Source organism: Marinobacterium lutimaris, from assembly GCF_900108065.1.
Taxonomy (GTDB): domain Bacteria; phylum Pseudomonadota; class Gammaproteobacteria; order Pseudomonadales; family Balneatricaceae; genus Marinobacterium_D; species Marinobacterium_D lutimaris.
In genome coordinates, this window is record NZ_FNVQ01000001.1 from 2,107,056 (window position 1) to 2,163,440 (window position 56,385).

General features: G+C 58.9%; 53 protein-coding genes and 1 pseudogene (2 of these 54 running past the window's edge). 20 read left to right on the plus strand and 34 right to left on the minus strand.

The features are described from left to right. The 5 genes from C4S72_RS09815 to folE2 form a co-directional block, all read left to right on the plus strand. Nucleotides 1–2,607: the 3' portion of a cobaltochelatase subunit CobN gene (locus C4S72_RS09815; protein ID WP_200826709.1), read on the plus strand. The gene continues 1,806 nt to the left of window position 1, outside the view; 2,607 of the gene's 4,413 nt are visible here — the last part of the coding sequence; its start codon lies off the left edge, out of view; the stop codon is at nt 2,605–2,607. Continuing rightward, nucleotides 2,607–3,086 carry a MotA/TolQ/ExbB proton channel family protein gene (locus C4S72_RS09820; RefSeq protein WP_104002829.1) on the plus strand — a complete coding sequence of 160 codons (480 nt, stop codon included), beginning with the start codon at nt 2,607–2,609 and terminating at the stop codon, nt 3,084–3,086. The genes C4S72_RS09815 and C4S72_RS09820 overlap by 1 nt, the downstream gene beginning before the upstream one ends. Next, nucleotides 3,086–3,379 carry a DUF2149 domain-containing protein gene (locus C4S72_RS09825; protein WP_104002830.1) on the plus strand — a complete coding sequence of 98 codons (294 nt, stop codon included), beginning with the start codon at nt 3,086–3,088 and terminating at the stop codon, nt 3,377–3,379. The genes C4S72_RS09820 and C4S72_RS09825 overlap by 1 nt, the downstream gene beginning before the upstream one ends. Before the next feature lie 101 nt (nt 3,380–3,480). Beyond that, nucleotides 3,481–4,860, plus strand: coding sequence for a hypothetical protein (locus C4S72_RS09830; RefSeq protein ID WP_104002831.1), 1,380 nt, complete (start codon nt 3,481–3,483; stop codon nt 4,858–4,860). A 148-nt stretch (nt 4,861–5,008) separates the two neighbouring features. Next, nucleotides 5,009–5,962 carry a GTP cyclohydrolase FolE2 gene (folE2, locus tag C4S72_RS09835; protein ID WP_104002832.1) on the plus strand — a complete coding sequence of 318 codons (954 nt, stop codon included), beginning with the start codon at nt 5,009–5,011 and terminating at the stop codon, nt 5,960–5,962. A 19-nt stretch (nt 5,963–5,981) separates the two neighbouring features. On the opposite strand, the gene ggt is transcribed toward folE2, so the two are convergent. Then, nucleotides 5,982–7,679: a gamma-glutamyltransferase gene (ggt, locus tag C4S72_RS09840; RefSeq protein ID WP_268807695.1), complete on the minus strand. Its 1,698-nt coding sequence runs from the start codon at nt 7,677–7,679 to the stop codon at nt 5,982–5,984. Nucleotides 7,680–8,015: 336 nt separating this feature from the next. On the opposite strand from ggt, the gene C4S72_RS09845 reads away from it, so the two are divergent. Further along, entirely contained in the window at nt 8,016–9,662 is a 1,647-nt protein-coding gene (locus C4S72_RS09845) for a methyl-accepting chemotaxis protein (RefSeq protein ID WP_104002833.1), read from the plus strand. Nucleotides 9,663–9,856: 194 nt separating this feature from the next. On the opposite strand, the gene C4S72_RS09850 is transcribed toward C4S72_RS09845, so the two are convergent. The 4 genes from C4S72_RS09850 to C4S72_RS09865 form a co-directional block, all read right to left on the minus strand. Next, entirely contained in the window at nt 9,857–10,327 is a 471-nt protein-coding gene (locus C4S72_RS09850) for a GFA family protein (RefSeq protein ID WP_104002834.1), read from the minus strand. 89 nt (nt 10,328–10,416) lie between these two features. After that, the gene (locus tag C4S72_RS09855) at nt 10,417–10,842 is read right to left on the minus strand and encodes a hypothetical protein (RefSeq protein WP_104002835.1); all 426 of its coding nucleotides are present in this window, start codon (nt 10,840–10,842) and stop codon (nt 10,417–10,419) included. 148 nt (nt 10,843–10,990) lie between these two features. Beyond that, complete coding sequence (locus C4S72_RS09860) at nt 10,991–11,386, minus strand: MAPEG family protein (RefSeq protein ID WP_104002836.1); 396 nt, start codon at nt 11,384–11,386, stop codon at nt 10,991–10,993. Nucleotides 11,387–11,524: 138 nt separating this feature from the next. Further along, complete coding sequence (locus tag C4S72_RS09865; RefSeq protein ID WP_104002837.1) at nt 11,525–12,118, minus strand: HD domain-containing protein; 594 nt, start codon at nt 12,116–12,118, stop codon at nt 11,525–11,527. A 194-nt stretch (nt 12,119–12,312) separates the two neighbouring features. Between C4S72_RS09865 and C4S72_RS09870 the strand changes: the two genes are divergently transcribed. Both C4S72_RS09870 and C4S72_RS09875 read left to right on the plus strand, forming a co-directional pair. After that, a complete protein-coding gene (locus C4S72_RS09870) occupies nt 12,313–12,864 on the plus strand; it encodes a sigma-70 family RNA polymerase sigma factor (protein WP_104002838.1) in 552 nt (183 codons plus the stop codon). After that, on the plus strand, nt 12,864–13,613 hold the full coding sequence (locus C4S72_RS09875) for an anti-sigma factor (RefSeq protein WP_104003106.1): 750 nt from the start codon (nt 12,864–12,866) through the stop codon (nt 13,611–13,613). Before C4S72_RS09870 ends, C4S72_RS09875 begins: the two co-directional genes overlap by 1 nt. Before the next feature lie 162 nt (nt 13,614–13,775). Here the strand turns inward: C4S72_RS09875 and gloA are convergent, their stop codons facing one another. The 4 genes from gloA to C4S72_RS09895 form a co-directional block, all read right to left on the minus strand. Further along, nucleotides 13,776–14,162 carry a lactoylglutathione lyase gene (gene gloA, locus C4S72_RS09880; RefSeq protein ID WP_104002839.1) on the minus strand — a complete coding sequence of 129 codons (387 nt, stop codon included), beginning with the start codon at nt 14,160–14,162 and terminating at the stop codon, nt 13,776–13,778. A 151-nt stretch (nt 14,163–14,313) separates the two neighbouring features. Then, a complete protein-coding gene (locus tag C4S72_RS09885) occupies nt 14,314–15,084 on the minus strand; it encodes an ABC transporter ATP-binding protein (RefSeq protein WP_104002840.1) in 771 nt (256 codons plus the stop codon). Then, nucleotides 15,084–16,166, minus strand: coding sequence for a FecCD family ABC transporter permease (locus tag C4S72_RS09890; protein ID WP_104002841.1), 1,083 nt, complete (start codon nt 16,164–16,166; stop codon nt 15,084–15,086). The genes C4S72_RS09885 and C4S72_RS09890 overlap by 1 nt, the downstream gene beginning before the upstream one ends. A gap of 1 nt (nt 16,167) precedes the next feature. Continuing rightward, on the minus strand, nt 16,168–17,304 hold the full coding sequence (locus C4S72_RS09895) for an ABC transporter substrate-binding protein (protein ID WP_104002842.1): 1,137 nt from the start codon (nt 17,302–17,304) through the stop codon (nt 16,168–16,170). Between the two features lie 393 nt (nt 17,305–17,697). On the opposite strand from C4S72_RS09895, the gene C4S72_RS09900 reads away from it, so the two are divergent. After that, on the plus strand, nt 17,698–18,117 hold the full coding sequence (locus C4S72_RS09900; protein ID WP_200826710.1) for a DUF7282 domain-containing protein: 420 nt from the start codon (nt 17,698–17,700) through the stop codon (nt 18,115–18,117). A gap of 25 nt (nt 18,118–18,142) precedes the next feature. Here C4S72_RS09900 and C4S72_RS09905 read toward each other — a convergent pair whose 3' ends face one another. The 6 genes from C4S72_RS09905 to C4S72_RS09930 form a co-directional block, all read right to left on the minus strand. Next, on the minus strand, nt 18,143–19,165 hold the full coding sequence (locus C4S72_RS09905) for a zinc-dependent alcohol dehydrogenase family protein (RefSeq protein ID WP_235009081.1): 1,023 nt from the start codon (nt 19,163–19,165) through the stop codon (nt 18,143–18,145). 111 nt (nt 19,166–19,276) lie between these two features. After that, nucleotides 19,277–20,134: an alpha/beta hydrolase gene (locus C4S72_RS09910; protein WP_104002843.1), complete on the minus strand. Its 858-nt coding sequence runs from the start codon at nt 20,132–20,134 to the stop codon at nt 19,277–19,279. Between the two features lie 97 nt (nt 20,135–20,231). Continuing rightward, a complete protein-coding gene (locus C4S72_RS09915; RefSeq protein ID WP_104002844.1) occupies nt 20,232–20,627 on the minus strand; it encodes a GFA family protein in 396 nt (131 codons plus the stop codon). Nucleotides 20,628–20,669: 42 nt separating this feature from the next. Beyond that, nucleotides 20,670–21,089, minus strand: a complete 420-nt coding sequence (locus C4S72_RS09920; protein WP_104002845.1) for a GFA family protein — start codon at nt 21,087–21,089, stop codon at nt 20,670–20,672. Between the two features lie 62 nt (nt 21,090–21,151). After that, complete coding sequence (locus tag C4S72_RS09925; RefSeq protein ID WP_327332624.1) at nt 21,152–21,901, minus strand: DUF6639 family protein; 750 nt, start codon at nt 21,899–21,901, stop codon at nt 21,152–21,154. Nucleotides 21,902–21,954: 53 nt separating this feature from the next. Beyond that, a complete protein-coding gene (locus C4S72_RS09930; protein WP_104002847.1) occupies nt 21,955–22,860 on the minus strand; it encodes a LysR family transcriptional regulator in 906 nt (301 codons plus the stop codon). A 118-nt stretch (nt 22,861–22,978) separates the two neighbouring features. Here C4S72_RS09930 and C4S72_RS09935 point away from each other — a divergent pair, with 118 nt between their 5' ends. After that, nucleotides 22,979–23,737, plus strand: coding sequence for an SDR family NAD(P)-dependent oxidoreductase (locus C4S72_RS09935; protein WP_104002848.1), 759 nt, complete (start codon nt 22,979–22,981; stop codon nt 23,735–23,737). 10 nt (nt 23,738–23,747) lie between these two features. Here the strand turns inward: C4S72_RS09935 and C4S72_RS09940 are convergent, their stop codons facing one another. From C4S72_RS09940 to C4S72_RS26025, 6 genes and pseudogenes are all read right to left on the minus strand, one after another. After that, nucleotides 23,748–24,080 carry a HigA family addiction module antitoxin gene (locus tag C4S72_RS09940; protein WP_104002849.1) on the minus strand — a complete coding sequence of 111 codons (333 nt, stop codon included), beginning with the start codon at nt 24,078–24,080 and terminating at the stop codon, nt 23,748–23,750. After that, entirely contained in the window at nt 24,064–24,786 is a 723-nt protein-coding gene (gene cybH / locus C4S72_RS09945; RefSeq protein ID WP_104002850.1) for a Ni/Fe-hydrogenase, b-type cytochrome subunit, read from the minus strand. The genes C4S72_RS09940 and cybH overlap by 17 nt, the downstream gene beginning before the upstream one ends. A 51-nt stretch (nt 24,787–24,837) precedes the next feature. Further along, the gene (locus C4S72_RS09950) at nt 24,838–26,646 is read right to left on the minus strand and encodes a nickel-dependent hydrogenase large subunit (protein WP_104002851.1); all 1,809 of its coding nucleotides are present in this window, start codon (nt 26,644–26,646) and stop codon (nt 24,838–24,840) included. Next, nucleotides 26,646–27,731 (minus strand): hydrogenase small subunit, encoded by a 1,086-nt coding sequence (locus tag C4S72_RS09955; protein WP_104002852.1) that lies wholly within the window; start codon nt 27,729–27,731, stop codon nt 26,646–26,648. The genes C4S72_RS09950 and C4S72_RS09955 overlap by 1 nt, the downstream gene beginning before the upstream one ends. Nucleotides 27,732–28,117: 386 nt before the next feature. Further along, nucleotides 28,118–28,573 (minus strand): methyl-accepting chemotaxis protein, encoded by a 456-nt coding sequence (locus tag C4S72_RS26020; RefSeq protein ID WP_235009118.1) that lies wholly within the window; start codon nt 28,571–28,573, stop codon nt 28,118–28,120. Nucleotides 28,574–28,651: 78 nt separating this feature from the next. Then, nucleotides 28,652–29,434: pseudogene (locus C4S72_RS26025) on the minus strand (PAS domain-containing protein); the annotation flags it as partial. 625 nt (nt 29,435–30,059) lie between these two features. On the opposite strand from C4S72_RS26025, the gene C4S72_RS09965 reads away from it, so the two are divergent. The 3 genes from C4S72_RS09965 (at nt 30,060) to C4S72_RS09975 (ending at nt 34,369) form a co-directional block, all read left to right on the plus strand. Next, nucleotides 30,060–31,292 (plus strand): MFS transporter, encoded by a 1,233-nt coding sequence (locus tag C4S72_RS09965; RefSeq protein ID WP_104002854.1) that lies wholly within the window; start codon nt 30,060–30,062, stop codon nt 31,290–31,292. Nucleotides 31,293–31,429: 137 nt separating this feature from the next. Beyond that, nucleotides 31,430–32,728: a DEAD/DEAH box helicase gene (locus tag C4S72_RS09970; protein WP_104002855.1), complete on the plus strand. Its 1,299-nt coding sequence runs from the start codon at nt 31,430–31,432 to the stop codon at nt 32,726–32,728. A 255-nt stretch (nt 32,729–32,983) separates the two neighbouring features. Continuing rightward, a complete protein-coding gene (locus tag C4S72_RS09975; protein ID WP_104002856.1) occupies nt 32,984–34,369 on the plus strand; it encodes a dihydrolipoyl dehydrogenase in 1,386 nt (461 codons plus the stop codon). Nucleotides 34,370–34,598: 229 nt separating this feature from the next. Here C4S72_RS09975 and C4S72_RS26185 read toward each other — a convergent pair whose 3' ends face one another. Together C4S72_RS26185 and C4S72_RS09985 are read right to left on the minus strand one after the other, a co-directional pair. After that, nucleotides 34,599–36,083 carry a methyl-accepting chemotaxis protein gene (locus tag C4S72_RS26185; RefSeq protein ID WP_104002857.1) on the minus strand — a complete coding sequence of 495 codons (1,485 nt, stop codon included), beginning with the start codon at nt 36,081–36,083 and terminating at the stop codon, nt 34,599–34,601. A 9-nt stretch (nt 36,084–36,092) separates the two neighbouring features. After that, nucleotides 36,093–36,662 (minus strand): PAS domain-containing protein, encoded by a 570-nt coding sequence (locus C4S72_RS09985; RefSeq protein WP_235009082.1) that lies wholly within the window; start codon nt 36,660–36,662, stop codon nt 36,093–36,095. 428 nt (nt 36,663–37,090) lie between these two features. Here C4S72_RS09985 and C4S72_RS09990 point away from each other — a divergent pair, with 428 nt between their 5' ends. From C4S72_RS09990 to C4S72_RS10020, 6 genes are all read left to right on the plus strand, one after another. Then, nucleotides 37,091–38,089, plus strand: a complete 999-nt coding sequence (locus C4S72_RS09990) for a cytochrome-c peroxidase (protein WP_104002858.1) — start codon at nt 37,091–37,093, stop codon at nt 38,087–38,089. A gap of 767 nt (nt 38,090–38,856) precedes the next feature. Next, a complete protein-coding gene (locus C4S72_RS10000) occupies nt 38,857–39,714 on the plus strand; it encodes an MBL fold metallo-hydrolase (protein ID WP_104002860.1) in 858 nt (285 codons plus the stop codon). A gap of 8 nt (nt 39,715–39,722) precedes the next feature. Then, nucleotides 39,723–41,522, plus strand: coding sequence for a SulP family inorganic anion transporter (locus C4S72_RS10005; protein ID WP_104002861.1), 1,800 nt, complete (start codon nt 39,723–39,725; stop codon nt 41,520–41,522). Continuing rightward, nucleotides 41,519–41,899, plus strand: coding sequence for a rhodanese-like domain-containing protein (locus C4S72_RS10010; protein ID WP_104002862.1), 381 nt, complete (start codon nt 41,519–41,521; stop codon nt 41,897–41,899). Before C4S72_RS10005 ends, C4S72_RS10010 begins: the two co-directional genes overlap by 4 nt. Before the next feature lie 199 nt (nt 41,900–42,098). Next, nucleotides 42,099–42,482 (plus strand): PA2779 family protein, encoded by a 384-nt coding sequence (locus C4S72_RS10015; protein ID WP_146071894.1) that lies wholly within the window; start codon nt 42,099–42,101, stop codon nt 42,480–42,482. Further along, nucleotides 42,463–43,467, plus strand: a complete 1,005-nt coding sequence (locus C4S72_RS10020) for a PA2778 family cysteine peptidase (RefSeq protein WP_104002864.1) — start codon at nt 42,463–42,465, stop codon at nt 43,465–43,467. The genes C4S72_RS10015 and C4S72_RS10020 overlap by 20 nt, the downstream gene beginning before the upstream one ends. 76 nt (nt 43,468–43,543) lie before the next feature. Here the strand turns inward: C4S72_RS10020 and C4S72_RS10025 are convergent, their stop codons facing one another. From C4S72_RS10025 to speB, 6 genes are all read right to left on the minus strand, one after another. After that, nucleotides 43,544–44,275 (minus strand): class II aldolase/adducin family protein, encoded by a 732-nt coding sequence (locus C4S72_RS10025; RefSeq protein WP_200826711.1) that lies wholly within the window; start codon nt 44,273–44,275, stop codon nt 43,544–43,546. Next, complete coding sequence (locus C4S72_RS10030) at nt 44,272–45,807, minus strand: amino acid ABC transporter permease/ATP-binding protein (RefSeq protein ID WP_104002865.1); 1,536 nt, start codon at nt 45,805–45,807, stop codon at nt 44,272–44,274. Before C4S72_RS10030 ends, C4S72_RS10025 begins: the two co-directional genes overlap by 4 nt. 34 nt (nt 45,808–45,841) lie before the next feature. After that, nucleotides 45,842–46,633 (minus strand): ABC transporter substrate-binding protein, encoded by a 792-nt coding sequence (locus C4S72_RS10035; protein ID WP_235009120.1) that lies wholly within the window; start codon nt 46,631–46,633, stop codon nt 45,842–45,844. A gap of 68 nt (nt 46,634–46,701) precedes the next feature. Beyond that, nucleotides 46,702–47,790 (minus strand): isopenicillin N synthase family dioxygenase, encoded by a 1,089-nt coding sequence (locus C4S72_RS10040; protein ID WP_104002867.1) that lies wholly within the window; start codon nt 47,788–47,790, stop codon nt 46,702–46,704. 10 nt (nt 47,791–47,800) lie between these two features. Beyond that, nucleotides 47,801–48,646, minus strand: coding sequence for a sugar phosphate isomerase/epimerase family protein (locus C4S72_RS10045; protein ID WP_104002868.1), 846 nt, complete (start codon nt 48,644–48,646; stop codon nt 47,801–47,803). 36 nt (nt 48,647–48,682) lie between these two features. Beyond that, nucleotides 48,683–49,633: an agmatinase gene (gene speB, locus C4S72_RS10050; protein ID WP_104002869.1), complete on the minus strand. Its 951-nt coding sequence runs from the start codon at nt 49,631–49,633 to the stop codon at nt 48,683–48,685. Between the two features lie 151 nt (nt 49,634–49,784). Here speB and C4S72_RS10055 point away from each other — a divergent pair, with 151 nt between their 5' ends. After that, the gene (locus tag C4S72_RS10055) at nt 49,785–50,687 is read left to right on the plus strand and encodes a LysR family transcriptional regulator (RefSeq protein ID WP_104002870.1); all 903 of its coding nucleotides are present in this window, start codon (nt 49,785–49,787) and stop codon (nt 50,685–50,687) included. 13 nt (nt 50,688–50,700) lie between these two features. Here C4S72_RS10055 and C4S72_RS10060 read toward each other — a convergent pair whose 3' ends face one another. The 5 genes from C4S72_RS10060 to acnA form a co-directional block, all read right to left on the minus strand. Beyond that, on the minus strand, nt 50,701–52,092 hold the full coding sequence (locus tag C4S72_RS10060; protein WP_104002871.1) for an SLC13 family permease: 1,392 nt from the start codon (nt 52,090–52,092) through the stop codon (nt 50,701–50,703). A gap of 15 nt (nt 52,093–52,107) precedes the next feature. Then, the gene (locus C4S72_RS10065) at nt 52,108–53,028 is read right to left on the minus strand and encodes an alpha/beta fold hydrolase (RefSeq protein ID WP_235009083.1); all 921 of its coding nucleotides are present in this window, start codon (nt 53,026–53,028) and stop codon (nt 52,108–52,110) included. 62 nt (nt 53,029–53,090) lie between these two features. Further along, a complete protein-coding gene (locus tag C4S72_RS10070; protein WP_104002873.1) occupies nt 53,091–53,672 on the minus strand; it encodes a histidine phosphatase family protein in 582 nt (193 codons plus the stop codon). A 141-nt stretch (nt 53,673–53,813) separates the two neighbouring features. Beyond that, nucleotides 53,814–54,245: a VOC family protein gene (locus C4S72_RS10075; protein WP_104002874.1), complete on the minus strand. Its 432-nt coding sequence runs from the start codon at nt 54,243–54,245 to the stop codon at nt 53,814–53,816. Between the two features lie 43 nt (nt 54,246–54,288). After that, a protein-coding gene (acnA, locus tag C4S72_RS10080) for an aconitate hydratase AcnA (protein WP_104002875.1) crosses the window boundary here: on the minus strand, nt 54,289–56,385 show its 3' portion. It continues 579 nt past the right edge of the window; the window shows 2,097 of its 2,676 coding nt (coding positions 580–2,676); its start codon lies beyond the right edge, outside the window — the gene reads right to left on this strand; it ends in the stop codon at nt 54,289–54,291.

Sequence of the window (56,385 nt, forward strand, 5' to 3'; positions counted from 1 at the left end):
GCCGGCGAACTGGTCTCGGCGCTGGTTCATATGGGCATCGAGGGGATGCGCGGCTGGGGCGAGGCACCGGGGCGCAGCATGATCTGGCAGGACCGCATGCTGCTGCCGGGTCTGCAGTTCGGCAACATCTTTGTCGGCCCGCAGCCGCCGCGCGGCTGGGAGCTCAACGAAGAGCTGCTGCACGCCAATATGACCTTCCCACCGCCGCACCAGTACCTGGGCTTTTACCACTATCTGCGCGACGACTTTAAGGCCGATGCGCTGATCCACCTGGGCCGCCACTCCACCTACGAATTTCTGCCCAGGCGCAGTGTCGGCCTCGGCGAGGATGATTACCCATCCCTGGTGCTCGGCGACCTGCCCAGCATCTACCCCTATATCGTCGACGGCGTTGGCGAGGGTATTCAGGCCAAGCGTCGCGGCAAGGCGGTGATCATCGATCACCTGACGCCACCACTGGCGGTGACCGAGTTGTACGACGACCTGCTCAGCGTACGTCAGCTGATCGAAAGTGCCGAAGCCGCCAGCGATCCGGTTACCCGCCGCCGTGCGGTAGAGGACCTGCGCGAGCGGATCGATAGCCTCGGGCTGCGTGAAGAACTGATCGCCAGCATGGATGAAGAACTCAAGGTACGCGGTATCGGCTTCGATCAGGTCGACGACGAGTTCCTGCTGCATGAGGTCGGCCACTATCTGACCAAGCTGCAGGAGGCGTTCATGCCGCTGGGGCTGCACACCTTCGGTCGCCAGTGGGAGCCAGACGCCATCGACACCATGCTCTCCTCCATGGCGGACAGCGACAACATCAAACCCCAGTGGCGCGATAACCTGACCCGGTCGCCACAGCTGGAAATGGATGCGCTGATCAACGCCCTCAACGGTGGTTTTGTAGCGCCGGGCAAGGGTAACGATCCGATCAAGACCCCAGAAGCACTGCCCACCGGGCGTAACTTTCACGCTCTGGACGGCAGTCTGCTGCCGACGCCGCTGGGCTTCAAGCTCGGTGCCGAGCTTGCTGCCGATGCGCGCAGCAAGCCGATGACCGAGGCGGAACGGCTCAAGAAGGAAGCAGTCATCCTCTGGGCCTCCGACGCGGTGCGTGATGAAGGCGCGATGATCGGCTTCGGTTTCGATATGCTCGGCGTCACCCCGGTCTGGAACAGCCGCGGCATCATCAAGGGGCTGACACTGATCCCGCTGGATCAAAGCCGCCCGCGCCGTCACGATGTGCTGTTTACCACCTCGGGGCTTTTCCGCGATCTTTACGGGCGCCAGCTTAAGTGGCTCGATGAGGCAGTCCTGCTGAGTCTCGCGGCCAGCGAAGAGACCATTCGTCGCGACTACCCGGCACTGGACATCGCACTGACCGGCGCCCTGGCCCCTCTGGCTGAATACACAGCCGGCAATGAAACCCTGGAACAAAACCTGATCGCCGCCAACTGGGTTGAAGAAGCACGGCTGCTGCTGAGAAACCCAACGGCCAGCGCCTCCGAACTGGGCCGCCAGGCATCGCTGCGGGTATTCGGATCGGCACCCGGCGCATACGGCGCGGGTGTGAACCGTCTGGTGGAGCGCTCCGGCAGCTGGCAGCAGCGTCAGGAACTGGGCCAGGCCTATATCGCCCGCCTCGGCCACGCCTATGGCATGAGCCTGGACGGACTCAGCGCCCAGGATCACTTCAGCAACCAGCTCAGCCAGGTAGGCCGCAGCTATCTCGGTCGCGCCAGTCACCTGTACGGTCTGATCGATAACAACGATGCCTTCGACTACCTCGGTGGCCTGAACCTTGCGGTGGAAACCGTCACCGGCGCCCCGCCCACCAGCTACGTGATTCAACATGCCGACGCGGATAACGCCCGTCTCGACCCACTGGCCCAGGCGCTGGGTAGCGAGCTGCGCGGTCGCTTCCTCAACCCTCAGTGGATCAAACCGCTGATGGACGAGGGTTACTCAGGCGCCCGTACCATGGGGAGCGAATTTATCGAGTACCTCTGGGGCTGGCAGGTAACCAGCCCGGAGATCATCCAGTCCCGTGTCTGGGATGAGGTGAAGGCTGTCTACCTTGATGACCGGTTTGAACTGGGCCTTGACGAGTTTCTGCGCGAGGGGCACAACCAGCAGGTGCTGACCAATATCCAGGCAGTGATGCTGGTGGCGGCAGAAAAAGGGTTCTGGCAGACCGATGAGGAAACTCTGAACCAGCTCTCCCGCGACTTTGCCCGCTCGATTATCGAGCAGGGTATTCCCGGCAGTGGCCACACCCACCCCGACCACCCGGTGTACCAGTTCGTCATGCCAAGGCTGGATACCAACAGCGCTCAAGCACTACAGCAGTTGCTGTCCAACAACCGCATGCCCGACGTGGATTCTGAGTCACCCCTGGATAACCAGCCAAGCCATATTCAGGAGATCAGCCTTCAGGATCAGCAGGCTTCCGAGCCGGACAGCGCTGACGCCGAGGCTGCGGCTGCGGCTGCGGATAGCAACGACACCACCCAGGCTCAGGCCCAGCCCAGCAACACCCTTGAGCTATCGGTGCTGATCGCCCTGGCGCTGTTGATCATGTTTGCCGGCCTGCTTCGTGGCCGCATGGGAGGAAAACGCTGATGCTTTCATCTTTCTCACTCAACCTGATGCACCAGATCACCAGCCTGCTGCTGGAGCCGGTGGTCTGGGGCCTGGTTTTCCTGCTGCTGCTGAGCATCTGGGAGATCGGCCTCGCCTTTGGCGAGCGCTGGGGCGGTTTGCAACGCCTGCTGCACGGTGGCGATATGAGCACGGCCCTGGCGCAGGGCCGCCGCCGGATCGAACGGGCGGACTTCATCACCCGCCTGTCGCCGATGCTGGGCCTGATGGGAACGCTGATCCCGCTCGGCCCCGGCCTTGCGGCTCTCGGTGATGGCGAACTGTCGGTGCTGACCACGGCGATGACAGTGGCCTTCGATACCACGGTGATGGGCCTGCTCGGCGGCATTATCGGCTTTGTGCTCGGCCGCCTGCGTCGGCGCTGGTACGACCGGCTGATGGAACAGCTGGAGGCTATCGAACAGCAAGCCGGTTCAGCCGATCTCAGGGAGGCCGCCTGATGAGTTCACGCTGGCGCAGTAACCGCTTCGACCAGGAGATGGACGAACCCCTGGGCCCACTGGCCAACCTGATCGACCTGATGCTGGTGTTCGCCTGCGGCCTGATCGCCGCGCTGGTGGCGCAAAGCCCTTCGCTGGCGGAGCACTTCAACAACAAGCGCCAGGTCAGCGAAGGCCGTGAACTGCCGCAGATGCCCAAGGGGATGAATGGCGAAGCAGGCGCAGGCTATGAATCGGTGGGCCAGGTTTACCGTGACCCGGAAACCGGCAAGCTGATTCTGATCGGCGATTAACGCAGCTAGTTAGAAACCTCGCCAGAAAACTCAAAACTGTCTGCTGCCCGCTATTATTCAGGGAATTAAAACCGTCGTTAGCGTCACCGCGGAGCCCTGAGATGAGACTGGCGTTATCCTGCATCACGTTGAAACAGGCAAACTGCCTGCTACTTGCCATTGTCCTGTTGACCGGCTGTACAAGCCTTAATCTGACACCTTCACGCCCCAACCCCGGGGCGCAGCTCAGTGCCGGCAATGAGAGCTCCGCCACCTCTGATATGGATATGCTGACGCTGCAGTCGCTGGTGATGTCCATGGCCGATGAGTATGTCTCTTCGGTATCCGAAGTCGCTTTTCTGCATCTGCGCCCCAAGGCACAGACCAGCCAGGAACGGGTACTGATCCAGTCATTCATGCGCAACAGTTTCGGCGCCGCCACCGAGATCGCGGCTGGCCGTAACCCCGATGTGGCGCTGCTCGACCTGCTGGTGCTCGTCAGGTTGCAGCGCCAGACGTTCAAGAACTACTGGATCCCCAATATCTGGGGCGAAGAGCGCGGCCACGACGCTCTGGCCCAGCTCACCGCGACGGAACTCGCTCTCTGGCAGCGCTCATCCAGACTGCTCACCCCGGAGCAGCAAGCCACGTTGAGAGAGCTCATCGATGCCTGGGTCGCACAAAACCCCGACCGCCTGGTGGTCGAGTTGATCCGTTTCGATGAATTTGCCGATGCCCGCTGGATGCCGCAGCAGCGCAACCGCGAGGCTGCGCGGGGCCTGCTGCAAGAGCTGGATGCCGCTGTAAGCACCATTGATGAAGCGCTTCTGTTTGCCGAGCGCGCGATGTGGTACTCGGGCCGACTAACCTATATCGCCGGCGAACAGGCCGAGCTGTCCGCCTACCGTATCCTGGCGACGCCAGAGGTTCAGGAAGTACTGCTTCAACTGGCCAACTTCGAGCAGATTCTCACTGAGTTCCAGGCCACGCTGGGCGCTTACCCTCAACACCTTGCCGATGCCGAACAGCGCATCTTCACCAACCTGAGCGCCGAGCGGCAACGGGCCATCGACTATCTGTTCGAACGCTTTTCGCAGGAGCGCGCGCAGATTTTCAGCGCCGTATCCAGCAGTGGCGAACAGATGGCGGAGATACTGCCCGCTTCGCTTGACCTTATCAATGCGACAGCCAACCTGGCTTCGATGACTAACGAGGCGCTGATTAATCTGGACGGATTGATGGCACGGATCGATACGCAATTTCCCTCTACACCGGATGCCGATACAGACTTTTCTGCCGATGCGCTGGAACTGGTGACCGCGTCGAGCCGACTGGCCAGCCAGTTACAACTCTTGCTACCCAGGCTACAGCAGGACCTGGATACAGCGGAGCGTTTCTCCACCAATCTCGCCGACTACCTTTTCTGGCGGCTGGTCGCCCTGATCGCTTTCATTTTCTGCGGTATCGCCGCGCTGCGGCTGATCCCTGGACGCAAAGCCTGAATCGCCAACGTATGCGCGAATAGCCACTTAAAGTGCACGCAGAACCCTCCGCTCAGGCGGACAAGCGAATGATCGATCTACTGCGGACAGAAGAATTAAATGTTATTTTATAACATATCAATTAATTCAACCGCCCAAGAGATTCAGGATGAACAGCCTCAGCATCACACCAAATCATCTTCCCGATATCGCATCCTCCGCTAAAGCCGGTATCAGCAGCCGGCTGGACTGGGTCGGCATGTCCGGTATGGCTCTGCCTTTCCAGATTATGGAAGCCGAACGCGGCTCACTGCCGCTGCAGGGCAAGGCGGATATTCATGTCGATATCGCCCGCCCGGAGGTGAAGGGGATCCATATGTCGCGGCTTTACCTGCTGCTGGAGCAGCTGGCGGAATCCACCCCGCTGTCCCCCGCGGTATTGAGCAGCTTTCTCTGGCAGCAACTGGAGACCCACAGGGATATCAGCCATGCCGCAGGCCTTTCCGTACAGTTTCCCTACCTGTCGCGGCGCCCGGCACTGAAAAGCGATAACAATGGCTGGAAGGAGTACCCGGCCGCCATTCATGCCAGGCTACAGGACGATCTGCTGATCGAACTGGAACTGGCTATCCCTTACTCCAGCACCTGTCCCTGCTCTGCTTCCCTCTCCCGGCAGCTGCTCGTTGAGGCACTGGACTCGGACTTTGCCGACCGGGCGCGACTGACACTGGAGGAGATGCGCCACTGGTTGCTGGAGAATGGCTCCCTGGCGACGCCCCACAGCCAGCGCTCCTGGGCGAAGCTTAAGCTGGCACTTAAAGAAGACGCCGGAGCCTTTGAAATCGAGTCGCTGATTGCCGCAGTGGAGAGTGCGCTGGGCACACCGGTTCAAACGGCGGTCAAACGGGAAGACGAGCAGGCGTTCGCACGTTTGAACGGCAGCAATCTGATGTTCTGCGAGGATGCAGCACGCCGCATCAGCAAGGCGCTTTCCCAACGAGACGATGTGAAGGATTTCTGGATCCGGGTGGAGCATCAGGAGAGCCTGCACGCCCACGATGCCGTTGCGGTGGTTACCGCCGGTGTGCCCGGCGGCTACCAACCGTTTTTAAGACAGGGCTGAAGCTGAGAGGACTCGCAGCTCAGTATCCCTTGGCGGAAGAGGTGCTGCGACGCGGGTCGGCGCCGCCATAAAAGGTGCCATCCTCACCAACCATGATCGACTGAATCGCCCCCATTGCCGCTTTCTGCACGACCGTATGGCCCATGCCCTCGAGCAGCTTGATGGTATCGGGGCTGATCCCCTGCTCAATACGGATCTCGTCCGGCACCCACTGGTGATGGATACGCGGTGCGTTCACCGCTGCCTGAATATTCAGGTTATGGTCAATCACGTTCATCAGCACCTGCAGGGTGGTGGTGATAATGCGAGAACCGCCGGGACTGCCAGTGACGATAAAGTTTTTACCCTCCTTCTTCACGATGGTGGGCGACATGGAGCTGAGCATCCGCTTGTTTGGCTCAATCTTGTTGGCCTCACCGCCGATCAACCCATAGGCGTTGGGCACACCGGGCTTGGCGCTGAAGTCGTCCATCTCATTGTTGAGCAGGAAACCGGCACCATCCACCACAATGTGGGAACCGTAGCTGAAGTTGATGGTGTAGGTGTTCGACACCGCATTACCGTACTTGTCGACGATGGAGAAATGGGTCGTCTCGTTGCTTTCATAGGGCGCCGGATTGCCGGGTTTGATCTCTACGCTGGGCGTGGCTTGCTCCGGGTCGATCTGCTGCCGCAGGCTGGCGGCATAATCCGTGGAGGTCAGCCCCTTCAACGGCACATCGACAAAGTCGGTATCCCCCAGGTACTCGGAACGATCCGCATAGGCGCGCTTCATCGCTTCGGCCATCAGATGGATGGTTTTCGCCGAGTTCAAGCCGCTGTCGCCGATCGGGAATCCTTCAAGGATATTCAGGATCTGCACGATATGGGTACCGCCGGAGCTGGGCGGGCTCATGGAGTAGATATCGTAGCCGCGGTAGTTGCCATGCACCGGTTTGCGGATCACCGGCTGGTAGTTTTTCAGATCCTCGTGGGTGATCAGGCCACCGCCGCGCTGCATCTCGGCCACGATCAGGTCGGCAGTTTCGCCTTCGTAAAAGCCTTTTACTCCCTGCTCGGCGATGCGCTTGAGCGTCGCCGCCAGATCTTTCTGCACGAAGCGTTCGCCCGCTTGATAGAGGCTGCCATCCTGCTTGAAGAATACCTTGCGGCTGGACTCAAACTGCTTCAGCCGATCCGCCTGAGATTCTATCCCCTGGGCAAAACGGGGTGGAATCACAAACCCCTCGTCCGCCAGTTTGATGGCAGGCGCCAGCGCTTCTTTCAGGCTGATGGTGCCGTACTTATCCAGCGCCAGCGCCAGACCAGCCACGGTTCCCGGCACACCGGCTGCCTTATGAGTAAAGCGGCTGCGATCGGTAACCACCTCGCCATTTTCATCCAGGTACATATCGCGACTGGCCGCGGCCGGCGCGGTCTCACGATAATCGATAGCGTTGACCTCACCGCTTTCCTCCGAGGAGACCAGCATAAAGCCGCCGCCCCCGATATTGCCGGAGCGGGGCTGGGTAACCGCCAGCGCAAACGCCGCGGTTACGGCGGCATCTATGGCGTTACCGCCCTCTTCCAGGACGCGAAGTGCCTCATCGGTGGCAAGGTAGTGACTGGTCACCACCATGCCGTTGCGCGCCTCCACCGGTACGCTGCGATCCCCTTCAAGGATCGCTTCGGCTCCCACATTGGCTACGCCGCCAAGGGTCATGCTGGTGCAGAGCATCACTGCACCCAGCATTTTCGCGCCAGACCTATCCATCATCGACATCGCCATCTTCCTTATTTGCCAAGCCTTGCAGAAATTACCCTCAGCGTAGACCGTAAACCGCAACTACCGCCATGTTGCAATCTTTCAGCAAAACATCAGTGTTACCTTTAACAGACATGCAACATACTTTTTTCAGATCTGTGGCAATTAACGCTCAACAAACCCTTACCGCTGGCCGATAACCAGGCTGTGCGAGATTTTTCCTGCATCAGAGCAACCTTTTGATAATGCCGTAAATATTCGCACGCAGCGATACGCAGTCCCACAGACACCACACCCAAGGATAACCCGATGCTAGGGAAGCTTAGCCTTAAAGCCCAGTTCACCACCGCTGTTCTCGTACCCTGTCTGACCCTGATTCTTATCGGCTGGGGAGGCATTCGCAGCCTGCAGGCGCTTCAGCAGGACACTCTGCTACTGTCACAGAACACCAGTAATCCGATGCGCGCCCTGGCAGAAGTGGCGTCGCGGATCCCGCGTATGCGCGTAGGCATCGATATGATGCTGCTGCAGGGCATCGATGACCTCAAAGATGAAAGGGGTCTGGTTACACGAGTCAGAGAAACCAGGGATGAGGATATCCCGGCGATGGTGCAGTCGCTGACTGACGCTCGTGACGCCCAGGTAAACCCCGCCGACCGGGCTGAACTGCAAAAGCTGTTGGGGCAGTTCAACAGCGTGCAGGCCAATACGCTGAAACCGATGCTCGACGCGCTGGAGCAGGGTCGCATGTCGGAAGCACATCGTCTTTATCAGCAAGATTATGCGAGAAGCTATGGCGATATGCGCAAACAGGTGAACGACCTGCTCGACAAGCAGCTCGCCAACGCCCACGACATCTACAACCACAGCGAACAAAACTACCTCAGCAGCCGCAACACCCTGATCCTGCTGATCAGCGTAGCGTTGCTGATCTCTGTCGTCCTGGCCTCCATTATTCTTATCCGTCTTAACAACCGGGTTAAAACGTTGAAGTCCCACATCAATCAGGCCGTGACCAACCTGGATCTGTCACAGCGGGTTGGACTGACCGGTCGAGACGAGCTGGCGGATATCGGCAGCGACTTCGACACCTTCACCCAGCGCATGAACGACACCCTGAGCTCGGTGGCTGATAACTCCCAGTTGCTGGCCAGCACCGCCGCCGACGTGGCAACCCGGGCACAACAAACCTTTGACAACTGCATGCGCGAGAACGACCGCTCGACCCAGATTGCTGCGGCGATCACCGAGCTCGGCAGCGCCGTGGAAAGCATTGCCGGTAATGCCTCGGACGCAGCGAATGCGGCTCAGGAAGCCAACACCGAGGCTAACAGCAGCAGCGATATCATCAACCGCGCCCGTGACAACGTCAGGGCACTCTCAACCGAACTCGCCGGCGTCAGCACCCAGATCGGCTCTCTTGCCAGTGAGGCGGAAGCGATCGGCAGCATCCTGGAAACCATCCGCGCCATCTCCGAACAGACCAACCTGCTGGCACTAAACGCCGCAATCGAGGCTGCGCGGGCTGGAGATCACGGCCGCGGCTTTGCCGTCGTTGCCGACGAGGTTCGCAACCTGGCAAGCCGCTCCGCCGAATCGGCCGATGAGATCCAGACCATGATCGCCAAACTGCACCAGCAAACCAGTCTCTCGGTGCGGGCGACCAATGAGAGCCGTGACCAGAGCAATACGGTGGCGGAGCAGTCGACCGAGACCACCGCTGCGCTGGATCGCATTGTGCGCCATATCAGCAGTATCAGCGAAATGAACATTCAGGTGGCCACCGCCACGGAAGAGCAGTCGATGGTCGTGAACGACATGAACCAGAGTGTCGAGGAGATCAGCATGCTCACCGCCGAGACCACCCAGATCGCCGACCAGCTGTCCGAGTCCAGCCGCCAGCTGCAGGAGCTCTCCCACCAGCTCGACCGCCAGGTCAAACAGTTCCGCCTGTAACTGCAGAGGCGCTTTCTGTTCTCAGAGGACTTTCTGTTCTTAGAGAGCTGGCTGTTCACTGGGGACTGTCCGTTCACTGTGAACCAGCCAGCCGGCAAAAAGGCCGCGCTCCGCCAATGGGTGGAGCGCGGCCTTTTTAGTCATCAGCTAGCGTCGATGTTTACCAATGCCGAAACGGACCGGGCGTTCCAGGTTCAGCTCACCAGTCCGTTTCGCTCATGCCACTGGGCCAGGCTTTCCTCCGGATACTCTTCAAAGCAGAGGTCGTCTTCATCGGCATTAACCGGCACCCAGCTGGCTTTGCTGCCCAGCATCAGATGAGTGCGCTGTGGCGGCACCGGCAGCTCGGTATCGATGGCGGAGGCAAAGGGATGGATAAGCTCCGGCCAGCGGCTGTCATAGACCCAGAGCGCGCTACCGCAGGTGGCACAGAAGTGACGCTCGGCGTTACTTTTCTCATCGTTGATGCGGGCGTGATAGATGCTCAGGTTTTCCGAGCCCTCGACCTCCAGGGAATCGGCCAAGGCCCCCAGATTGATGGCAAAACCGCCGCCGCCCGCCGTCTTGCGACAGATAGAGCAGTAACAGAGGTTGTACGGATAGGGATGAGGGGATTCAACGCTGAAGTGCACTGCGCCGCAGTGGCAGGAACCTTTGAGTAGCATGGCGTCTCTCTCTTATGTTCGACACCCTAACTCTAGACTCGAAAACCGGCTCCTGCCTCCCGATCAGCCGTCACCGGGAATTTACGCGCTTAAAACTTGATGCTGGAAGCGTCTCGCGGCTGCAACGGGTTGGTATCGAGAACCTCTTCTTGCGGCTTCGAAATATCAGGAATTGCCCGCTTCTGCGGCTGGGGCTTGCTAGCCTCAACGCGTTTTTCCTGGCGCAGTGATGCGAGCTGCTTGCGGATTCGCAGCCCCTCCTCTTCGCCGGCGTTCCAGCCCTGGCGGTAGGATTTATCTTCGGTGTAGCGGTCCAGATCCTTGATCAGCGCCGGGGAGAGCTCATCCGCAGCCTGCAGACCGCTGTGGCGGCCATCGTGAAAACCGGTTTCGTAAGCAGCTTCCTCAGCCAGATCTGTCGATTTGATCAAACCATCGCTAACACAGGCGGACAGCACCAGGGGCAGAAAAATAACCGGCAGCGCACGGACAAAACGGCGGACAGACAAAGACATACGGACGGGTACCTCAGCGGCACGAATACAGGTGCACAAATAATACAAAGAGAACAACGGAAAAAACGCGGCGCTAATTCTGCCACGCCCGCCCGTTTTTTTACAGCCGCCCGTATTCCGAGACGTAATTACACGATCAGCGCGACGTTCAGCCGGAAACAGCCGCCACAGAGACGATATAGACACAGGTAAACAGCCCACCGCAGTATGCCAGGCTGCGAAGAGTCGCCAGATCCAGCAGATAAAACAGGGCATGCAGCGTTCGGAACAGCAAATAGATCAGGGCCGGCAATGTCAGGGCCTGCAGCGGCACACCGGCGGCAAAAGCGATAAACACCGTGCTGACAAACACGATGGCCGCCTCCCAGGCGTTCTGCTGCGCTGACATCGCCCTCGCGCCCAATCCCTCCAGCTGGCTCTGTTGCGCACGTGGATGGTTGTTGTCGATGTGACCGAACTGCTTGAGACGGCAGCGCACCGCGATACCGGCAAGAAAAACCGGGGCAACCGCCAGAATAAACAAAATATAGAGAACAGGGACCATGGCGCACTCCTTTGACTGAAGACCGGGGATCACTTTCCTTTATGTACGAGCCCCAAACCAGGTCGGTTCTGCCGCCTGGGTAACGATTTATCTCTGCTCCTGTTTATCGCTACTCCCGTTTATCGCTACTCTTTATCGTTAGTCTGGCTTCAACCAGCCCTGCTCCACGGCATGATCGATCTGCGCCAGCATCCAGCCGTGAATCTGTGGAAACTCTGCGGCGATAAAAGCGTGCGCCGCTTGCACCTGGGAACGGCAGACGCCCAGATCCAGCCAGGTACGCCCCTCGTTTTTCACGTTGAGCAGAAACGGCAACAGGCGATCAGCTACCTTGAGCAGCCGGGTTTCCAGGCTGGAGCCTGTCTCCTGCTCCTCCCAGAGTTCGCTCAGTTCCTCGATACCGTTGCCATCGTGTGCCGCCAGCCGGGCCACACAGCGCCGCTCCTCCTGGTGAGCATCGCTGCGCTCCTTGGCATAGAGAAAGGTGTCGCCGGCGTCGATCTCTCCCAGATCATGCACCAGCGCCAGCTTGATCAGTTTCTCTTCCGATACCGGCAGGTCAAAACGCCGCGCCAACGTCCAGCACGCCATCGCCAGATGCCAGGAGTGTTCTGCGGAATTCTCCAGCCGGGTACCGTCGCCGATATAAGAGCGTCGCTCGACGCTCTTCAGCGCATCGATCTGCATAAAAAAGTCGGTTAAATCGGCTAGCTGTTCTATTGCGTCGCTCATTGCAATTTCGGTCCTGGCTGTTGCTCATTTGATCTGGCTAAGCCTAAATTCTGGAGCAAAGTCTACCCAAGCACCAGTTGCTCATTTGCGGGTTCCAACAAAGAACGGATCGCACCTGAGGGTGGTCTATCGGCTATTCTTTGCGTACAACTGGCAACATACCCTTCCCGCCCTCCATGGAACCGGACCTGCCGATGCGCGAATCCGATCGATCACCCTCACTGACCGAACTGCTCGAGCGCTGCGCCGGCAACGACCGCCGCGCCTTCGCAGAGCTCTACGCCGCAACCTCGGCGAAACTTTATGGTACGGTTTTGCGTATCTTGAAAAATGAGCGCTGGAGCGAAGAGGTACTGCAGGAGGCCTACATCAAAGTCTGGCAGAAAGCGGACAGCTTTGACGCGGGCAAAGCCTCACCGATCACCTGGCTGGTAACGCTGGCACGCAACACTGCCATCGACCAGCTCAGGCGAGAACCAACCGCCGCCAACGATGGTGACGAGGTAATCGATCTGCTACCCGGTCACTTTCCAGACGGCGAACAGAAACTGGCGCAAAGCCGAGAGCAGGAACAACTGCTGCACTGCCTCAAGCAGCTTGAAGATGGCCGCGCCGACCTGGTGCGCCTGGCTTATCTCGATGGCCTCTCGCGTATCGAGCTGGCGGAACGGTTCGAGCAACCGGTGAATACCATTAAAACCTGGCTGCACCGGGCGTTGAAACAGTTAAAAGGGTGTATGAGCTGATGAGCGATCACGACGATCTCGACATGCTGGCCGCAGAGTTCGTGCTCGGTACGCTGGAACCGGAAGCTCGCGAAGAGGTGAAGCGGCGGCGCGTGCAGGAGCCTGAGCTTGATCAGCTGATCCAGGCCTGGGAGAACCGCCTTGCACCGCTTGGCAATGAGATCGATGAAATCAAACCAGGGCCCAACCTGTTCTCCCGTATCGAACAGCGCCTGGATGAACTGGAGTCCGCCCAGGATAGGCCTGGCGAAACCGGCGCTGCGGGCGACCAGCTGACGGCCCTCAAACTACGCTTACGGCGCTGGCAGTGGAGCACCGCCCTCGCCTCGGCCGCATCGGTACTACTGTGCATCCTGCTGCTGAACAAACCCACCCCTGAGCTCGCGCCGCAATCCTTTGTCGCCGTTTTTCAGCATGACGACCAGCAACCCGCGTTTATGCTCAGCGTCGACCTGCAGAGCCGCAGCCTGAGTATCACCCCGGTGACCGCAGAGGCGATCCCCGGCAGGTCTTACCAGTTGTGGATCAAGGCCGACCCGCTCGGTCCAAAACCAAGATCGGTGGGCGTACTCAATGCCAACATGGAGATCGATGGCGCCAGCCTCACACAATACGACCCGGCTCTGCTGAAACAGGCGACCTTCGGTATCAGCCTGGAGCCTGAAGGCGGTTCCCCTACAGGTCAACCGACGGGGCCCGCCATTCACGGCTTCCTCTACCCCGCCAACCCTGCACAGCTATCGCTCTGACAAGCCCCACACAGAGGCCCGACGGAACTATCCACCGGGCCAGAGTTTTCGGATCAGCGCCTCTGAGTTGGCAGAACGGTTGCGTATTGCCGCTCGCGGCAACATCCAAAAGAGGGGAAAAAGGCGACCCCAGGGGCCGTTTCCCAAGGGGCCGATTGAGGTTTAGCTGGATTTTTCGATCAGCTCAACCATGTAACCATCGGGATCTTTGACGAAAGCGATCACGGTGGTGCCGTGTTTCATCGGGCCCGCTTCGCGCACGACGTTACCGCCACGATTGCGAATTTCATCACAGGCCGCTGCTGCATCTTCCACTTCCAGCGCTATATGGCCGTAACCTTCGCCCAGGTCGTAGCTATCGGTGTCCCAGTTGTAGGTCAGCTCCAACGCCGCCGCTTCTGACTCATCTTCGTAGCCGACGAAAGCGATGGTGAACTTGCCACCCGGAAAGTCGTGTTTACGCAAAAGACGCATGCCCAGCACTTCGGTGTAAAACGCGATGGAGCGGTCCAGATTGCCCACCCGCAGCATGGTATGCAGAATTCTCATGGCTGATATTTCCTTGAATAGTCTAGGGATTTAGCGCCACCCCGGTTGCTTTGACAGTAGGGTCGACAGTGACGGCGCATGATAACAGCGCCAGGGTTAAGAGGAAAAAACCGGGCAGAAGTGCCCGGTGCGTGGTAACTGCACTGGCTGGCTAGAGAGCCGCCATGGGATGAACACAGAGCGAGCCGTCAGAGGCGCGCAAAAGCTCGCAATGGACGCCGTAGGTCTGTGCGATCCGCTCGGTATTCAGGATCGCCTCGGTCGCCCCAAGCGCGACCTTATCGCCCGCCTCGAGCAAGAGTGTCTGATCGGCGTAGCGGTGCGCCAGGTTAAGATCATGCAACACCATCAGCGTGGTTATCTCATGCTCGCGCGTGTATTGGCGTACGGTGTCGAGCAGTTGAAACTGGTTAGCCATATCCAGTGCAGAGGTGGGTTCATCAAGCAGCAGCAGGCGGGGCCGGCGGATCAGTGCCAAAGCCAGCGCGACCATCTGCCGCTGCCCACCCGACATCTGTGTCGGCTGGCGCTCAGCCAGATGCTCAAGCCCCAACAGGCTCAACATCTGGGAAGCCCGCGCCAGTGACTGAGGATCCGCCCGAAAGCGCATGTTCTGGCTGTTCTGCGCCAGCAGCAACAGCTCAAACACACTCAGACGCACATCACTGGCACTGAACTCCTGCGCCACATAACCAATCAGCCGGCTGCGCTCACGCATCGACAGGTCACGAAGACGCATCCCGTCGATCAAGACTTCACCCTGGGCACGGATCAATCCGGCAATCGCTTTCACGACAGTCGACTTACCTGCGCCATTGCGCCCTAAAAGCGCCAGAGAGGCGCCACTGTCCAACGTCAGGTCCAGCGGTTTGACGATCTGGCGACGATCGATCTCGACGCTTAACTGCTTCAGCTCCAGCATCAGGCAACCCTCCCGCCACGGCCAAACACCAGCCAGATAAAGAACGGCACGCCGAGCAGCGAGGTCATGATGCCGATCGGCAGAATGACACCCGGGATCAGCATTTTGCTGGCGATGGAAGCGAGCGTCATCAGCAACGCTCCGGTCACCATGGTCATCACCAGCGTATAGCGCTGATCTTCACCCACCAGCAGGCGCGCCACGTGCGGTGCCACCAGACCGATAAAACCGACCACGCCGATAGTAGCGGTGATGGCACTGGCCAGCAGCGCCGCAAACACCAGCAGCAGCATGCGCAGACGCGCCACCGAGATCCCCAGCACCTGGGCCTGATCACCAAAGCCGCGCAGTGCCGATATCTGCCAGGAGAGCGCCATCAGCACCGGCGCAATCACCAGCACCAGCACCGCGTTGATCCCCACCTGGGTCCAGCTGGTTTTCTGCAGCGAGCCCATCATCCAGAACACCAGCGTCTGCAGCTGATCCACATCGGCCACATACTGCGCGAGCCCCAACAGAGCGGAGAAGATAAAGTGTACGGCGATGCCCAGCATGACGATCATCTCCACCGAGAGCCCCCGGCGGCTGGCGAAGATACCGATAAACAGCACCGTCGCCAGCGAAAAGATAAAGGCGTTGCCGGTCAGCAGATAACTCACCGGCAGCCAGCTCACCACCGCCGTCTGAAACACGATCACCAGCGCCGCACCAAAGCCCGCGGCGGCCGAAATCCCCAGCGTAAACGGCTCGGCAAGCGGGTTATCAAGCACCGTCTGCATCAATGAACCCGCCAGCGCCAGGCCAATACCTGCCAGTACCGCGGTCAGCGTCACCGGCAGGCGCAGATCCCACATCACCACACGGGTCAGCGATGAGGCGCGCTCGGGATGCAGCAGGGCCTGCAGCGCATCGCGCCAGGCCAGGGTGCCGGAGCCCAGCATCAGGTCGGTAATCACCGCCGCCAGCGTCAACGCCAGCGCCCCCAGCAACCAGCCCAGGCGACGCCCCTGCTGACGGCTGTAGTGCTCACTGCCGGCGGTGGACTCGGCAGTATCTACCGACAGTATCGCCTGCGCACTCATCTCAGTGATCGACCTTGGCAAACAGCGTAATGCCGTCGGCGCTGAGCTCTGTCATCGCCATCAGATCACGGTAGCTCTGCATCGGATCCAGGTCTGCAAACGCCTGCGGATAGAAGTCCTTGGCCAGGGCTTCAATGGCGATCACGTTATAGGGGTGGTTGTAGAACTGATGGTAGAGGCCATAGACCTGCCCCTCTTTTGCCGCGCGCAGCTCGCTAAAGCCCGGGCGTGCCAGCAGACCTTCGAAAGCGGCCTGAATGTTGGCAGGGTCGATATCATAGCCAAACGGCAGCGCGATGGAGTTGGCGCGGCTCCACTGAGAACCGGTCATGACATAGATATCCGGTTCCATCGCCAGCACTTTTTCCATGGCGATGGTGGCGGTGTCACCGTCCAGCAGATCCAGCCCGACGTTGTGGCCGCCGGCCGCAGCGATCAGCGCGCCCCAGCCAAAATCAGCGTGGGTAAAGCAGCAGTCATTGTTGCCGCCGACACCGGCATGGGCCTCAACAAAGACGCTGGCCGGTTCGCGGCCGTCAGCCAGTGCCTTGGCAACGCGGGTTTTGACGCCTTCAAGGTGCTCAGCGACGAAGTCGTTAAACGCTTTGGCTTCGCTTTCACGGTTCAGGGCCTTACCCATCAGTGCCATCGACTCGGTGGCGCCAGCAACCGGATCTTCCGCCAGGTCGACAAACAGCACCGGTACATTCACCTTGGCCAGCATATCCAGCACACCCGCCTGCTCCAGCGCCGGTTTCGAGCGCAGCTGAATCAGCACCAGGTCAGGCTCTTTAGCAAGTACGGTTTCGAGGTTCATCTCGCCGCCATCACCAAACTTCATATCCATGATGTCACGGGCCTGCGGCCACTTCTCCAGCATCTGTTGCCAGAGTTTTTCATCATTGCGCGCCACCAGGTTGTTCCAGGCCACCACGCGTGCAAACGGGCTTTCACGATCCAGCACTGCCAGTGACATCAGGTCACGGCCATCCTGCAGGATGATGCGCTCAGGTTCAGCGGGCAGCGTCACTTCACGCCCCGCCAGGTCGGTCAGGGTTACCGGGTATTCAGTCGCCAGCGTCAGGCTGGAAAACAGGCAACCGGCCACCAGGGCCAGTACAGCGCTCAAGCGAGACATCAAACACTCCACTTGTCAGGGGAATAAAAACGGAAGGCCGGCACGCAAGGCCAGCCAAAAACCGATTTTATTATAAATGAGAATCATTAATACCAAGGATCGCAGTGTTGCGAAAAACCACCCGGGCAGCGCCACACGCCGTCGCAGCGACGCTTCAAAAGGCCTATTGCAGCCGGCCGAAGCCACACAAAACCTTGCGCACAAAACGCCTCTTTTACGCGGGCGATTGCAGCCCTTAGAAAAAATCCGCTTTTTCTGAAACCTTTCCTGAAACGCTCCGTAGCTATAGACACCACGAACCTTCCCGGGCAGAGATGACGTCCGGCGGTGAGGGTTAACCCAAAGAGAGTCCGCAAAAATGCGGTCAACTCCAATCGCTACGGAGCAAAGAGTATGAATAAGCAGATGATAAAAACCGCAGTGCTCGCTACCAGCCTTATCGCCGGCAGTGCTTTTGCTCAGGATCATATGAAGCTTGGTGTCTGGGCAGAGGATCAGGATGTGTCGGGCGGTACCGTTTCGGCCGAAAAAATTACCGCCGAAAGCAACGGCTGGCTGGTGGTTCATCGTACCGGCGAAGACCACAAACCGGGTCCAGTGGTAGGCCATGCACCACTGAAGAAAGGTGAGAATATGGACGTGGCCGCCATCCTTACAGAAGAGGTTAAATCCGGCGACAAGCTGATGCTGATGCTGCATGGCGAAGCGGGTGGCATGAGCACCGGTATTTTCGAGTACACCTTGGGCGCCAAGGAAGATGGCCCGGTGAAGATCGACGGCAAACTGGTGATGGACGTTATCACCGCGCTCTAAGCCGCTTCAGCAGCAACGTCGATCTTCAGGGGACCAGCACAGCGGCGCCGCTCAGGCGCCCTTCCCGCAGATCAGACAGCGCCCGGTTCGCATCGACCAGATCGTACCGGGTCACGCTGGTCTCTATCGCTATATCCTGAGCCAGCGCCATAAACGCCTCGCCATCGGCGCGGGTCAGGTTGGCGACCGAACGTACCTGCCGTTCCTCCCAGAGAATACTGTAGGGAAAGGCGGGAATATCCGACATATGAATCCCCGCACAGACCACCGTTGCGCCCTTGCGCACCGCTCTCAACGCCTGAGGCACCAGCGCACCCACCGGGGCAAAGATGATGGCTGCATCCAGCGGTTGCGGCGGCAGGCAATCGGAATCACCTACCCAGCAAGCCCCCAACTCCTCGGCAAACGCCTGAGCCCGGATATCTCCGGGACGTGAAAAAGCGTAGATCTTCGCGCCCCTGGCGATCGCCACCTGGGCGATGATATGCGCCGCTGCGCCAAAGCCATATAGCCCCAAATGCCTGGCGTCCTGCACCATCGCCCAGGAACGGTAGCCGATCAGGCCAGCGCAGAGCAGCGGCGCCGCATGCAGATCGTCGTAATGTTCAGGCAGTGAAAAAACATAATGAGCGTCGGCCACGCAGTATTCGGCATAACCGCCATTGAGGGTATAGCCGGTAAAACCGGGGGCATCGCAGAGGTTTTCCTGATTGCTGGTGCAGTAGGGACAGACGCCGCAGGTATGCCCAAGCCAGGGAATGCCCACCCGATCTCCGTCGGAGAAGCCGGTAACCCCCTCGCCGAGCCGGTCGATAACACCAACCACCTCATGCCCAGGCACTATGCCTGCCGGTATATCCTTGAGGTCGCCATCCACCACATGCAGATCGGTACGACAGACACCGCAGGCGCTGACGCGGATACGCACCTGACCGGGGCCAGGTTCGGGGATCGGCAACTGCGTTTCCTTAAGGGGATGACCCGGTGCTTTGAGCACCATCGCCCGCATAAATCCTGCGCGCGCTGGCGTATTGTTATTACCCATCATCGCCACCTGCTTAATCGCTGTGCTTTATCCTCAGCTTTGTTCTTCAGCTTAGTTGCTCTGCACAGCGCCTAAACTGCCCGGGCGCAAGATTCTGTCAGGTTAGGGATAACGTCAGTGGCGGTTGAAGAAGGCAAGCATATCGTCCAGCACCGGCCGCCGCTTCTGGTAAAACCAGGTCAGACTGGCAACGATGCCGACATGATCCATACCGGGGTAGATCTGGGTTTCGACCTGGCCGCCCTGCGCACGGATCTGCTGCGCCAGCAGGTCCAGGTTACGCCGCCACACGGTGGTATCGGAATCGCCCCAGAGCAGCAGCATCGGTGGCTCATCGCCCTCGATAAAGGTGGTGACCTGCATCTGCGGATAGTTTTCCGGCGGCCCGAACATATCTTTCAGGTCCTCTTCATCGGGCTCGAAATCATAGGGGCCAGCCAACCCCGCAAAAGCGCGAATGATTCCATTATCTACCCCCTGGGCCCGGGTGTAGCGCTCATCCGCCACCAGTAGCGCGCCGATATGAGCACCGGATGAATGCCCGGACAGATAGATCCGTTCTGGATCACCGCCATATTCACCAATATGCCGGTACACCCAGGCCAGTGCCGCCGCGCCATCCTCGACAAAAGCGGGAAAGCGCACTTCGGGATACTTGCTGTGGTCTGCGATCACGGTGATATAGCCCTCTTTGGCAAAGGTCTCGCCAACAAAGGGATACATCTGCCGCGAACCATCGGTCCAGCGACCGCCGTAGAAAAACAGTAGCACCGGCAACGAGGTCTCCGATGTCGTTTCAGGCAGATAGATATCGAGTTTCTGTGAATCCTCCGCGCCGTATGCGATCGCCTTGACGGTTTGCGTCGAACTGAACCTGGCAGGCAGATTGGCCAACCCCAACCCAGCCTGGGTGCATCCCTCCAGCAATCCCAACAGCAGCAGAGATCCGAAGGCGACGAGCTGTTTTTTCATATAACGCAGAGACCTTCCATTGCTATCAACATTCAACCGGCGACCCAGCGCCCTTAAAGCGGCTACGCAGATCCAAAGAGGCTGGAGCACAACAGAGTCAGGGAAGTTCACGAAACACTGGCAGAGTATCCAGCGCCTCCTCCCAGTCCGCCCGGCTGTCCATAAACAGGTGGGCCTCGGGCCGAATCGATACCGGTGTATCCAGCGACCCGGCCGGTATTACCACCCTATCACCCGAGCAGCTAGGCAGGGCTGCTCCGCAGTGAGAGCAGAAAGAGCAGACCTTGCGGGTCCCCGGCAGATCGAAGCGCTTTACCAGACTCTCACCCGATAGCCAGCGCAGCACGCCCCCACGGGCGGACAGGTTTGCTCCGTGAGCGGAGCCACTGGCCTTGCGGCAACGCTGGCAATGACAAAGAAAGAAGTGCTCAAACTCGCTTTCAAACTCAAAGACCACCTGCCCGCAAAGGCAGGAGCCACGGCTCACCGACATGGTTGAACTCCTTTTCACTGATCCTGTTCGGTCAAATCCGGTTCAGGATGATTTACCGTACTGGGCAAACAGCTCCGCCCCGGTCAGCTCGGCTGTTTTCTGACTGAAGGAATAAAAACCGGGCTTTTCATCGATGAAGACCTGGGAATGCAGCACCCAGCCCTCCGCGTTATCGAGCAGGCCTACCGGAAGGGCATAGAAACCGCCCTCTTTCAGACGGTAGAACAGGTGAGTGCCACACTCTTTGCAGAAGCCGCGTTCGGCCCAGTCTGAGGAAGCAAACACACCGATGTGGGCCTCGCCCTTGAAATCGGGTTCTCCTTCACAGGCCACCGCCAGCATCGGGCCGCCCGCCCAGCGACGACAGGTGTCGCAGTGACAGGCATCCACATCATGATTTTTTAAGGCGGCCGTTACGCTGACCTTGCCGCACAGGCAGTGACCTGTCTGTTTCTTCTCCATCGGCTCAATCCTCCTTTGATCACCTTCATACCCAGCGCCAGCCCAGGATTTATCACTGACGTTCAGGGCACATAGACATAAAACCATTTCACATTAAGCAGCGTAGTCACAAATGCGGAAGGATCCTCCATACCGATGAAATGCAGGTAGGATTTCACCGCGAACTTCTCCGGCGCAAACGCCATATAGACTTCGCTGATGGTATCGCCCGATTGCCAGGCACTGACATCGGCACTCTCGATCAATTGCCGCCGCTGCGGCTCTGGCAGCACCGCCAGTTGGGTGGCATAAGCGAGATACTCCTGGGCCGCATTGGAGAGCTGCGCATCCGGCCCATTCTGATGGAACAGCGCATGGGCGATTTCGTGGGCGACGCCCGCTCGAAAATGCTCATAATCCATCGTTTGCCCCAGCATTTTCGGCGTTTCCTCCAACCCTGAGATAGCAGCCATCGACATCAGGCTGATGCGCCCGGTACGCCGGTCATAGCTGCCAAACGCCGCACCGCCGTTATGCTCCTGAGGGCTGTCAACGACCTCGATCTGAAGACTGCCGGTGGGAGTGACGCCGTAATTGGCCAGAAACGCCAGCGCCTCGCGCGCGCCCTGGCAGATCTCCATGCGTTGCCTGGGGCTGTCCTGGCCAACCACCTGGATCTCCACGGCACAGTCTGCATCTTCAGCGGCCCTCGGCTGGCTATCTTCGGCCAGCAGCAATGCCGGCGAAAGTAAGGTTGCCAAAAGCAAGGTTGGCAGAAGCCTCTGCCAAAGAGAAAACAGAGGTATTTTCAACGCTCTGTTGAATCGATTCATAGAGATCCCCGCCACGATATCGGGTCGGCGCTTCCAGCGGGGAAAGCGCCGCTTCAGTTATCGGTATGGATATAACCGCTAAGCAGTTCCGCCACCCAGTCCATAAAGACCCTGACCCGCCTGGCCAGATGACGGCGATGCGGGTAAACGAGGCTCACCGGCATGGGCTGCGCATGAAACGCCTTTAACACCTCAACCATCTCGCCCGACTCAAGATAGCGTCGCACTCCCACTTCGGGCACCTGGATAATGCCCAGGCCGGAAAGACAGGCGTGGCTGTATGCATCGGTATTATTGACCGTCACCAGACCCGGCATATCCACGCTGCGATAAGTCTCGCCATCCCAGTATTCCCAGCCCCCGGCGTGCGCGCCCAGCGTTGGTGAGTAGTGCACCAGCCGATGCTCACTCAATTGCTCCAGATGACGAGGCTCGCCCCAGGTTTCAATATAGCCGGGACTGACACAGTTGATGATTTTCATGTCACCGAGTTTCCGGGCGATCAAAGCGGAGTCATCGAGCTCGCCTACCCGGATGACGCAGTCGAACCCTTCTCTTATGACATCGACGCGGCGATCGCTGCTGCTGATCTCTATCTGTAACTGCGGATAACGGCCAAGGAAGTCGGCCAGGTTCGGCAGGACAAAGTTCTTTGCCATGCCGGTGGGCATATCCACCCTGAGCCTGCCGGAGACTGCCGTGTCCCCCTGAAACAGGGAGCCGAGCTCGTCCATATCGGCCAGCAGATCGACACAGCGCTCGTAGAACACCCGGCCCTCTTCGGTCATGGCCACCTTGCGGGTGGTGCGGTTGAGCAGTCGCACATCCAACTGCTTCTCCAGTTGCTGCACCGCATTGGAAATACTTGCCTTGGGCAGCCCAAGCTCATCGGCGGTACGGGTAAAACTGCCCACTTCCGCCACCCGCACAAACACCTGCATCGCATCCAGCCTGTCCACTCTCACACCCTTTTGTTATTAAAGTTTGAACAATCAAATCAAAAACAGATCATTTATCCAACCAAGATATAACAATAACCTAATTCTCATCCAAACCAACAGAGAACGGAGACAGGTTATGAACTCGAAAATCGCACTGATCACCGGCGGCAACCGCGGCCTTGGCAAAAGCATGATCCTGCATCTCGCCTCCCAGGGCTGCGATGCCCTCTTCACCTACCGCAGCCACCGTGAAGAAGCTGAGGCGGTGATCAAAGAGGTCGAAGCGCTGGGCGCCAAAGCGGTGGCCCTGCCGCTCGATATGGCCAAGAACGAGAGCTTCGCGACTTTCGCAGCAGAGGTGAAAACGCTGCTCGCGGAAACCTGGCAGCGCCAGCAATTCGACTTCCTGGTCAATAACGCGGGAATCGGTCTCAACAGCCTGATCTCGGAAACCAGCGAGGCGCAGTTCGACCAGTTGATGGCGATCCACCTCAAGGGCCCCTTCTTTTTGACCCAGCAACTGCTGCCGCTGATTGCGGATGGTGGCCGTATCCTGAACCTTTCCAGTGGCCTGACCCGCTTTGCCTCACCGGGCTATGCCGCCTACGCGATGATGAAAGGCGGCATCGAAGTATTCAGTCACTACCTGGCTAAAGAGCTGGGCCCGCGTCGCATCAGCGTCAATACCCTGGCACCGGGCGCCATTGCCACGGACTTTCGTGACGGCGCGATCCGGGATTCAAAAGAGATGTCAGGGTTTGTTGCTGCGCAGACCGCGCTGGGCCGTGTCGGGCAACCTGAAGATATTGGTGGTGTGGTCGCGGCGCTGCTCTCGCCCCAGAGCGGCTGGATCAACGCACAGCGAATCGAAGCCTCGGGCGGTATGTTTCTCTGAGTCGGTAAGACTAGAGCTCCAGCGGCTGAGCGCTGGCCCGATCTTTACGACCGGCTTCATGAAGCTCCCACAACTGCTGTTTTTCCAGCCAGAACATCGGAGTAGTCTGAAAGAAAGCGGAGAGTTTCAGGGCCGTATCAGCGCTGATGGCACGTTGGCCGTTAACGATTTCGTTGATACGCCGGCGCGAGATGCCCAACTGTCGCGCCAGTTCGGCCTGGGAGATATGCAGAGGGATCAGATAACAGCGCTCCAGCAGCAACCCCGGATGTTCCGGTCGGCGGCTGCTGAGCAGCTGTTGGAAACGCGGAGGCGTGCGCCTCCGCTCAGTCTGGCTTGTCATCCTTGAACATGCGCCAGCCACCCACCATGGTGGAGATCAGCGACTGTCGGGACATGATATCTTCGCGCACCGCCACGTAAACGTGGGTCATCACGAAGATGATGATGTACCACATGCCCAGGTGGTGCCAGGTATGCACATCCTGGCTCTGACCGAACAGCGGGATCACCCAGCCGAACCAGCGATCCGCCCAGCTGCCAACGCCCAGGCCTTCGCCATAGAGCGCAAAGCCTGTGATGATCATGAAGAAGTTGCCGATGACAAAGAAGCCGAACATCGCCAGTTGCCCCATCGGATTGTGTCCGATGTATTTTTTCGGTGTTTTCTCCAGGAATAGATACCAGCGCAGCTCATGCAGCAGTTCTGACCACCACTGTTTGCGCCAGACCGGCACGATAAACAGTTCGCGGGCGTGGCTGTTGCCCACAAAAGCCCAGTAGATGCGGCCCACAAAGGCGATCGCCAGGATGTAACCCGCGGCAAAATGCGCAAAGCGGATATACCCCATCAGATAGTTGTCGCTAGCCTCGCCCGGCTGCGCCGGCAGCGGTGAGCCGATAAAGTAGCCGGAGATGCAGAGCGTCAGGATGCAGAGTACGGTGACCCAGTGCCAGAGACGCACCGGCGCCTCATACACGTAAACCGCCGTCTGCTTGCGAACCTTCTCTCCACTGTCACCGGCCGATAGTTGTTTTTCCAGTGCCATCGCGGAATCCTCCACGGGCAGGCCACCAGTGTCGGCGGCACGCCCTCGTTATCAGCGGATTTTCACCTTGGTCAGTTCCTGACCATCCGGTGACATGACGTGCGTAGAACAGGCCAGACAGGGATCGAAACTGTGCAGGGTGCGCAGAATCTCCACCGGCTCGTCCGGACGCTCCATCGGCGTATCCAGCAGCGATGCCTCAAAGGCACCGATGTTGCCGTTATGGTCGCGGGGAGATCCGTTCCAGGTGGTCGGGACGATCGCCTGGTAGTTATCGATCTTGCCATCCTTGATCTTGATCCAGTGACCCAGGGCACCACGCGGAGCCTCGTTGATGCCCACGCCCTGCGCCTCTTTCGGCCAGGTGCTCGGGTCCCACTTCTCCACGTTGGCAGTAGAGCTGTCACCGTTTTTGATGTTGTTCACCAACGCGTGCCAGTCTTCCAGCATGGTGTCGGTGCAGAGTTCGCACTCCAGCGCCCGCGCCAGGGTACGGCCCAGGGTCGAAGGCAGGAACTGCTTCAGGCCCAGGTCCAGACCTGTGTTCTGGTTGAACGCCGACAGGGAGCGGTCCACCTGCTCCTGGATGTACTCCTTGCCGGAGGCGTAGGCGACGATGTAGCGCGCCAGCGGGCCCACTTCCATGGCGTGCCCGCGCCAGCGCGGTGACTTGATCCAGGAGTACTTGGCGGACTCGTCCAGCTCCTTGATATCGGTCTTGGTGCCTTTGGTGTTCGGCCCCAGCTCGAACTTCGGCTCGGTGACCCCTTCCCAAGGATGCAGGCCGAGGGTTTCGTCGCCACCGTAGGTGTACCAGCTGTGGCTGACGAACTCCTTGATCTGCTCCGGATCGCGCACATCCACCGGATGCACTTCGTTCCAGTTACCGCCGATGATGGCGCCGGCCGGCAGCAGGTCGGTGGACTTGTCGCCCGGCACCTGGGTGTAGGTACCGTAAGAGAGCACGTTCTGCCCCGCCAGACCGCCACCGTAGAGCCAGTCCTTGTAGATGCCGGCAATCGCCATGACATCGGGCAGATAGACATTCTTGGTAAACGCCTGGGCTTCGCGGATACGCTCCAGCACGAAGTTCAGGCTGACCATGTTGACCGGTGCGCCGGCAGCGCCCACGTCATCCAGATTGATGGCGCAGGCCACGCCGCCCACCATGTAGTTCGGGTGCGGGTTCTTGCCGCCGAAGATGGTGTGGATCTTCACCACCTCTTTCTGCAGATCCAGCGCTTCCAGGTAGTGCGCCACCGCCATCAGATCCGCCGCTGGCGGCAGTTTATAGGCGGGGTTGTCCCAGTAACCGTTGGAGAACAGGCCCAGCTGTCCGCTTTCAACAAACTTGCGGATGCGGGTCTGCACATCGCGGAAGTAGCCGGGGCTGGATTTCGGGTGGTGCGGCGACACCATCTGCTGCAGTTCGGAGGTCTCTTTCGGGTCCGCCTTGAGGGCGTTCACCGGGTTAACCCAGTCCAGCGCGTGCAGGTGATAGAAGTGCACGATGTGGTCGTGAATCTGCAGCGTCTTGTCCATCAGGTGACGGATCAGGTGCGCGTTCAGCGGGATATCGATGCCCAGGGCATCTTCCACCGCACGGACGGAGGTCAGCGCGTGGGTACCGGTGCAGACACCGCAGATACGCTCCACGAAGGCCCAGGCATCGCGCGGGTCGCGCCCTTTCAGGATCACTTCCAGGCCGCGCCACATGGTGCCGGTGGACACCGCGTTGCGGATGATGTTGTTCTCGTCGACGTTGACCTCGCAGCGCATGTGACCCTCGATACGGGTCACCGGGTCGACAACGATACGACGGCCGGAGTTATCCAGACTGCTGGAATTAAGATCGGTCATCAGTTATCTCCCTGGTCGTCTTTGCGGCTGGTCGCTCGCTTGATGGCGCTGACGGCGGCATGGGCGGCAATGGCAGCACCTACACCACCGGCGACAGCGGTGCCGATCTCGTCGGCATTTTTCTCAATCCCGAACTGATGAATGTCGGTGAGGCGGTTGTAGAAAGAACCTTTGTCCCAGAAACCATCTTCGGAACAGCCGATACAGCCGTGACCGGCCTGGATCGGGAAGGAGGTACCCTCGTTCCAGCGCACGGTGGAACAGGCGTTGTAGGTGGTCGGCCCCTTGCAACCCACCTTGTACAGACAGTACCCCTTGCGGGCGCCCTCGTCGTCCCACTCCTCCACGAACTGGCCGGCATCGAAGTGCGGACGGCGGTAGCATTTATCGTGGATGCGCTGGCCGTAGAACATCTTCGGACGGCCCTGGCGGTCCAGCTCCGGCACCTTGCCGAAAGTCAGCATGTAGGTGATAACACCAGTCATCACCTCGGCGATGGGCGGGCAGCCCGGCACCTTGATAATCGGCTTGTCGGTGATCACCTTATGAATCGGCACGGCCTGGGTCGGGTTCGGGCGCGCAGCCTGAACACAGCCCCAGCTTGCACAGCTGCCCCAGGCGATGATCGCCTTGGCGTCTTTTGCTGCGCGTTTGAGCTGATCCAGGAACGGCTTGCCACCGACGATACAAAACATGCCGTCTTCATTCAGTGGCGGGTTACCTTCCACCGCCAGAATGTACTCACCCTTGTACTTTTCCAGCGTATGTTCGAGGGCGGCTTCCGCCTGGTGACCGGCGGCGGCCATCAGCGTGTCGTCGTAATCGAGGGAGATCATCGACAACACCACATCCTTCACCAGCGGATGCGCGGAGCGGATAAAGGATTCGGAACAGCAGGTGCATTCCAGACCATGCAGCCAGACCACCGGTGTACGCGGCTTGGTCTCCATGGCGTGAGCAATCTGTGGGGCAAAGCTGGGCCCAAGGCCCAGGGCTGCAGCGGTGAGGCTGCTGTATTTCAACAAGCTGCGACGGGTGATCCCCTGGCGCCGCATCACATCATAGAAGGTTTCTATTTGGGACATGCCGTACTCCCTTCGGCGTACCAACACACTTACAGCTTTGACGGGCTACTGACAGGTTGGTCACCGGCTACTTATCGTTCTGGTGCAATTCGGCATGCCTAGAGCAAAAAACGGCCCAACTTATAAAAGATATATTTTTCAATTAGTTAATCACACGCCATTGTCGATACGTCTTATTGTTTAGCCAATCATCGACCAATATGGAAAGCAGACTGCCAGACCAATATCCACCCGATCTGCATCCGGCAGACCCCATAAAAGCGCACCGGTAGCCGGGCTCAGCGGGGACAGAAAGAAGAAATGAAAAAGCCCGCTGGCGATCAGTTCACCAGCGGGCCGAGAAAGTCAGGGTTCAGCAGTAGAAAGAAAAGGTCAGCGGTAAAAGGTCAGAGCCGGTCTTTGAACTGGCGCACCGCATCGACCACCTGGCGAGCACCGGTCTGAATCTCCTCCACGACCTTGCCGGCATCGTTGGAGTGCCCCAGCGCCACCTGAGCTTCGGCCTGGCTTTCCTCTATCTGGCTGACCGCTTTTTTGGTCAGCTCGCGGTTCTTGGAGACCACCTCGATGATCTGTTCGGTAGCGTTGCTGGTTCTGGATGCCAACTGTCTTACCTCATCGGCAACCACCGCAAAGCCGCGCCCCTGGTCGCCCGCTCTTGCCGCCTCGATCGCCGCATTCAGCGCCAGCAGGTTGGTCTGATCGGCAATCCCGCGGATGCTCTCGACCAGTTCAGCCACCTTGGATGACTGGTCATTAAGATCAAGAATGCCGGTGTTGGCCGCCGCCATTTTATCCGAAAGTCGGTTCATCGAATCGATGGTCGAACCGATCACCTGCATACCCCGTGTAGCGCCTTCATCGGTCTGGGTCGAAATGTCATAGGCGATGTTGGAGGTTTCGGTGATGGCCGCCTCGCGCTGTACCTCTTCAGTGATCACCGAAGCCAGCTTGGCCACCTTATAGAGCCGGCCCGACTCATCATGGATCGGGTTATAGGTCGCCTCGAGCCAAACCACGTTACCGTGGCTGTCGAAGCGCTTAAAACGGCCAGAGAAAAACTCACCCGATCGGAGCTTTTGCCAGAAACGCTCGTACGCCTCGGACGAGACCTCCTCCTTCGAGCAGAAGATACGGTGATGCTTACCGACGATCTGCTGCTTGCTGTACCCCATCGCCCTGAGGAAGTTGTCATTGGCATCAATAACGATGCCATCCAGCGAGAACTCGATAATAGCCGAGGAGCGGTGCAGCGCCGCCAGCATGTCCTCCTTCTCCCGGGCGCGGGAGATAGTGCGGGTCACTTCGGCGGCATAGCTCATCAGCAGAATATCCTGAGCACCCGGCTGCCGGATTGGATGGATGATCACCCTGAACCAGGCCTCACCACCCTTTTTGGTTTGCAGATGCAGGGCCCCATGCCAGTGATGCCCCTCACGGATCGCCTCCAACAAGCGCTGGATATGCTCTTTATCCAGCGAGCCTTTGACGAACAGGGACTTAAGCTCAAGGGATTCGAGCTCTCTCTGGGTGTAACCGATCGCATCGAGAAATTTTTGGTTAGCTTCGACAAACTTCCCTTTTCGGCTCAACCCGAAATAGGCCATCTCTGCCCGGAGATCAGCCTGTATATTGTGGAACTCATTTAGCTCATCGGCCTGCGCCTTAAGCTCTTCCCGCTTCTTTTTTCCAGCGAAAAACATCACGAAAACCCCTGGCGCTTTTTACAGCACTCTACTAATGACTTTCAGAGAGTCGACTTCTGTCGGACCCAGACTCTCGCTACTTCTTCTCAAATGCTTTCGAGCATTGCCAAACTCACGGCAATCACTCACTTCTTTATCCCTCGGCTACCTTTACCTTTGCCAATTGTCCTCTTGCACTCACTCCTGCGAAGCCCTCAACGCCACTACTTACATGCCACTCAACAGCTCTTTTATTAATAGCAGATATGCGCGCAATGACGGCTCACTCAACTTGACGAACCATATTGGCAACTAGAGTAAAAAGACAACAAATTCTGTGCTGAGACCAAAATTTACGTAGCTAATTCCATACTAGATTTAAAGCTATCAGGTTTATTTTTCCGTTTAAGCAACCAACCACTACCGATACACTGTCCACGACGAACTCCAGCACGAACCTCTCTTCTTCCTTCTCGCGGCCCCTTAACCGGGGTCTGAGACTCTCCTTCAACTGTTAATAGCTGGGCCTGTGCCGAAGGAATATAGCCAAGAAAAATCATGTAATACCTGTTACACTTTCGTCTTTTTCTCCCTGTTCTCGCACGACTCAACAAGCACCGCGTACAACTCTAGTAGGAATCCCATGGCGTCCCCCTCCCTGTTGCAACACAAATCCTTTATGCGTTTCTGGGTCGGCCAGATGGCGGCCTCCTTTGCCTTTCAGATGCTGCTGGTGGGGATGGGCTGGCAGATCTATAACCTGACCGACAGTGCGCTGAGCCTGGGCCTTGTCGGCCTCGCCCGTTACCTGCCACAACTGGTGCTCACGCTCTATGGCGGGCATGTGGCCGACAACCATAATCGCCGCACAATTATGCTGGTCAGCCGCAGTGTGATCGCCGTGACGATCGCGGTGCTCGCCGTGACCAGCGTGATGGAGATCATCACCCCGACGATCATCTACGCCTGCTGCATCGCCATGGGCGCTGCCCGCGCCTTTGAGATGCCGGCCACCCAGGCGATGGTGCCCAAGCTGGTGGGGCCCGATCTGCTCGCCAAGGCGATGACCTGGACTGCATCCGGCCGCGAAGCCACCACCATCATCGGCCCGGCCCTGGGCGGCCTTATCTACATTTTCGGCGCCGGCGCGCTCTATGGCAGCAGCACCGCCTGCGCTGTCCTCTCGGCGCTAATACTGTTCGACCTCAAATACCAGCATGACCAGCGTGAGAAACGCCCGGTCACGCTGGAATCCCTGTTTGGCGGTTTGAAGTTCACCTGGAGCAACAAGGTAGTGTTCGGCTCCATTTCGCTGGATATGTTTGCCGTGCTGGTAGGCAGCGTCACCGCACTGCTACCCATCGTCGCCAAGGATATTCTCAACGCCGGCCCCGAGGCCCTCGGTCTGCTGCGCAGCGCGCCCGCCATCGGTGCCGTGGTGATGTCACTCTGGCTCGCCTGGCGTCCTATTGAAAACCGCGTAGGCGTGAAGATGTTCGCTGCTGTGGCGGTATTTGGCGCCATGACCGTGGTGTTCGGCCTGTCCGAATCGCTCTGGCTTTCGGTGGCGGCACTGGTATTGCTCGGCGCCGCCGATATGATCAGCGTCGTGATCCGTTCCACCCTGGTGCAGTTGGAAACCCCGGACGATATGCGCGGCCGCGTCAGCGCAGTGAACTCTATCTTCATAAGCACCTCAAACCAGCTGGGTGAGTTCCGTGCCGGCGCTGTAGCGGCACTGATTGGAACGGTGCCGACCATCGTCATCGGCGGTATCGGCACCCTGGCTGTCACGGCCCTGTGGATGCTCTGGTTCCCGCGTCTGACCAAGCGCGACCGCCTGGATGAACGCAACCTCAGCGGCGAAATTAAATAGCACCGAATTGCATAGCGAGCGTGGGCGCTTTCAGGTAAGCTTCGCCCTCTTCCCGAGAGCGCCCCAGTACCGGCTCCTTAGCCCGGCCTTTTGCACCTTTCCGGTTCTCGTCACACCTTAGATACAGAGAGTAATTAATGAGTTTTGCCAGTCTCGGCCTGTCCGATCCTATTCTTAAAGCCGTCGCCGAACAGGGTTACGACACTCCCTCCCCGATCCAGCAGCAGGCGATTCCCGCCGTACTGGAAGGCAAGGATGTCATGGCCGCTGCGCAGACCGGTACCGGCAAGACCGCAGGCTTTACCCTGCCGATTCTGGAAAGACTGATTCCCGGTGAGCGCGCCAAGCCCAACCAGGCTCGCGTACTGATCCTGACACCGACCCGCGAGCTCGCCGCCCAGGTGGGCGAAAGCGTGGCCACTTACGGCAAGTACCTGCCGCTGCGCTCCGCCATCGTCTTCGGCGGCGTCAAGATCAACCCGCAGATGATGGCCCTGCGCAAGGGCGCTGACGTACTGATCGCCACCCCGGGCCGTCTGCTCGACCTTTACAAGCAGAACGCCGTACGCTTCGACAACCTCGAAGTGCTGGTGCTGGATGAAGCGGACCGCATGCTCGACATGGGCTTTATCCACGACATCAAACGCATCCTGGCGCTGCTGCCGGCCAAGCGTCAGAACCTGCTGTTCTCCGCCACCTTCTCCAGCGAGATCCGCGCCCTGGCCAAAGGTCTGGTACAGGATCCCGTTGAAGTGTCGGTGACGCCGCGTAACTCCACCGCGGATACCGTCAAGCAGTGGATCGCGCCGGTGGACAAAAAGCAGAAGTCTCCGCTGCTGATCAAGCTAATAAAGGACAACAGCTGGCACCAGGTGCTGGTGTTCACCCGCACCAAACATGGCGCCAACAAGCTGAGCACCCAGCTGGAAAAAGCCGGTATCAAGGCCGCGGCTATTCACGGCAACAAGAGCCAGAACGCCCGTACCAAGGCGCTGAAAGAGTTCAAGGACAACAGCCTGCAGGTGCTGGTAGCGACCGATATCGCCGCCCGCGGTCTGGATATCGATCAGCTGCCCCAGGTCGTCAACTATGACCTGCCCAACGTGGCCGAGGATTACGTGCACCGCATCGGCCGTACAGGTCGTGCCGGCGCCACCGGTCAGGCGGTATCCCTGGTCTGCGCCGATGAGCTGGACCAGCTGCGCGCCATCGAGCGTCTGACCAGCAAGCTGCTGGAGCGCGAGATCATCGAAGGCTTCGATCCGACCCACGCACTACCGGAAACCACCCTGGATACCCGCCCGGCCCGCCGTCGTCGCCCGAAGAAGCCCAAGCCGCAGCACCGCGACGGCCAGCGCTCCGGCGATACCCACCGCGGGCATCAGCCGCGCAGCAAGGGCAGCAACAACGCACCGCGTAGCCCGAAACAGCGCTAATATCCGCAACGCTTAACGAATGGCTGGAACCTCGGTTCCGGCCATTTTTCTTTTACCTTTATGCAAACATTGTTAGCGTCAGAAAGTACCGCTTCCATCGGCGCGAGACGCGCCTCCCATCCTCACCAGTATACTTCCCCAGTTAAGCTTCTATCCTCCTTAAGAACAAAGTCTGATCTGGGACTAGGATCTCCAGAGGCCATAAATTAGATTATCCTTAATTAAAACCAACATCGTTCAACGGGAGAGGAAAGGATGCGCAGCACTCAAGTCGCGGTTATCGGCGCCGGAAGCGCCGGGCTCAACGCTTATCGTCAAGCCCGAAAACATACCGATTCCGTATTACTGATCGATCCAGGTCCGCTCGGCACCACCTGTGCCCGGGTCGGCTGCATGCCCAGCAAACTGCTGATTGCCGCCGCCGATGCAGCCTGGAACGCCCGCCAGGCGCAGGCGCTGGGTGTTCACGTCGGCGACCTCCATATCGATGGCAAGGCGGTGATGAAGCGTGTGCAGGAGATGCGCGATCGCTTTGTCGGCAAGGTACTCAGTGGTATGTCGGGCATTCCCACAGAGCACCAAGTGCATCAGTCAGTCCGCTTTGTCGCGGATCACCTGCTGGAAACCGCCGATGGTGAGCAGATCGAAGCGGAACGGATCGTGATTGCCACCGGCTCCCGCCCTGCGATCCCCAAGTTTCTTTACAACGCCGATGACCGGATGCTGGTCAACGATGACCTGTTTGAACTGACCGAGCTGCCCGAATCCGTGGTGGTGTTTGGCCCCGGCGTTATCGGCCTGGAGCTGGGTCAGGCGCTGCATCGCCTCGGAGTGCGTGTGCGCATGTTCGGTGTCGGCGGAGCCATCGGCCCTCTGGGCGATTCAGAGCTGCTCGTCTGCGCCGCGAAGACCTTCGGGGGTGAATACCCGCTGGATGCCGATGCCAGGGTAACCCAGGTCGAACGCTCCGACGCTGGCGTGCGTGTCAGCTTTACCGACCCGCAGGGCAAGGAACAGAGCGAGAGCTTCGATTATCTGCTCGCCGCCACCGGCCGCCGCCCCAACGTGGATAATCTGGGGCTGGAGAACACCTCGCTGGAACTGGACGAGCACGGTATCCCTCTGTTCGATACCGAAACCCTGCAATGCGGCAACAGCGCCGTGTTTATCGCCGGAGATGCCAACAACCACCTGCCGCTGCTGCACGAGGCCTCGGACGAAGGCCATATCGCAGGGGGCAACGCCGGCCGCTACCCGGACGTTCGCGCCGGCCACCGCACTCAGCCTCTGGCGGTGGTGTTCAGTGATCCGCAGATCGCCACGGTCGGTATGAGCACCGCCAAGATCGCTCAGTACGACACCCGCCTTGTCGCCAGTGCCTCGCTCGCTTTTGCCGATGTGGCACGAGCCAAGGTACTGAACCGGACCGAAGGGTTGATGAAGGTCTGGGCCGACCGCAAAACCGGCAGGCTGCTTGGCGCCGAGCTGCTCGGGCCGGATGTGGAGCATCTTGCCCACCTGCTGGCCTGGGCCATGGAACGGGGCCAGACTCTGGATGAGATGCTCGCCATGCCCTACTACCACCCGGTGCTGGAAGAGGGGCTTAGATCCCTGCTACGTGAACTCAAGGCCTCACTCTGAAATGAGCCGGCCAAGAGCGACGCAGCGAACAGTCTCGAGCCGTATGGCAAGCAAAGATGACGAGCGCCGATAGGTAAGAATCGATCTTAAACCCTGAGGCACTTGAGAAAAGCGACGCAACACATCAAGCGGCAAACAGTCCCTCCGACCACTTCAGGCAGGCGTAAAAAAAGCCGGTTGGACTGGCAGTCTACCCGGCTTTAACAGAAGCTTTAGTGTAAACCGGCGTTCAGCTGCGGCGCTCTTTCTCTTCCACCATATCGCTGATGCAGCTGATAACGCCCTTGCTGGCCAGTTCCGCATCGCTGACGCAGCCCACCAGATCATTCAGCACGCTGTCATCCCTTACCCAGTCTTTCTTAACCAGCGTCAGCGCTTCCTGCACGTTGTTATGCACATCGGCGTGGTAACCCTCCAGCTTGCGATAGGCCGAGGAAGTACCGTAGGCGTCCTTACCACCACCCTGGTAGTACCAGTTGCCCAGGCGGCAGGAGAAGTGGTCGACCGCAACGGCATCGGCCTCGCTGCCTTCACCGTTATTCTCCAGCGCAATGTAGCCGTTCTGCATGTAGATCACATGATCGAGCTGCACCAGCGACGCGAACGCGCGTTCCTTGGTGCGCGACATCAGGGTGATGGTCTTCTGCGCTGCCGAAGCCACGCTGTCAAAGTTGGCGTAGAAGTTATCGACCTCGGTACCGATCGCCTTGGTCTGCTCACCCACTGCAAAGGTCTGAGACACCACATCGACAATCTGCTCCTGCAGATCGGTGATAATGGTGCTGATCTCACCCGTGGAGGAACGCGTGCGAGTGGCCAGATTGCGCACCTCATCGGCCACCACCGCAAAGCCGCGACCTACCTCACCGGCCCGGGCCGCTTCGATCGCCGCGTTCAGCGCCAGCAGGTTGGTCTGCTCGGCGATCCCGGTGATCAGCTTCACTGTTTCGGCGATGGTTGAGCTCTGGCTCTCCAGGCGCTTGGCGGCCTGCTCCACCCTTTCCATGCGGTTGTTGACGTCTTCCACCGCTTTCTTCAGATCCGCCACGGTCGCCTGGCTGGTCTGCGCACCGTCCCGGCTCTCGGCTGCGATGTTGAGCACATCATCCATGCGGCTGGACAGCACGCCCAGCTCGGTCTGGCTGTTTTTCAGATTGGTCAGCAGGTTGGAGGTGTTCAGGTGATGCAACTCACTCATCAGGCGGTTCTGGCGGGCGAAGTTGTCCGCATCCTCCATCCCTTTGATCGCCACGTTCACGTTGCTCATCATCTTGCCAAATTCGCCGGGCAGACCATTCACCAGGCCCTTGCGGTAAAACTCCCGGCGGCTGGATGCCTGAAAGCTGTTGGAGAGTTCCTTGAAATTGGTTTCCACAATGTCGAGAAAATCGTTCAGCGACCAGGCGACCTTGCCGATCTCGCCCAGGCCCTTGGTATGGGTGATGCGCACATGGGTATTGCCCTTGCGCGCCTCATCCAGGGTGTCTTTGATGCGAATCAGAGCAGCGATCGGTTTGCAGTGGTCACGCCAGGAATACCAGGCAAAACCGATCGTCAGCAGCGGAAACGCCACGTTGATAAAGCTGATGCCATAATTGTAGGCATTGACCGCGCTGACGATCACCGTGAACAGCACGAAAACGACACAGGTGATCGCGTATTTCTGTTCGATAAACGGGATGGACTGACTGACGCCACTGGTTTTGGTTTTCATCAGCAATCCTTATAGATACTTCTGATAAAGAGAAATAATGAATTCTTCGTAGCTGGGGTAGCCCGCTGCCCGGCACTGCTCCATCAGCCAATCCCAGCTCGCCCTGGGGCCTTCTGCTTTCCCCTTGGACTTTTCAATCGCCAGCATCTGTCGGTAAAGGCCCATGGCCGCCTCTTTCGCGGCCGCCGGAGCGCAACGCCGCACCGAGTAGAAGCCGATCAGCTTGTTGTCGTGGTAATCGGGTGTGATATTGGCAAAGACCCAGTAGTAATTATCGTCTGCGGTTCTGTTCTTCACGAAACCGAAAAACTCCCGGCCCGCATTAACCGATTTCCACAGGCCGTAGAAGACGCCTCGCGGCATATCCTCGTGGCGGATAATGTTATGAGGCTGACCAAGGAGCGCAGGTTCGGAAAAGTTGGAGACGCGCATGAAAACGCGGTTGGCGTAGGTGATTTTACCTTTGAGGTCGGTTTTGCTGACGATCAGTTCGTCATTGTCAAAGGTCACTTCCTGATTGGACGTAGCCACAAACAACATCTCCAAAGACAACGGGCTGCAGTGGGCGCCCGGTTCCATCTGCAAGCCCACCTGAGAAAATACTGATTGTTGAGAACCGGCAATCCGCCAACTCTAACTCTGACAGACAATCTAACTCTGACAGACAACGCTCGCCTGCCCGGCCCCGTCAGAAAAACACACCGGAAACACCGCCACGCACAGAGGTTGCGCCTACCCAACTTAGAGCCAGGCGGGCGGCAATTCAATAATTAATGGATGTCATTTGTATATTTACAGCTGCAGTTTTGACCGAAAACAAGGTTCCGTGGGCTGGATACAAAAAAATCCTGCTGCAGAGCGTAAATTTCAGCGCATTTATCCTGCTCCCGGACAACTAACTTCGTCTAATTCATCACCCAGCCTCGTCGCCTGACACACGTCAACGACTTGACCGGTCAGTCAGCCCAGCATGGCCGCTGAACACATAACAAACAAGGATGCCTGTCATGTCGATCAAACGCCGTTTGCTTTATGCCGCGACAGCACTCTCTGTCGGGGCGATCTCCAGCCTCAGCCAGGCGAATGAACCGATTCAACCCATAGAGCCGGTCAAAGAGGTCAATGTCGCCCTGGCCGAACTGGGCAAAAAGCTCTACTTCGATCCCCGCCTGTCCAAATCCGGTTTTATCTCCTGCAACTCCTGCCACAACCTCAGCATGGGCGGTACCGACAACCTGAAAACCTCCATCGGCCATAACTGGCAGCAGGGGCCGATCAACTCACCTACGGTACTCAACTCAAGCCTGAACCTGGCGCAGTTCTGGGATGGCCGCGCAGCGGACCTGAAAGAACAGGCTGGCGGGCCGATCGCCAACCCCGGCGAGATGGCGTTCACCCATACGCTGGCGGTGGATCTACTGAAGTCGATCCCCGGCTACGTGCATGAATTCCGCCTCACCTTCGGCAACGACGAGATCAACATCGACCAGGTCACCGATGCCATCGCCGAATTCGAAAAAACCCTGGTGACACCGGACTCGCCGTTCGACCAGTGGCTTCTTGGGGACGAAGACGCACTGACTGCGGATGAGCTGGCCGGCTATAAACTGTTCAAAGACAGCGGCTGCGTTGCCTGCCACAACGGCGAGGCCGTGGGTGGCAGCTCGTTCCAGAAAATGGGTGTTGTTGAGCCTTACCAGACCAACAACGAGGTAGAGGGCCGGGTCGCCGTCACTGGTGTGGATGCCGACCGCTTCATGTTCAAAGTGCCAACCCTGCGTAACGTGGAACTGACCTATCCGTACTTCCACGACGGTGAAGCCCAGACCCTGACCGAAGCGGTGGATATCATGGGCCGCCTGCAGCTGGGTCGCCAGTTTACCGATGGCGAGAACGCGCAGATTGTGGCTTTCCTGAAGTCACTGACCGGCCAGCAGCCCAGCTTCCAGTTGCCGATCCTGCCGCCCTCCTCCGAGAACACTCCACCGCCGCAACCGTTCGAGTAACCTGCAGTACACTTGAAAGAGCCTCCTCCTGCACGGAGGCTCTTTCATTGTCGCTCTTAAACCACCTCCTGTGGAGGTGGTGATCGTTTAGTCGAGGCTATGCCTTTCTCGCGCCGTATCGAGAAGTGGGCTCGATGTCTCATGGCTATCTGAGCGCAGCAATCCATCCCCTTTGGTGCAGCCGAGCATCGCAGACTGAAAGAGAGATAAGGGACAGGCTGTTTGAGCAGCAACGCTGCGAGTTTCCTGTCCCGCTCTTTCAGACGAGAAGCACAGGGGAGTCGGCGCAGCCGACCAAACCATAGGGGCGGTTTGGGATTGCAAAGAGACTTGTCCGTACAAGTCTCTTTGCTCGGCAGCAGCCGAAACCGGCCTCGTAAAGGACGCGGATACGGGGATTCATTCGTCGGTAGGTTTATCCAAACTCTCTTATAGGGAGCTTGATGCAAATCAAGCCTGCTATACAGGTGGATTTGCCAATTAAGCCCCAGCGATACAAAAGCCGCGACACGAAAGTGTCGGAGTCTGCTTTAGACTCCAGGCCAGCGGCACTGAACGCCGAAATCGGGCTAAGCTTTCCCTGCATGCAGCTTCTCATCCCGGCTCCAGGCTTGAGCCAAACATCGTTTCGGCCAGACTCTTATGAGCCAGCATGCTTGGCTTCAACCATTATATTCCATTTAATTATTTGCTTATTCTATATAATTATATTCTAATATTTAGAAGATCATATCCCCACCTACATCTCATCAACCGTGGGAGCTCAGATGCAGATTATTCCTTTTTTCGACAAGGCCACCTTCACCTTCAGCTACATCGTTATCGATGAAGCGACGCGCCAGTGCACCCTTATCGACTCCGTGCTGGATTACGACGCCGCCTCCGGGCGCACCTCCACCGCCAGTGCCGACCGGCTGATCAGCTATGTGCGCGAACACCAGCTAAGTGTGGAGTGGATTCTGGAAACCCATGTTCATGCCGATCACCTTAGCGCGGCGCCTTACTTGAAGCAGGTCCTCGGCGGAAAATTGGGCATCGGCGAGCATATCCGTACGGTGCAGCTCACCTTTGGCAAGCTGTTCAACGCCGGTACCGAGTTCGCCACCGATGGCAGCCAGTTCGACCATCTGTTCTGTGATGACGAGACCTTTACCATCGGCAACCTGAGTGCCAGAGCTCTGCATACTCCTGGGCATACCCCGGCCTGCATGACCTACCTGATCGAAGACGCAGGCTTCGTCGGCGATACCCTGTTTATGCCGGATTACGGCACCGCGCGCTGCGACTTCCCCGGTGGCGATGCGCGTACCCTGTACCGTTCCATACAGAAGCTGCTGGCCCTGCCAGACGAAACCCGGCTGTTCATGTGCCACGACTACAAGGCGGAAGGACGCGACGAGTACCTCTGCGAAACCACCGTCGCCGAGCAGCGCCAGCACAATATCCACATCTCAGAGGGCCACAACGAAGAGAGCTTCGTGAAGATGCGCAGCGAACGTGATGCAACCCTGGGAATGCCGGTACTGATCCTGCCCTCGGTGCAGATCAACATGCGCGCCGGCGAGCTGCCGCCCGCCGAAGATAACGGCACCCGCTACCTGAAGATTCCGCTGAACAAGCTCTGAGACCAACCATGATCCGGCTTCCCAAAATTACAGCCTCGCAGCTGCTCCCCTGCCTGAGCTGGGCACGCGAATACAATCGCGATATGGCACTCAAGGATGGCCTAGCCGCGGTGATCGTCACGCTGATGCTGATTCCGCAAAGTCTCGCCTACGCCATGCTGGCGGGGCTACCGCCGGTGATCGGTCTTTATGCCAGTATCCTGCCGCTGATCGCCTATGCGCTGTTCGGCACCAGCCGCGCACTGGCAGTGGGCCCTGTGGCGGTGGTCTCACTGATGACCGGCGCCATCCTGATGCCGCTGTTTCCAGCGGGTAGCGCGGAGTATGTCCAGGCGGCCATGCTGATGGCGATGCTCTCCGGTCTGATTCTGATCGGCATGTCGCTGCTGCGACTCGGTTTCCTGGTCAACTTTCTCAGCCACCCGGTGGTCTCCGGCTTTGTCACCGCCTCGGGCATTCTGATCACCCTCGGCCAGCTGCGTCATATCCTCGGCATCAAGGCCGGCGGCGATACCGCCTTTGAGCTTCTGGCCTCAACGCTGGAGGGCCTTGGCGCTACCAACCTGCCGACCCTGCTGATCGGCCTCGGCAGCATCGCTTTCCTCTACCTGGCACGGAAACAGGGCAAGAGCTTCCTGGAAGCTATCGGCCTCTCAACCGGCGCTGCCGCCAATCTGAGCCGCGCCGCGCCGGTGCTGGCGCTGGTCGTCACCGCGGCACTGGTGGCCTGGCTGAACCTGGCAGAAGCCGGCGTTCCCGTGGTTGGTCAGGTACCAACCGGTTTACCCTCGCTGCAGTTGCCGACATTCGACCTGGCACTGATCTACCAGCTACTGCCCGGTGCCGTGCTGATCAGCCTGGTGGGCTTTATGGAATCGGTCTCCGTGGCGCAGACCTTTGCCGCGCGGCGGCGCCAGCGCATCCACCCCAACCAGGAACTCAGCGCCCTGGGCAGCGCCAATATCGCCTCGGCGATCAGCGGTGGTATGCCGGTGACCGGCGGTTTCTCCCGCTCCGTGGTCAGCTTTGAAGCCGGTGCCCAGACACCGCTGGCCGGTGCCCTTTCAGCCCTGGGAATTGGTGTGACGGTGATGTTCTTCACCCCACTGTTTGAGAGCCTGCCAAGGGCGGTGCTTGCGGCCACTATTATCGTCGCCGTACTCACCCTGGTGGATCTGCGCGCTATCGGCCGCACCTGGAAGTATTCGCGCCAGGACGGCCTCGCCCTGATAGCCACGCTGGTGGGCGTGCTGGTTGTCGGCGTAGAGACCGGCATTATCCTCGGACTCGCGCTGTCACTGCTACTGTTCCTCTGGCGCACCAGCAAACCGCATATGGCGGTAGTCGGCCAGTTGCCCGGCAGCCAGCACTTTCGTAACGAGGAGCGTTTTCATGTGGTGCAGAGCCCCCATGTGCTGACGGTGCGGGTGGATGAAAGCCTCTATTTCCCCAACGCCCGCTACCTGGAAGATCGTATCGCCGCACTGGTGGAATCCCATCCGGGTATCGATGCCCTGGTGCTGATGTGTCCTGGCGTGAACCTGATCGATGCCAGCGCCCTTGAAAGCCTTGAAGCGATCAATGAACGACTCGGCACCGCCGGCATCACCCTGCACCTCTCCGAGGTGAAAGGCCCGGTCATGGACCAGCTGCACAAAAGCCATCTGCTGCAACAGCTCACCGGCAACGTCTACCTGAGCCAGTACGAAGCGATGGCGGCACTGGACCCGGAAACAACACAACGCACGCTGGCGACCAAAGCGGAAGCCTGCGCAAAAAAACAGCCAATGGAGGAACAGCAATCATGAAAACGGCCATGGACCTAGTCGGCGCCGCCAAGGCACAAATTCAGGAGATCGACACAGAAGGCGCCGAGATGCAGACAAAATCTGCCGATGCGATTATCGATGTACGTGAACCCGATGAGTTTGCCGCCGGCCATCTGCCGGGCGCGATCAATATTCCGCGCGGCCTGCTGGAGTTCAAGCTGAGTGCCGACGAGGCCCTGTCTGCACGGGATCTGAATATCCTGCTCTACTGCAAGACCAGCGGCCGTGCGGCCCTGGCGGCACAGGCGATGAAAGAGATGGGCTACCTGCATGTCAGCTCGATCAGCGGCGGCTTCGACGCCTGGCTGCAAGCCGGCAAGCCGGTATTTACACCCAGCCTGCCGGACTTCGACTAAGCTTTCAGCGCCTAAATTCAACCTCCAAAACCGCGGCCCCGCCCTGGCAGTCGCCGCGGTTTTGCCTGTCGCAAAGATAAAATCATCTCCCCTGTTCACGCCAAATTATGCGCAAAAATGAACTTTCGCTAATACTGGTTATCGGACAAAACGTTCCATTTAACCAACAAGGCCCGATGAGCAGGGCCTGGGAGAGACCATGACAAACCATCCGACACGTAGCCGTTTTCTTGCCTGGATTCTCATGGCGTTGTTCACCTTCGCCGGCGTTCAGGTACCCGCCTCAGCCGCCATTGTCACCACTGACCAAATAGCCGCCGACTCCCACCTCGAAGATCGACGGTCTGAAATCAAAGAGATGCTGACCCGCGACGACGTCAAGCAACAGCTGGTGGATCTGGGCGTGGATGTGAACCATGTACAGGACCGTGTCGATAGCATGACCGCAAGCGAACTGGCCCAGCTTGACGGTAAGATGGATGATCTTCCCGCCGGCGGTATTCTCGGTGCCGTTCTGGCCGTTATCCTGATTCTTGTTCTTCTGGATCTGCTCGGCGCCACCGATGTATTCCCCAATATCTAAGCGCTCAGCCGCGCCCGGGCACACGCCCGGGCGCTCCGTTTTCTGTCCCCTGTTTGCCCTGTTTGCCACCTTGCTTATGCTCGGCGGCTGCAGCGCTACTCCTCAGACCAACGCCCTGTTGAGCAGTCCGCTGCCGGAGCAGGAACCGCTGAGTGCGGAGTTGACCGAGGTTCCCTTCTACCCTCAGGAGCAGTACCAGTGCGGCCCTGCTGCCCTGGCGACACTGCTGGAGTACAGCGGCCGGGAGGTCACACCTGACGACCTGGTGCCCAGGGTCTATGTACCTGAGCGCGAAGGGAGTTTTCAGGTCGAGATGCTCGGCGCCACGCGCCAGTATCAGCGTATCGCCTACCCCATCGAACCGCAGCTTGAGGCACTGATCGGTGCCATCGATGCCGGTTATCCGGTACTCGTGCTGCAGAACCTGGCGATGGAGTGGTACCCGCGCTGGCACTACGCAGTCGCGATCGGTTATGACCTGGAGGACGAAACCATCATTCTCCGCACCGGCGTCACCGAGCGTTATGCGGCCGATATGAAGGTGTTTGAGCGCACCTGGGAGCGCGGTGATTACTGGGGCATGGTGGCGGTTAAACCCGGCGATATGCCGCCGGATGCGGATGCCCGAGACTATTTCCAGGCGGTCGCAGCCTTTGAGCGCCCGGCGCCGGAAGTACAGGCCCGAACCGCCTGGCAAACTGGCCTGCAACACTGGCCAGACGATCGTTCACTGCTGATGGGTTATGGCAACCATCTGTATAACGCAGGCCTGCCCGCTCAGGCCGGGGAGCAGTATCTGAGGGTGACCCAGCTGTATGCGGACTATGCTCCCGCCTACAACAATCTGGCGCAGACACTGATCGACACCGGCCAACCCTCAGCGGCGCTCAATTATGCCCGCAAGGCGGTATCGCTCGGCAATGAGCAGCAAGTCGAGGTGTATCGCCAGACACTGGAGCAGGCTGAGAACGCACTGGCGGATTGAGTCTCAGCAAAGCATTTCGCGCATAAAAAAGCCTGGGAACCCCCAGGCTTTTTCGTTTCCATGCACTTAACGCCGATCAGTCCTTATAGGAAGGATCAATACGGTCCAGCTTACGCAGCCAGGCCTGCCATACCATCTGGCGCTCAGATTCGGTCGCCTTGAACTGGCCACAGACGTACTGCGCCAGCGACTCTGGAATCTCCGAGACCTGTGTCAGCGCCGCCATCTGCGCGGCTGCCAGCTGGATCTCACACGCCTTATTCAGGTAATACATCACCTGGAAGGCATCGGCGATGGTTTCACCGACGCTGAGCAGGCCATGACTCTGCAAAATCAGCGCGATGTTATCGCCCAGTGACTGCTGAATCCGCTCACGCTCCTCCAGGTTGAACGCCACCCCCTCGTAGGGGTGGTAGCCGACCCGGTTATAGAACTCGGCACTGATCTGGTTCAGTGTCAGCAGGCCCTTGTCACAGGCCGCCACCGCCATGCCCGGCAGGGTGTGGGTGTGGATGACGCAGTGCGCATCTTCCCGCGCCATATGCACGGCACTGTGGATGGTGAAACCGGCCGGGTTGTACTTGGCATCGCCATCGACCACCTTGCCGTTTACATCGACCACGATAAGATCGCTGGCGCGAATCTCATCGAACATATAACCGAACGGGTTAATCAGGAAGCGCGGCTCACCTTCACCCGGCAGTCGCACGGAAAAGTGAGTGTAGATTGTGTCTTCCCAGCCCAGCATCGCTGCCAGGCGGTACGATGCAGCCAGATCGCGTCGTAGTTCCGCTTCTGTTGCCATCATGCTATTGCCTCCGCTTTACCCATAAACTCTCTTGCACGCAGCAGATTGGGTGTGCTGCTATCCGCGTTGATGATCTGCGCCGGAGACGCATCTGCCTGGATCACGCCATGTTCCATCATCACCACACGATCGGAGACGCTCAGTGCAAAATCCATCTCGTGAGTGACGATAATCAGTGTCATCCCCTCTTTCGCCAGATCCTGGATCACCTTGAGCACTTCGCCCACCATCTCCGGATCCAGCGCCGAGGTCGGCTCATCGAAGAGTATGATATCAGGTGAGAGCGCCAGGGTACGGGCGATCGCCACACGCTGCTGCTGACCGCCGGAAAGCTGATGCGGATATTTATCGGCATGCATCAGCAGCCCGACACGGTCCAGCAGATACAACGCCTGCTTGCGGTTCACTTCCAGCTCCGCCGGTTTACCGTGGTAGCGCGGCGCCATCATGATGTTTTCCAGCGCGGTTTTGTGCGGGAACAGGTTGAAGCTTTGGAACACCATGCCGATGCGTTGCATCCCGGCGCGCACCCGGTTCCGATCCGGCGTAGTGCCGCCCTTGATGAAATCTTCGCCGAACAGCACGATCTCGCCGCCGTTGAGCTCTTCCAGCATGTTCACGGTGCGGATCAGGGTAGTTTTACCCGAGCCCGACGGCCCAATCACGCTGATTACCTCACCGATGCCCACGTTCATATCAACGCTTTTGAGTACCTGGTGCTCACCGTAGGATTTCTGAATGCCGCGCAGCTGCAGCGCCTTGGGCGCACCATGGGACGGCGCCGGCTGGCGGGTCGGTAACGGCTGCACCTCTTTACGCAAACGTTCGCACTCGGCATCGCTGAGCGTACCTGGGCGACGTGAAGGCACATCGAGCTTTTTCTCGGCCCACTGCAGCACCGAGCCAAACACGGTCACGATCATCACGTAGTACACCGCCACCGCCAGCAGGGTCTCCAGCACCAGGAAGTTTTGGGCATAGAGACGCTGACCGGTCTGCAGCAGCTCCGGCAGCGAGATCGCCGATACCAGCGAGCTCAGCTTGATAATGGTGACATATTCATTGATCAGCGACGGCATGGAGATACGGATCGCCTGGGGGATCACGATCATCCGCTGCACGCCAAGGAATCCGATATTCAGGGCATGGCCCGCTTCGCGCTGGCCCTTGGCCACCGACAGCAGACCGCTGCGATGAATCTCTGCCATGTAGGCTGCTTCCGTGACCACCAGGCTCACCAGGCCGGCGATAAAGGGCACGCCGAGGAATGAGCCGGTGGAGGGAAACAGCTGAGGCAGGTTGAACACAAATACCAGTACCACCAGCAGGGGTACGCTGCGGAAGAACCACACGTACAACCCTGCCGGGATATTCAGCCAGCGATGGCTGGACATTTTCGCAGAAGCGACAAGGAAGCCCAGAGCGAGCCCTATTCCCCACGACAGCGTGCTGAGAACCACCACCGTGACACACGCTTTCCAAAACGCGGCCAGGGTAAATAACGAGAAGAAATAGTCCCAATCCAGGCTCATAATTCGCTCCTGTTTTTACGTTAACCGCCGCTCGTTATTCGACCGGCGTCAGCTCGTACTTCTCGATCAGCGCCGCGTAGGAACCGTCAGCCTTGATCTCTTCCAGCGCCTTTTCCAGCGCCTCTTTCATCTCGGTGTTGCCCTGTTTCACGTACATGCCCAGGGTCTGCGGATACACCAGTTCCGGAGAGCTGATCTCGAGACGACCCCGGGTACGCTCAACAAACATCTTGGCTGCGCCGGCAATCTCCAGCTGTGCTTCGACGTTGCGGGACATCAGCGCCTGGGAAACTTCCGGCGCGGTGGGGAATTCCTGAATCTCTACCGGCTCTTTGCCGTTGGCTTCGCAGTAATCGGTAGACAGGCTCTGCAACTGGCTGACCCAGGCGGTACCCTGCTGCAGACCGACGTTAACGCCACACAGATCTTCAGCGGTCTGAGGTTTAACCTCGCTGTCCTTCATCACCAGGATGGAGGCGCCGGTCAGACCGTAAGGAATCGCATCGGCCTTTTTCAGGCGGTCTTCGGTGATGTACATACCGGAGATAACGGCATCAAACTTGTTGGCGCCCAGGCCCAGGATCAGACCGGTGAACTTGGTGTCGTGGAAGCTGGCGGTCGCTCCCATTTTCTCTGCCAGCAGAGCGGAAATTTCCGGGTCAAAACCGACCACTTTGTCGCCGTCGTAGGATTCGAACGGCGGATAGCTGATCTCCATACCCACTTTCAGATCACCCTCTGTCATCAGGGGTGCTGCACTGACAGCCTGGCTCAGGATGCCCGCAGACAGTACGGAAAGCCCGGTTTTTACAAGCGCTTTGGTCATCTTCACGGTCATGCTCCTCAAAGGGATTATCAGTTATTCAGTTTCTTCAGATTTTTATTTCGCGGTTTTCATTTAGCGGTTTTCATATGGCCGAAGGTCTTCACTGCGGTTGCCCGCTCCGGCATGGAAAGCTCACCCTTGGCGACCTTGTCACGCAGGTAGCTGTAGGTCTGCAGAGCCTGGCTGTACATATGCTCACCGATGCTCAGTTCCCGGTATTCTCCGGCCCCTTCACTGAACTGCGGCAGCGGTTTGATCAGGGTGTGGTAGTCGCAGGCGAAGAACAGCGGGAAGGAGTAGCGCTCCTCAGCCACCTTGCGCACCCGGTGAGAGGTAGCCACGAACTGACCGGCTGTGAGTACTTCGAGCATGTCACCGATATTGATGACCAGCGCTTCCTCATCGCCCTCTTGCCCTTTAACAGTCAGGGGAGGCGCATCGATCCATTCGCCATCCTCGTTCATCACCTCAAGGCCCGGCTTGTCGGATAGCAGCATGGTGAAGCACTCGTAATCGGTGTGGGCGCCAATACCCGGGCGGTCTTCAGCGTCGGCATCATAGGGATAATGGATCAGGCGCAGTTTTGAGGGCGGGCAGGTTACCAGAGATTCGAAATAATCCTCAGATAAATCAAGCGCCAGCGCGAATCCGGAGAACAGTTTGCGGCCCAGGGCAAATACGGTTTCATAGTAATCCAGTACCCAGGCGCGGAAGTTCTCATCCACCGGCCACTCGTTTTCACCGATCAGCGGGGTTTTGGCCAGCACCAGCGGATGATCGGCCGGCGCCGGAAAACCCACATCGTAGGCTTCCTTACGGTCCGGCTTGCCGGTGCCGTAGATCTCTTCACCCTCCGGCACGAAGCCCTTGTGGCTTTTGGAAGCACCGATGTAGTAATCCATCTTGGTATCGATCGACTGGGCGAAGAACCACTTGGCCGCTTCACGCAGCTTGGCGATCTTCTGCTTGGGAATGCCGTGACCGGTCACATAGAGGAAACCCACTTCACGGGCCGCTTTGCCCATCTCTTCGGCGACTTTCTTGCGCTCATCCAGACTGTCACTGAACAGACCGGATACGTTGACCAGCGGGATCGACTGAAACGCTCTGGTTTCCTGGCCTTTTGCTTCACTGGCACTGCTTGTCTGACTGCTCATGATCTACTTCCTAAACAGACTGGATGAATTGGTTAAAGTGACGGCGCTCTTCGATCGCCATGCGCTCGTTCAGCGACCAGAGATCGGCCACCGGCACGTTGGTAAACGGCAGGTGATGCAGGTATCCGTCAGGGCCAAACTCGGTGGTCAACGTGCTGCGTTCATACCCCTTCTCGATATGCTTGCGCCACACCGCTTCCCAGATCGACTGGTGGAACTCCAGTGCGCCCCGGTATTCCGGCGCATCCGGATGCGGCACCTGCGGCCCCTGGTCGTAACCGACACGGGCCTGAATGTGGTGAACGCGGTCGATAAAGGCGCTGAGATCATCCTTGGGATGGTTCAGCAGTCGCTCGCACACCAGCACCCAGTGGCTGATATCGGTGGTGAACTGCAGCTGCGGCAGCTGGCGAATCAGATCCAGCGTGACCCAGGGGCTGTACAGCGACGTGCCGCGATGGGTTTCAAAACTGCAGAGGATGCCGTGCTTGTCGGCCAGCTCCTGCGCCCTGCCGAAAAACTCCACCTGTTCCGCCATGGGCCAGCGGTCATTCCCCGGCAGCACGTTGATAAAGCGCGGCGACAGCTCCGCCGCGGCATCCAGCAGCCGATCCATGCGCGCCAGATGATCGGCGCTGGTCTCGGCCTGGTCCGGGATTACATCGCCGCCAGTGAACAGGATGGCGATATGCTCCATACCGGTATTATCCAGTGCCTGGCGAAACGCTCTGCGCTCTTCCGAGGTCGCCGCTATGCGGGCCTCGACACCGGTAAAACCAACGCTTTTCAGCTGCTCGGCATAGCTTTCCAGCGGCGCGGTCACGCCCCAGAGGGTACGAAAGATATCCAGTTCCATGCGCTGCTCCTCGCTGCTTCCCGAATTCGATGCCGCTTAGCGGTAGTTCACGCCCGGCAGTACGCAGAGCATCTCATACAGCAGGTTGGCCGCCAGCTGCGAGGTGTTGCCGCTGATATCGTAGGCCGGCGCCACTTCTACAAGATCCGCACCGATCAGGTTCAAGCCCTTGCAGCCACGCACAATTTCCAGCCCCTGGATCGAGGTCAGGCCACCTACTTCAGGTGTGCCGGTACCCGGCGCCCAGGCGGGGTCGATACCGTCGATATCGAAAGAGAGATAAACAGGGCCATCGCCGATCTGCTCGCGAACTTCCGCCATCAGCGGTTCAAGCGACTTGTGCCAGCACTGCTCGGCGGTAACCAGACGGAATCCCTGACGCTCGCCCCACTTGAAGTCATCGGCGGAATAACCCTGGGCGCGCTGACCGATCTGCACAACACGGTTCAGGTCCAGCAGCCCCTCTTCCACGGCGCGGCGGAAGGTGGTGCCGTGGGCGATTTTCTCGCCGAACATGTTGTCATTGGTGTCGGTATGCGCATCCACATGGATCAGGCCCACCGGGCCATGCTTTTTGGCGATGGCGCGCAGGATCGGCAGAGTCAGGGTGTGGTCACCGCCCAGCGTCAGCGGAATCAGCGGGTAATCGTTCAGGCGGGTGTAATAGTCTTCGATGATGTCGACCGACTTCAGCAGGCTGTAGGTGTTGATCGGTACATCGCCGATATCGGCCACGGACAGGGCATCGAAAGGCGCAGCGCCAGTGGCCATGTTGTAAGGACGGATCATCACCGATTCGGCGCGGATCTGCCGCGGCCCGTAGCGGGTGCCGGCACGCTGGGAGGTACCCACATCCAGCGGGATACCAACGAACGCTGCATCCAGACCCTCAAGCTCCTCCACAAACGGCAGTCGCATCATCGTCGCGCGGCCGCCGAAGCGGGGCATGTCGTTTCCACTCTGCGGCTGATGAAGTTGCTTTTCCATAACTCTGAACCCTCTGCTTCCGGGTCTTGCCTAAGGCCCGATTGAATGAATCTAGATCCATCTTAGGAACGCCAACTTGACGGTTAAATAGCAAATCAAAAATAATCAGTTCATAAATTACTGAAGTATGAAAACAGGATAAGAATCGCGCATGAGACCGGACAAGCGACTTAATATCAGGCTGCTGGAAGTGTTTGTAACCGTGGTCCAGCACCAGGGCTATGCCGGCGCACAGCAAGAGCTGAAGCTGACCGCTTCGGCAATCAGTAACTACATGAGCGAACTGGAGAGCCAGCTTGGTTTCGTGCTCTGCCAGCGCGGACGTTCCGGCTTTTCGCTGACAGAGAAGGGACAGCAGTTTCTGCATCAGTCGGTGAAACTGCTCGACGAGTACGAATCAATGGAGCGCCAGGCGGAAGCGCTGAAAGGCGATAAGGGCGGGACTTTCACCCTGGCGGTACTGGACGCCACGGTAATGGACGAGGCGCTGTCATTGCCGGAAATTCTGCGTCAGTTCAACGACCGCTTCCCGGCGGTGCATTTCAACCTGCAGATCCGCAGCCCCTACGAACAGGTACAGGGAATTCTGAACAATCAGCTGGACCTGGCGATCGGTAACTATCCGTCGAGCACCAATAACGTTATCGAGGAGAAGCTCTACCGCGAGCAGCACTGGCTCTACTGCAGTGATCTGCATCCACTGTTTACCCAGCGGCGTATCCCGCCGGAAACCATTACCCAGTATGGCTTGGTCACCCGCAGTTACTGGAACATGGCAGATCTGCGCAAGCGCGGCTTTGGCCACAGTACCGCCACGGTGGAGAGCATGGAGGCGCAGCTGGCGCTGATCCTGTCCGGTCGCTTTGTCGGCTATCTGCCGGAGCATTACGCCCAGCCATTCGTGAAACAGGGCCGGCTAAGACCGCTGGTACCCGCCGAGTTTGGCTACCAGGCGCCCTTCTCGATGATCTGCCGCCGTGGCCGCAGCCGCGAGCCGTTTATCCGCACCCTGCGCGAGCTGCTGATCGCACAGACCTCACGCAAAGCGAAATAAGCCGGCCAGGCGTCTAGCCGATCTCGCCGATCAACAGCCACCAGAGGTAATCCAGCGGCAGCAGCACAAACAGGGTGATCAGGGTGAGCGGCACGGTGATCTTCAACAGCTGGCCCAGCGGCTCCTTGGCTAACTGCATGGAGACCAGCAGCGGACCCGACTGGTAGGGAAAGAGCACGGTGGAGAAACCCAGCACCTGGGTCATCACCACCGCCTCCACGCTCCAGCCTGTCTGCACCGCCAGATCCGGCGCCACCGGCGTCAGCACAGCGGGGACTCCAGGCAAGGTCGCCACCAGGCTGACCACAAAGGACATCAGGCTCAACGACATAAAGTTAATAAAGTCGGCGCCCTGCTGCAGCGGCAGCAACTGCTCCAGCCAAACCGCCAGCAGATCGCCCAGGCCTGTGCTGGCCACCAGTTGGCCGAGGCCCAGAATACCGGCGATAAACAGCAGCAGCGTGATATCTATCCCTTCCGAAAGCTGCTTGCCACCGACCAGGCCGAAACCCGGCAGTAACAGCAGGCAGGCCGCCGCCAGCCCCACCCAGGCCGGACTGATACCATGCAGGCTGTCGGTCATCCAGAACCCCAGCGCCAGCGCCAGTACCACCAGCAGGCGGACCTGTCCCTGCCCCGCCGCGCCGTCCGTCTCTGCGGGCCCCAGGGCCGCCTCGGTATCGGGCTGCTCGCGAAACAGCCAGACGATCAGCAGACTTCCCACTGCCGCCTTGAGCACACCGAGCACCGGAAAATGCAGCAACAGGTAATGGGTATAGCTGAAGGTCATATCCAGCACGGTCTCGGCGGAGCCGATCATCACCATATTTGGAATGTTCGCCGGCATGATAGCAAAGGTGGGCATATGGCAACCAAAGGCCACCGCCAATACCACACCGGTGCGCCCGCGGGAGCCGGCCATAAAGCCGCAGCGATCAGCGATCGCCAGCCCGATGGGAATCATCATCACGGCGCGCCCCATCGACGATGGCATCAGAAAGCCGAGCAGCGTGCAGGCCGCCATCAGACCAAAGATCAGGCGTGCATAACTGCCATCCAGATGATGCCCCAACAGACCCGCTATGCGCGCGCCAAGCCCTGTGGACTTGATCGCAAGCCCCATCACCATGCCGGAAAAAATCAGCCAGAGCGCGCCGGACGAAAACCCGGAGAACACCTCATCCGGCGGTGCGATACCGCTAAGCAGCGCCGCCAGAAAGAACAGCAGCGCGGTCATATAACCGGGCAGCGCGTTGGTGACCAGCAACCCAAGAGTAAGAATAACAATGGCAAGACTGCGCCCCTGCAGCGGCGTCAAAGGCGCCATCGGCGCGATGGCTACCCAAAGCGCCAGGGGCAGTAACAGCAGCATGATCAGATTGGCCGGGCGGCGAATCCACGACATCGATAACATTCCTTATTATTGTTTGGCGTTATTCTCGAACTGGCAAAACGTCTTCAGCGCCGCAGCCAGCTCATCCGGCTGTTCTTCCGGCAGAAAGTGTCCACATTCAAGCGGGTATCCGCTGACATCGCTGGCGTAATCCCGCCAGACCGACAACAGATCATAGGTGCGATGGACAAAGCCCCTGGCACCCCAGAGCACCAGCAGCGGACAGTCGACAGTTCGTCCGCGATCGGCGCGGTCATGCTCCAGGTCGATGGTGGCGGCTGCGCGATAGTCCTCGCAGGAGCCGTGAATCGCCTTCGGATTACGGAAACAGCGAAGATACTCGGCTCGGGCCACGGGTGCAAAGTCAGCACCGGGCGCCGCCCAGCGTTTCAGCTTTTCATTGAGGTAGTAATCCGGGTCCTGGCCGATCAGGTGTTCGGGCAGGCCATCCGGCTGAATCAGGAAAAACCAGTGGTAGTAACCAGTGGCGAACGCCTGATCGGTGTGGTCGAACATATGCAGCGTCGGCGCGATATCCATGACACAGGCGCGCTCGACACGCTCGGGGTAATCCAGCGCCAGCCGATGGGTGACCCGGGCGCCGCGATCGTGACCCGCCACCGCGAAGCGCTGATAGCCGAAATGGTCCATCACGGCGATCATATCCGCAGCCATTTCGCGCTTGGAGTAGTTACTGTGATCGGGCAGCCCTGCGGGCTTGGCGCTATCGCCGTAGCCCCTAAGGTCCGGACAGATAAGGTGAAAATGATCTGCCAGCAGTGGAGCGATGCGGTGCCAGATGACATGGGTCTGCGGGTAACCATGGATAAGCAGCAGCGGCGGGCCGCTACCACCGTGAACCAGGTTGATAGCGACCCCATCATGTGTGACTTCAGTGCGGCTAAAACGGCTATCGAATAGAGTGTCCAACATGTGTTGCTGTGACAAAGCAGCCTCCTGCGCCTAAAAACTCATGCCGGCGGGCCAGAGTGCTCCCCTGCCTGCCGCAATCAGCGGGTCTCCTCGCGGGCGATCACCACCGGCTCCCCCTCCTCCATGCGGATCAGGATCATCTCGCCGGAAGATGGATAGATATCCAGCAGAGCGGTGATATTGACCTGGTGCGTGATCAGCACCGCGGGTCGATCGGCACCGCGCTGTGCCAGCCAGTTTTTCAGTTCACTGGTCTGATCAACGCCCGCCGACGCATTACGAAAGAAGGAGTTTAGCAGAGGCTGGGGTTGAACCTCGCCGATTCCCAGCAGTTCAGAGGTATCCAGGCAGCGGCACCACTGGCTGGAATAAACATCGGCCTGTCCGAAGCCCAACTGCTGCAGGCGCTTGCCAATAGCGCGGGCCTGATCACGCCCCTCATCATTCAGATTGCGCTGGGTGGAACAGTCGCCCAACTGAAAGTTGGCTGGATCGCCGACACCCGGTGCCAGCGCATGGCGGATAACGATGATGCCACCGCCCTCCTGCACCGCCTCCGACAGGGTCTGGGCACTCAAGCCCAACGGCACGAAAGCTGCGGCTAGTGTCAGTGAGATTAGAGCGATGCGATGACGGAAGCAGGCAATAAGACGAGTCATGATCGGTCCCCGTTTGCTGAGAGCTCGTAGTACTGAGCTGATAGTACCCAGCTGATACGCCAGCAAAGGGAAGATGGTTTGCTCTCCCCCTCTTCTGCAACCGCAGAATGCGGGCGCAGTGCAGAGCTTTGCGTCAGAACTTTAATCGAGAACCAGCGCCCCATTGGCATCGAACTGCCAGAATTCCGCCCAGGCCACTTCCGACAAATAACCGTCAGGATCGGCGAAGTAACCGCTGTATCCACCCCAAAATGCATCCTGCGCAGGTTTAACGATCTCGCCACCGGCGGCTTCCGCCCGCTTGAGTATCTCGTCCACCTGCGCTTTTTCACGGGTGTTATGCGCCAGGGTGATTCCAGGGAAGCTCCGATCCCGGCCGATCAGACGCGAGCCTGCATCCTCGGCCAGTTTCTCGCGGGGATAAAGCGCCAGCCGAGTGCCGGCGGTGCTGAAAAAGACGATATCCTGCCCCTCGGTGCGATGGGCAGGAAAGCCGAGTCCTTCGGCATAGAAACGATAGGCACGCTCGAGGTCATCGACCCCGAGCGTGATAAGACTGATACGAGGTTCCATCTATACCTCCTTGACCCCGCACCAGTCTGCAACGGCAGCGGGGTTAGGCTGATTCGGCGAGACGATCCAGCACGAAGTTGAGTACGCCGCCCGACTGGTAGTATTTCACTTCGACCAACGTATCCAGGCGCGATTGCAACTCGATTTCACGCTCACTGCCATCAGCATAGTGGATGATCGCCTTGAACAGTTGCTTAGGCTTAAGCTCGCCCTCCAGGCCGAGAATATCGATCTGCTCGTCGCCGGTCAGTTGCAGCGACTTGCGGTCGTCATCACCTGTGAACTGCAGCGGCAGTACGCCCATACCCACCAGGTTGGAGCGGTGGATACGCTCAAAGCTCTCCACGATCACCGCCTTCACGCCGAGCAACAGCGTACCCTTGGCGGCCCAGTCACGGCTTGAACCGGTACCGTACTCCTTGCCACCGACAATCACGCTGGGTGTGTTCTCGGCCTGGTACTCCATCGCCACGTCGTAGATGAATTTAGGCTCTTTCTCGCCCCGTTTGCGGGTATAACCACCCTCGATCTCCGGCACCATCTCATTGCGGATACGGATATTACCGAAGGTGCCGCGCATCATGATCTCGTGGTTACCACGGCGCGAACCGTAGGAGTTGAAGTCCTTGTCCTGAACCTTGTGCTCGCGCAGGAACTGCGCTGCAGGGCTGTCTTTAGGGATGGAACCGGCCGGTGAAATATGGTCGGTGGTCACCGAGTCCCCCAGCAGCGCCAGGATTGAGGCGCCCTTGATATCGCCCACATTGCCGGCGTACTCCGGTTCGAAGAAAGGCGGCTCCTGGATGTAGGTGGATTCGCGCGGGAACTCGTAGGTAGCTCCCTTGACGCTCTCAATCAGGCGCCAGTTTTCATCGCCATCAAATACCGAAGCGTACTCCTTGCGGAACATCTCGTTGTCGATGGTCTGCACCAGGGAGTCGATCTCGGCATTGGTCGGCCAGATATCCTTCAGGTAAACCGGCTGGCCATCAGAACCTTTGCCCAGCGGCTCGCTGGAGAGATCGATGCGGGTGGTGCCGGCCAGACCGTAAGCCACCACCAGCGGCGGTGACGCCAGCCAGTTGGCACGGACCAGCGGATGGATGCGGCCCTCGAAGTTACGGTTACCGGAGAGCACCGAGGAAACGATCAGGTCGTTTTCACTGATCGCCTGTTCCACCTCGTCCGGCAGCGGGCCGGAGTTACCGATACAGGTGGTACAGCCATAACCGACCAGGTTAAAGCCCAGTTCATCCAGGTCTTTCTGCAGACCCGCTTTTTCCAGGTATTCGGTGACCACACGGGAGCCAGGCGCCAGCGAGGTTTTCACCCAGGGCTTCACCTTGAGCCCCTTCTCCACCGCCTTGCGTGCGACAAGACCTGCTCCAAGCATCACCGCCGGGTTGGAAGTGTTGGTGCAGGAGGTGATCGCCGCGATCACCACATCACCGTGATGCATCGGCTCATCCGAGCCTTTCAGCGCTACGCCTGTGTCGATCTGATCTTTTTTGCCGGCCAGCTCGATAAAGGAGTCAATCGATTCCTTCAGATTCTTGACTGGTACCCGGTCCTGCGGGCGTTTCGGGCCTGCCAGGTTGGGTTCAACGGTGGAGATATCCAGCGACAGCGTGGCAGCAAAATCAGGCGTCTGATAGTTCTCGTCGCGCCACATGCCCTGGGCCTTACAGTAGGCTTCAACCAACGCCAGTTGCTGCTCGTCGCGGCCACTGAGGCGCAGGTAGTTGATGGTCTGGTTATCGATCGGGAAGAAGCCGCAGGTGGCGCCATATTCCGGCGCCATGTTGGCGATGGTGGCACGGTCCGCAATCGGCAGATGCGCCAAACCGTCGCCGTAGAATTCTACAAACTTGCCAACCACGCCATGTTCGCGCAGCATCTCGACCACACGCAGCACCAGGTCGGTGGCGGTGATCCCCTCCTGGAGTTCGCCGGTCAGCTCAAAACCGACCACGTCCGGCACCAGCATGGAGATCGGCTGGCCCAGCATCGCCGCTTCCGCCTCGATACCGCCGACCCCCCAACCCAGCACGCCCAGGGCATTGATCATGGTGGTGTGGCTGTCGGTACCCACCAGCGTATCCGGGTACGCCAGCTGCTGGCCATCGACCTTTTCTGTCCA

What these genes read in the sequence shown, in the direction of transcription:
- C4S72_RS26185 (WP_104002857.1), bottom strand. Translation starts at nt 36,083, where the DNA reads ATGAAAACCAAAACCAGTGGCGTCAGTCAGTCCATCCCGTTTATCGAA.
- C4S72_RS09965 (WP_104002854.1), top strand. Translation starts at nt 30,060, where the DNA reads ATGGCGTCCCCCTCCCTGTTGCAACACAAATCCTTTATGCGTTTCTGG.
- C4S72_RS10020 (WP_104002864.1), top strand. Translation starts at nt 42,463, where the DNA reads ATGTATTCCCCAATATCTAAGCGCTCAGCCGCGCCCGGGCACACGCCC.
- C4S72_RS09990 (WP_104002858.1), top strand. Translation starts at nt 37,091, where the DNA reads ATGTCGATCAAACGCCGTTTGCTTTATGCCGCGACAGCACTCTCTGTC.
- C4S72_RS10055 (WP_104002870.1), top strand. Translation starts at nt 49,785, where the DNA reads ATGAGACCGGACAAGCGACTTAATATCAGGCTGCTGGAAGTGTTTGTA.
- C4S72_RS09855 (WP_104002835.1), bottom strand. Translation starts at nt 10,842, where the DNA reads ATGTCTTTGTCTGTCCGCCGTTTTGTCCGTGCGCTGCCGGTTATTTTT.
- C4S72_RS10005 (WP_104002861.1), top strand. Translation starts at nt 39,723, where the DNA reads ATGATCCGGCTTCCCAAAATTACAGCCTCGCAGCTGCTCCCCTGCCTG.
- C4S72_RS09885 (WP_104002840.1), bottom strand. Translation starts at nt 15,084, where the DNA reads ATGCTGGAGCTGAAGCAGTTAAGCGTCGAGATCGATCGTCGCCAGATC.
- C4S72_RS09970 (WP_104002855.1), top strand. Translation starts at nt 31,430, where the DNA reads ATGAGTTTTGCCAGTCTCGGCCTGTCCGATCCTATTCTTAAAGCCGTC.
- C4S72_RS09845 (WP_104002833.1), top strand. Translation starts at nt 8,016, where the DNA reads ATGCTAGGGAAGCTTAGCCTTAAAGCCCAGTTCACCACCGCTGTTCTC.
- C4S72_RS09915 (WP_104002844.1), bottom strand. Translation starts at nt 20,627, where the DNA reads ATGTCGGTGAGCCGTGGCTCCTGCCTTTGCGGGCAGGTGGTCTTTGAG.
- C4S72_RS09905 (WP_235009081.1), bottom strand. Translation starts at nt 19,165, where the DNA reads ATGATGGGTAATAACAATACGCCAGCGCGCGCAGGATTTATGCGGGCG.
- C4S72_RS09830 (WP_104002831.1), top strand. Translation starts at nt 3,481, where the DNA reads ATGAGACTGGCGTTATCCTGCATCACGTTGAAACAGGCAAACTGCCTG.
- C4S72_RS26020 (WP_235009118.1), bottom strand. Translation starts at nt 28,573, where the DNA reads ATGCAGGTGATCGGTTCGACCATCGATTCGATGAACCGACTTTCGGAT.
- C4S72_RS10035 (WP_235009120.1), bottom strand. Translation starts at nt 46,633, where the DNA reads ATGACCAAAGCGCTTGTAAAAACCGGGCTTTCCGTACTGTCTGCGGGC.
- C4S72_RS09900 (WP_200826710.1), top strand. Translation starts at nt 17,698, where the DNA reads ATGAATAAGCAGATGATAAAAACCGCAGTGCTCGCTACCAGCCTTATC.
- cybH (WP_104002850.1), bottom strand. Translation starts at nt 24,786, where the DNA reads ATGGCACTGGAAAAACAACTATCGGCCGGTGACAGTGGAGAGAAGGTT.
- C4S72_RS09875 (WP_104003106.1), top strand. Translation starts at nt 12,864, where the DNA reads ATGAGCGATCACGACGATCTCGACATGCTGGCCGCAGAGTTCGTGCTC.
- C4S72_RS09935 (WP_104002848.1), top strand. Translation starts at nt 22,979, where the DNA reads ATGAACTCGAAAATCGCACTGATCACCGGCGGCAACCGCGGCCTTGGC.
- C4S72_RS09925 (WP_327332624.1), bottom strand. Translation starts at nt 21,901, where the DNA reads ATGAATCGATTCAACAGAGCGTTGAAAATACCTCTGTTTTCTCTTTGG.
- C4S72_RS09895 (WP_104002842.1), bottom strand. Translation starts at nt 17,304, where the DNA reads ATGTCTCGCTTGAGCGCTGTACTGGCCCTGGTGGCCGGTTGCCTGTTT.
- C4S72_RS09820 (WP_104002829.1), top strand. Translation starts at nt 2,607, where the DNA reads ATGCTTTCATCTTTCTCACTCAACCTGATGCACCAGATCACCAGCCTG.
- C4S72_RS09860 (WP_104002836.1), bottom strand. Translation starts at nt 11,386, where the DNA reads ATGGTCCCTGTTCTCTATATTTTGTTTATTCTGGCGGTTGCCCCGGTT.
- C4S72_RS10075 (WP_104002874.1), bottom strand. Translation starts at nt 54,245, where the DNA reads ATGGAACCTCGTATCAGTCTTATCACGCTCGGGGTCGATGACCTCGAG.
- C4S72_RS10010 (WP_104002862.1), top strand. Translation starts at nt 41,519, where the DNA reads ATGAAAACGGCCATGGACCTAGTCGGCGCCGCCAAGGCACAAATTCAG.
- C4S72_RS09870 (WP_104002838.1), top strand. Translation starts at nt 12,313, where the DNA reads ATGCGCGAATCCGATCGATCACCCTCACTGACCGAACTGCTCGAGCGC.
- C4S72_RS10070 (WP_104002873.1), bottom strand. Translation starts at nt 53,672, where the DNA reads ATGACTCGTCTTATTGCCTGCTTCCGTCATCGCATCGCTCTAATCTCA.
- C4S72_RS09865 (WP_104002837.1), bottom strand. Translation starts at nt 12,118, where the DNA reads ATGAGCGACGCAATAGAACAGCTAGCCGATTTAACCGACTTTTTTATG.
- C4S72_RS10045 (WP_104002868.1), bottom strand. Translation starts at nt 48,646, where the DNA reads ATGGAACTGGATATCTTTCGTACCCTCTGGGGCGTGACCGCGCCGCTG.
- C4S72_RS09975 (WP_104002856.1), top strand. Translation starts at nt 32,984, where the DNA reads ATGCGCAGCACTCAAGTCGCGGTTATCGGCGCCGGAAGCGCCGGGCTC.
- C4S72_RS09910 (WP_104002843.1), bottom strand. Translation starts at nt 20,134, where the DNA reads ATGAAAAAACAGCTCGTCGCCTTCGGATCTCTGCTGCTGTTGGGATTG.
- C4S72_RS10030 (WP_104002865.1), bottom strand. Translation starts at nt 45,807, where the DNA reads ATGAGCCTGGATTGGGACTATTTCTTCTCGTTATTTACCCTGGCCGCG.
- C4S72_RS10025 (WP_200826711.1), bottom strand. Translation starts at nt 44,275, where the DNA reads ATGATGGCAACAGAAGCGGAACTACGACGCGATCTGGCTGCATCGTAC.
- C4S72_RS09920 (WP_104002845.1), bottom strand. Translation starts at nt 21,089, where the DNA reads ATGGAGAAGAAACAGACAGGTCACTGCCTGTGCGGCAAGGTCAGCGTA.
- C4S72_RS10060 (WP_104002871.1), bottom strand. Translation starts at nt 52,092, where the DNA reads ATGTCGTGGATTCGCCGCCCGGCCAATCTGATCATGCTGCTGTTACTG.
- gloA (WP_104002839.1), bottom strand. Translation starts at nt 14,162, where the DNA reads ATGAGAATTCTGCATACCATGCTGCGGGTGGGCAATCTGGACCGCTCC.
- C4S72_RS10000 (WP_104002860.1), top strand. Translation starts at nt 38,857, where the DNA reads ATGCAGATTATTCCTTTTTTCGACAAGGCCACCTTCACCTTCAGCTAC.
- folE2 (WP_104002832.1), top strand. Translation starts at nt 5,009, where the DNA reads ATGAACAGCCTCAGCATCACACCAAATCATCTTCCCGATATCGCATCC.
- C4S72_RS09825 (WP_104002830.1), top strand. Translation starts at nt 3,086, where the DNA reads ATGAGTTCACGCTGGCGCAGTAACCGCTTCGACCAGGAGATGGACGAA.
- C4S72_RS09985 (WP_235009082.1), bottom strand. Translation starts at nt 36,662, where the DNA reads ATGGAACCGGGCGCCCACTGCAGCCCGTTGTCTTTGGAGATGTTGTTT.
- C4S72_RS10040 (WP_104002867.1), bottom strand. Translation starts at nt 47,790, where the DNA reads ATGAGCAGTCAGACAAGCAGTGCCAGTGAAGCAAAAGGCCAGGAAACC.
- C4S72_RS09890 (WP_104002841.1), bottom strand. Translation starts at nt 16,166, where the DNA reads ATGAGTGCGCAGGCGATACTGTCGGTAGATACTGCCGAGTCCACCGCC.
- C4S72_RS09850 (WP_104002834.1), bottom strand. Translation starts at nt 10,327, where the DNA reads ATGCTACTCAAAGGTTCCTGCCACTGCGGCGCAGTGCACTTCAGCGTT.
- C4S72_RS09940 (WP_104002849.1), bottom strand. Translation starts at nt 24,080, where the DNA reads ATGACAAGCCAGACTGAGCGGAGGCGCACGCCTCCGCGTTTCCAACAG.
- speB (WP_104002869.1), bottom strand. Translation starts at nt 49,633, where the DNA reads ATGGAAAAGCAACTTCATCAGCCGCAGAGTGGAAACGACATGCCCCGC.
- ggt (WP_268807695.1), bottom strand. Translation starts at nt 7,679, where the DNA reads ATGCTCTGCACCAGCATGACCCTTGGCGGCGTAGCCAATGTGGGAGCC.
- C4S72_RS09955 (WP_104002852.1), bottom strand. Translation starts at nt 27,731, where the DNA reads ATGTCCCAAATAGAAACCTTCTATGATGTGATGCGGCGCCAGGGGATC.
- C4S72_RS09950 (WP_104002851.1), bottom strand. Translation starts at nt 26,646, where the DNA reads ATGACCGATCTTAATTCCAGCAGTCTGGATAACTCCGGCCGTCGTATC.
- C4S72_RS10015 (WP_146071894.1), top strand. Translation starts at nt 42,099, where the DNA reads ATGACAAACCATCCGACACGTAGCCGTTTTCTTGCCTGGATTCTCATG.